Annotated in this window: 45 protein-coding genes, 1 pseudogene and 1 other annotated feature (1 of these 47 only partly in view); of the genes and pseudogenes, 10 read left to right on the top strand and 36 right to left on the bottom strand. The window is 40.7% G+C overall.

What is annotated here, in order from left to right:
- The 9 genes from proC to HED61_RS05140 all read right to left on the bottom strand — a co-directional run.
- A protein-coding gene (gene proC / locus HED61_RS05180; protein WP_021150536.1) for a pyrroline-5-carboxylate reductase crosses the window boundary here: on the bottom strand, window positions 1-537 show its 5' portion. It extends 261 nt beyond the left edge of the window; only the first 537 of its 798 coding nucleotides appear in the window; it begins with the start codon at window positions 535-537; its stop codon lies beyond the left edge, outside the window.
- A 70-nt stretch (window positions 538-607) separates the two neighbouring features.
- Window positions 608-1,309, bottom strand: coding sequence for a GntR family transcriptional regulator (locus HED61_RS05175; protein WP_003128220.1), 702 nt, complete (start codon window positions 1,307-1,309; stop codon window positions 608-610).
- Window positions 1,310-1,363: 54 nt separating this feature from the next.
- Window positions 1,364-3,760 carry a DNA translocase FtsK gene (locus HED61_RS05170; RefSeq protein WP_003128219.1) on the bottom strand — a complete coding sequence of 799 codons (2,397 nt, stop codon included), beginning with the start codon at window positions 3,758-3,760 and terminating at the stop codon, window positions 1,364-1,366.
- A gap of 295 nt (window positions 3,761-4,055) precedes the next feature.
- Complete coding sequence (locus tag HED61_RS05165; protein ID WP_003128218.1) at window positions 4,056-4,859, bottom strand: amino acid ABC transporter substrate-binding protein; 804 nt, start codon at window positions 4,857-4,859, stop codon at window positions 4,056-4,058.
- 12 nt (window positions 4,860-4,871) lie between these two features.
- A complete protein-coding gene (locus HED61_RS05160; RefSeq protein WP_005470167.1) occupies window positions 4,872-5,504 on the bottom strand; it encodes an amino acid ABC transporter ATP-binding protein in 633 nt (210 codons plus the stop codon).
- Window positions 5,505-5,517: 13 nt separating this feature from the next.
- Window positions 5,518-6,162: an amino acid ABC transporter permease gene (locus HED61_RS05155; protein WP_003128216.1), complete on the bottom strand. Its 645-nt coding sequence runs from the start codon at window positions 6,160-6,162 to the stop codon at window positions 5,518-5,520.
- Between the two features lie 264 nt (window positions 6,163-6,426).
- Window positions 6,427-6,660: a binding site (T-box leader), on the bottom strand.
- A 169-nt stretch (window positions 6,661-6,829) separates the two neighbouring features.
- Window positions 6,830-7,549 carry a GntR family transcriptional regulator gene (locus HED61_RS05150; RefSeq protein WP_227760792.1) on the bottom strand — a complete coding sequence of 240 codons (720 nt, stop codon included), beginning with the start codon at window positions 7,547-7,549 and terminating at the stop codon, window positions 6,830-6,832.
- The gene (locus HED61_RS05145) at window positions 7,506-8,573 is read right to left on the bottom strand and encodes an ADP-ribosylglycohydrolase family protein (RefSeq protein WP_219645198.1); all 1,068 of its coding nucleotides are present in this window, start codon (window positions 8,571-8,573) and stop codon (window positions 7,506-7,508) included. Before HED61_RS05145 ends, HED61_RS05150 begins: the two co-directional genes overlap by 44 nt.
- A 26-nt stretch (window positions 8,574-8,599) precedes the next feature.
- A complete protein-coding gene (locus tag HED61_RS05140) occupies window positions 8,600-9,976 on the bottom strand; it encodes a PTS transporter subunit EIIC (RefSeq protein WP_003128212.1) in 1,377 nt (458 codons plus the stop codon).
- 534 nt (window positions 9,977-10,510) lie between these two features.
- Here HED61_RS05140 and HED61_RS05135 point away from each other — a divergent pair.
- Both HED61_RS05135 and HED61_RS05130 read left to right on the top strand, forming a co-directional pair.
- Complete coding sequence (locus HED61_RS05135) at window positions 10,511-10,846, top strand: hypothetical protein (protein WP_003128211.1); 336 nt, start codon at window positions 10,511-10,513, stop codon at window positions 10,844-10,846.
- A 568-nt stretch (window positions 10,847-11,414) separates the two neighbouring features.
- Window positions 11,415-13,064, top strand: a complete 1,650-nt coding sequence (locus HED61_RS05130; protein ID WP_029486316.1) for an ATP-binding cassette domain-containing protein — start codon at window positions 11,415-11,417, stop codon at window positions 13,062-13,064.
- Window positions 13,065-13,344: 280 nt separating this feature from the next.
- Here HED61_RS05130 and HED61_RS05125 read toward each other — a convergent pair whose 3' ends face one another.
- From HED61_RS05125 to HED61_RS05105, 5 genes and pseudogenes are all read right to left on the bottom strand, one after another.
- Complete coding sequence (locus HED61_RS05125; RefSeq protein ID WP_086268965.1) at window positions 13,345-15,981, bottom strand: mucin-binding protein; 2,637 nt, start codon at window positions 15,979-15,981, stop codon at window positions 13,345-13,347.
- Window positions 15,982-16,621: 640 nt separating this feature from the next.
- The gene (locus HED61_RS05120) at window positions 16,622-18,142 is read right to left on the bottom strand and encodes a helix-turn-helix domain-containing protein (protein WP_170081388.1); all 1,521 of its coding nucleotides are present in this window, start codon (window positions 18,140-18,142) and stop codon (window positions 16,622-16,624) included.
- A gap of 610 nt (window positions 18,143-18,752) precedes the next feature.
- Window positions 18,753-19,387 (bottom strand): annotated as a pseudogene (locus HED61_RS05115) (CatB-related O-acetyltransferase).
- A gap of 973 nt (window positions 19,388-20,360) precedes the next feature.
- Entirely contained in the window at window positions 20,361-23,210 is a 2,850-nt protein-coding gene (locus HED61_RS05110) for a MucBP domain-containing protein (protein WP_219645199.1), read from the bottom strand.
- A 149-nt stretch (window positions 23,211-23,359) separates the two neighbouring features.
- The gene (locus HED61_RS05105; protein ID WP_005470143.1) at window positions 23,360-23,656 is read right to left on the bottom strand and encodes a hypothetical protein; all 297 of its coding nucleotides are present in this window, start codon (window positions 23,654-23,656) and stop codon (window positions 23,360-23,362) included.
- Between the two features lie 158 nt (window positions 23,657-23,814).
- On the opposite strand from HED61_RS05105, the gene HED61_RS05100 reads away from it, so the two are divergent.
- The gene (locus HED61_RS05100; RefSeq protein WP_005470142.1) at window positions 23,815-23,988 is read left to right on the top strand and encodes a hypothetical protein; all 174 of its coding nucleotides are present in this window, start codon (window positions 23,815-23,817) and stop codon (window positions 23,986-23,988) included.
- A 63-nt stretch (window positions 23,989-24,051) separates the two neighbouring features.
- Here the strand turns inward: HED61_RS05100 and HED61_RS05095 are convergent, their stop codons facing one another.
- The 5 genes from HED61_RS05095 to HED61_RS05075 all read right to left on the bottom strand — a co-directional run bounded on the left by HED61_RS05095 (window position 24,052) and on the right by HED61_RS05075 (window position 31,517).
- A complete protein-coding gene (locus HED61_RS05095; RefSeq protein ID WP_021150547.1) occupies window positions 24,052-26,415 on the bottom strand; it encodes a phosphoketolase family protein in 2,364 nt (787 codons plus the stop codon).
- Window positions 26,416-26,630: 215 nt separating this feature from the next.
- Window positions 26,631-28,055, bottom strand: coding sequence for an L-arabinose isomerase (gene araA, locus HED61_RS05090; protein ID WP_021150548.1), 1,425 nt, complete (start codon window positions 28,053-28,055; stop codon window positions 26,631-26,633).
- A gap of 19 nt (window positions 28,056-28,074) precedes the next feature.
- Window positions 28,075-28,770 carry an L-ribulose-5-phosphate 4-epimerase gene (locus HED61_RS05085; protein WP_003128188.1) on the bottom strand — a complete coding sequence of 232 codons (696 nt, stop codon included), beginning with the start codon at window positions 28,768-28,770 and terminating at the stop codon, window positions 28,075-28,077.
- A gap of 22 nt (window positions 28,771-28,792) precedes the next feature.
- Window positions 28,793-30,385, bottom strand: a complete 1,593-nt coding sequence (locus tag HED61_RS05080) for a xylulokinase (RefSeq protein WP_219645200.1) — start codon at window positions 30,383-30,385, stop codon at window positions 28,793-28,795.
- Between the two features lie 37 nt (window positions 30,386-30,422).
- On the bottom strand, window positions 30,423-31,517 hold the full coding sequence (locus HED61_RS05075) for a GntR family transcriptional regulator (RefSeq protein ID WP_003128184.1): 1,095 nt from the start codon (window positions 31,515-31,517) through the stop codon (window positions 30,423-30,425).
- A gap of 154 nt (window positions 31,518-31,671) precedes the next feature.
- Here HED61_RS05075 and HED61_RS05070 point away from each other — a divergent pair, with 154 nt between their 5' ends.
- Window positions 31,672-32,577 (top strand): helix-turn-helix domain-containing protein, encoded by a 906-nt coding sequence (locus HED61_RS05070; protein WP_003128182.1) that lies wholly within the window; start codon window positions 31,672-31,674, stop codon window positions 32,575-32,577.
- 108 nt (window positions 32,578-32,685) lie between these two features.
- Window positions 32,686-33,795 (top strand): ABC transporter ATP-binding protein, encoded by a 1,110-nt coding sequence (locus HED61_RS05065; RefSeq protein ID WP_003128181.1) that lies wholly within the window; start codon window positions 32,686-32,688, stop codon window positions 33,793-33,795.
- Between the two features lie 146 nt (window positions 33,796-33,941).
- Here HED61_RS05065 and HED61_RS05060 read toward each other — a convergent pair whose 3' ends face one another.
- The 5 genes from HED61_RS05060 to chvE form a co-directional block, all read right to left on the bottom strand.
- Complete coding sequence (locus HED61_RS05060) at window positions 33,942-35,387, bottom strand: alpha-L-fucosidase (protein ID WP_005470131.1); 1,446 nt, start codon at window positions 35,385-35,387, stop codon at window positions 33,942-33,944.
- A 236-nt stretch (window positions 35,388-35,623) separates the two neighbouring features.
- Complete coding sequence (locus HED61_RS05055; protein ID WP_003128178.1) at window positions 35,624-35,956, bottom strand: PTS sugar transporter subunit IIB; 333 nt, start codon at window positions 35,954-35,956, stop codon at window positions 35,624-35,626.
- Window positions 35,957-35,968: 12 nt separating this feature from the next.
- Entirely contained in the window at window positions 35,969-37,168 is a 1,200-nt protein-coding gene (gene mmsB, locus HED61_RS05050; protein WP_021150552.1) for a multiple monosaccharide ABC transporter permease, read from the bottom strand.
- 1 nt (window position 37,169) lies between these two features.
- Complete coding sequence (mmsA, locus tag HED61_RS05045) at window positions 37,170-38,699, bottom strand: multiple monosaccharide ABC transporter ATP-binding protein (protein WP_003128175.1); 1,530 nt, start codon at window positions 38,697-38,699, stop codon at window positions 37,170-37,172.
- Between the two features lie 196 nt (window positions 38,700-38,895).
- Window positions 38,896-39,993 (bottom strand): multiple monosaccharide ABC transporter substrate-binding protein, encoded by a 1,098-nt coding sequence (chvE, locus tag HED61_RS05040; protein WP_021150554.1) that lies wholly within the window; start codon window positions 39,991-39,993, stop codon window positions 38,896-38,898.
- Between the two features lie 252 nt (window positions 39,994-40,245).
- Between chvE and HED61_RS05035 the strand changes: the two genes are divergently transcribed.
- The 3 genes from HED61_RS05035 to HED61_RS05025 are packed head-to-tail and all read left to right on the top strand — an operon-like array spanning window position 40,246 to window position 44,202.
- Entirely contained in the window at window positions 40,246-41,211 is a 966-nt protein-coding gene (locus HED61_RS05035; protein WP_021150555.1) for an ABC transporter substrate-binding protein, read from the top strand.
- A gap of 10 nt (window positions 41,212-41,221) precedes the next feature.
- Window positions 41,222-42,649 carry a sensor histidine kinase gene (locus HED61_RS05030; protein WP_021150556.1) on the top strand — a complete coding sequence of 476 codons (1,428 nt, stop codon included), beginning with the start codon at window positions 41,222-41,224 and terminating at the stop codon, window positions 42,647-42,649.
- Complete coding sequence (locus HED61_RS05025; protein ID WP_005470122.1) at window positions 42,649-44,202, top strand: response regulator; 1,554 nt, start codon at window positions 42,649-42,651, stop codon at window positions 44,200-44,202. The genes HED61_RS05030 and HED61_RS05025 overlap by 1 nt, the downstream gene beginning before the upstream one ends.
- Before the next feature lie 130 nt (window positions 44,203-44,332).
- On the opposite strand, the gene HED61_RS05020 is transcribed toward HED61_RS05025, so the two are convergent.
- Window positions 44,333-46,405 carry a DNA topoisomerase III gene (locus HED61_RS05020; RefSeq protein ID WP_005470120.1) on the bottom strand — a complete coding sequence of 691 codons (2,073 nt, stop codon included), beginning with the start codon at window positions 46,403-46,405 and terminating at the stop codon, window positions 44,333-44,335.
- The gene (locus tag HED61_RS05015) at window positions 46,338-46,715 is read right to left on the bottom strand and encodes a DUF1033 family protein (protein WP_003128166.1); all 378 of its coding nucleotides are present in this window, start codon (window positions 46,713-46,715) and stop codon (window positions 46,338-46,340) included. Before HED61_RS05015 ends, HED61_RS05020 begins: the two co-directional genes overlap by 68 nt.
- Window positions 46,716-47,026: 311 nt before the next feature.
- Between HED61_RS05015 and HED61_RS05010 the strand changes: the two genes are divergently transcribed.
- A complete protein-coding gene (locus tag HED61_RS05010; RefSeq protein WP_005470119.1) occupies window positions 47,027-47,902 on the top strand; it encodes an AAA family ATPase in 876 nt (291 codons plus the stop codon).
- 115 nt (window positions 47,903-48,017) lie between these two features.
- Here HED61_RS05010 and mnmA read toward each other — a convergent pair whose 3' ends face one another.
- A complete protein-coding gene (mnmA, locus tag HED61_RS05005) occupies window positions 48,018-49,136 on the bottom strand; it encodes a tRNA 2-thiouridine(34) synthase MnmA (RefSeq protein WP_219645201.1) in 1,119 nt (372 codons plus the stop codon).
- A gap of 344 nt (window positions 49,137-49,480) precedes the next feature.
- On the opposite strand from mnmA, the gene HED61_RS05000 reads away from it, so the two are divergent.
- Complete coding sequence (locus HED61_RS05000) at window positions 49,481-50,203, top strand: C39 family peptidase (protein ID WP_003128163.1); 723 nt, start codon at window positions 49,481-49,483, stop codon at window positions 50,201-50,203.
- Window positions 50,204-50,300: 97 nt separating this feature from the next.
- On the opposite strand, the gene HED61_RS04995 is transcribed toward HED61_RS05000, so the two are convergent.
- The 9 genes from HED61_RS04995 to HED61_RS04955 form a co-directional block, all read right to left on the bottom strand.
- On the bottom strand, window positions 50,301-50,825 hold the full coding sequence (locus HED61_RS04995) for an Asp23/Gls24 family envelope stress response protein (protein ID WP_003128162.1): 525 nt from the start codon (window positions 50,823-50,825) through the stop codon (window positions 50,301-50,303).
- Between the two features lie 54 nt (window positions 50,826-50,879).
- A complete protein-coding gene (locus HED61_RS04990) occupies window positions 50,880-51,074 on the bottom strand; it encodes a DUF2273 domain-containing protein (RefSeq protein WP_029486300.1) in 195 nt (64 codons plus the stop codon).
- Window positions 51,075-51,085: 11 nt separating this feature from the next.
- Window positions 51,086-51,649: an alkaline shock response membrane anchor protein AmaP gene (gene amaP, locus HED61_RS04985; protein ID WP_003128159.1), complete on the bottom strand. Its 564-nt coding sequence runs from the start codon at window positions 51,647-51,649 to the stop codon at window positions 51,086-51,088.
- 204 nt (window positions 51,650-51,853) lie between these two features.
- The gene (locus tag HED61_RS04980) at window positions 51,854-52,459 is read right to left on the bottom strand and encodes a metallophosphoesterase (RefSeq protein ID WP_021150561.1); all 606 of its coding nucleotides are present in this window, start codon (window positions 52,457-52,459) and stop codon (window positions 51,854-51,856) included.
- Window positions 52,460-52,818: 359 nt separating this feature from the next.
- Window positions 52,819-53,160: a DUF1831 domain-containing protein gene (locus tag HED61_RS04975; protein WP_003128156.1), complete on the bottom strand. Its 342-nt coding sequence runs from the start codon at window positions 53,158-53,160 to the stop codon at window positions 52,819-52,821.
- A 220-nt stretch (window positions 53,161-53,380) separates the two neighbouring features.
- Window positions 53,381-54,520, bottom strand: coding sequence for a cysteine desulfurase family protein (locus HED61_RS04970; RefSeq protein ID WP_003128155.1), 1,140 nt, complete (start codon window positions 54,518-54,520; stop codon window positions 53,381-53,383).
- Between the two features lie 174 nt (window positions 54,521-54,694).
- On the bottom strand, window positions 54,695-55,648 hold the full coding sequence (gene manA, locus HED61_RS04965; protein WP_219645202.1) for a mannose-6-phosphate isomerase, class I: 954 nt from the start codon (window positions 55,646-55,648) through the stop codon (window positions 54,695-54,697).
- A 48-nt stretch (window positions 55,649-55,696) separates the two neighbouring features.
- Window positions 55,697-56,701 (bottom strand): serine hydrolase domain-containing protein, encoded by a 1,005-nt coding sequence (locus HED61_RS04960; protein WP_003128153.1) that lies wholly within the window; start codon window positions 56,699-56,701, stop codon window positions 55,697-55,699.
- Between the two features lie 122 nt (window positions 56,702-56,823).
- Window positions 56,824-57,642 (bottom strand): VOC family protein, encoded by an 819-nt coding sequence (locus HED61_RS04955; protein WP_003128152.1) that lies wholly within the window; start codon window positions 57,640-57,642, stop codon window positions 56,824-56,826.
- Between the last annotated feature and the right edge of the window lie 29 nt (window positions 57,643-57,671).

Genomic DNA, 57,671 nt, shown 5'->3' with positions numbered 1-57,671 from the left:
CAGATAGGTATATGCTGGGGAAGAACCGCTGACCCCAATCACAGCATCGATCATGGATTCAGGCACTTGAGCTGCTTTTCCCATGCTTTCAAATAATTTTTGGATTTCTGCAGCTTCCTCTACGGTCACATGCGGATTGTTACTGATAGACGTCATCCCTTCTCCGACTAGTGCCGGAGTATTCGGCATCACTCGAACGATCTTGCGCTGACCCAAAACTTCTTCCATCTGCGCAATCGTAACGCCTGCTGCGATCGATACAACTAACTGTTGTTCATTTAATTGCGCTTTTAGATCCTCCAATAATTTAGGAAACACAAACGGTTTGACAGCTAAAATCAAAATGGAAGCAGCTGCGGCTTCAGAAAGTTCTAATGTAGGGGTGATCCCTAAATCTTGTTCCAACTGTTTAAGTGTCGGTTCATACCGATGATTGTAGACTAAAATTTCCTTTGGTTGATATAGTTCCGATTGGATCAATCCTTTGATAATTGCTTTTGCCATATTTCCGGCCCCGATAAAGGCGATGGTTTTCATAACACTCACTCCTTCTAACATTTATGATCCTATGTTCGCTGTTTCTTGTAAAAAAAGCCTAATCAAGAGATTAGGCTTCAAACTCGATCACATAAGGATGCAATGCTGTATTATAGATGCCCTCTGTATATTCTACCACTTCTCCATGCAGATCATAAGAGCGACGGACGCGCTTTAAAGCGGAAATCTCTGGTGTGATCAGAAATTTTTGTTGTTCCTCATTCAACGTCAGTCCTGCAAATGAATCTTCAAAGGTATCGATCACCATCCGATGTTCATCTAAAATACGGTACAGTGATTTTTCTTCCAATTCTTCCATGGCAAGGCCTTTTAACAATTTGGGCAAATGATATTCATAATAAATAAATGGTTGATGGTCAAAATAGTACATGCGCCGCAAACGCATGACTTCTCTGCCCATCAAAGCAGAAGCTGGATGATCTTCTGCGAGCTCGACTAGGTTAAAATCAAGATTTTTCTTGGTATATTCTTTGCCGGTTTTTTCTAATAACTGGCTGAAAGTTGTCCCTTTAGACAACTTGTTATAAGGTCGATTACTTAAAACCGTGGTCCCGCGTCCACTGCGCTTTTCGACATATTCATCTGCTGCTAATAGCTCGATTGCTTTGCGTACCGTGATTTTACTCACATTGAAGGCTGCTTCTAATTCGGTTTCTGTCGGTAGAAAAGAACCAACAGGATAGTGTCCGGACATGATGTCTTCTTTGATTTTATCTGCCACATCACGATATAAAATATGTTTACGCTTCATTTCTTTCCTCGCCTTTCCAGTCATTGATTCTCTCTCAAAAAGAGGACTTGCACGTTACTCATCAAAACCCGGCACTTCTTCGGCTGCTGCTTCGATCAGCACCTTCCGAGGCTTACTGCCTTCTGAAGGACCTACGACCCCTTGGTCTTCCAATTCGTCAACAAGACGGGCTGCCCGATTGTAGCCAATCCGAAAGCGGCGTTGTAATAAAGAGACACTTGCCGTCTGCATTTCGATCACCAATGCTTTGGCATCATCAAATAGTTCATCCTGTGGTTGACCACTGCTGGTACTTGCCGTATCTTCTTCGGTAACCATCATTTTCTCTTCGTAATTCGCTCCCTGCTGCTCGGTAACAAACGACACGACCCGTTCTACTTCGTGGTCTGAGATAAAGGCTCCTTGCACCCGGATTGGTTTATTCTCACCCATAGGCAAGTACAACATATCGCCTCGTCCAAGAAGTTTTTCCGCGCCGTTGCTGTCAATGATTGTCCGGGAATCGACCCCGCTGGAAACGGCGAACGCCATTCTTGAAGGTACGTTGGCTTTGATGATTCCTGTGATGACATCCACACTAGGACGTTGTGTCGCCAAGATCATATGGATCCCTGCAGCCCGCGCCATTTGAGCTAGACGAATGATCGCATCTTCTACTTCATTACTTGCGACCATCATCAAGTCAGCCAATTCATCAACAATGACAACGATGAATGGCAAGATTGGTCGGTTTTCACCATCTTCTAAATTTTTATTGATCACTAGTTCATTGTATCCTGTGATATTTCTAACTCCTGTCGCAGCGAACTTCTCATACCGTTCTTCCATCTCTTTAACCACTTTTTGCAACGCTTGCGCTGCTTTCCGAGGGTTCGTCACTACCGGAGTCAATAGATGAGGAATGCCATTATAGACATTCAATTCAACCATTTTCGGATCGATCATCATCAATTTGACTTCGTGGGGTTTTGCCCGCATCAAAATACTTGTGATGATACCGTTGATTGCAACGGATTTCCCACTACCAGTAGATCCTGCAATCAGTAAGTGAGGCATTTTCGTTAGATCGGCCGTTTGGACACGGCCAGAAATATCTCTACCCAAAGGGACTTCTAACAACTTATCGGGATGATCCGGCTGTGCTTCAATCACCTCTCGGAAGGAAACCATGCTGACAGCACTGTTAGGCACCTCGATCCCAATCAGTGATTTCCCAGGAATCGGTGCTTCCATCCGTACATCTTTAGCAGCTAGTGCCAGTGCGATGTCATCTGTTAAGCCAACGATTTTGCTGACTTTGACTCCGACTGCTGGCTGTACTTCAAATTTAGTTACTGCTGGTCCTAAACTAGCTTTTACCACCTTGGCATCGACGCCAAAGCTTTGGAAAGTCTTTTCTAAAACACCAATGTTTTGTTCGATTTTTTTGTACTCGCTGCTTTGATCGGTTGCAGGGATCGAGTCCAACAATTCAGCGGACGGCAACTCATAGTCGCGATTTTCTGCTTCTTCGGAAATTTCAAATTCCAATACTTCGCCATCATCTTCCATTTCTTCAACGCTTTCTTTTTTCTCCTGTGCCGAAGCCGGAGAGGATGATGCAGCTGGCGGTGTTTTGGGCAATTCTTGAAAATGATCGATTGGCACAAAACTTAACTGCTCTGGTTCGATTTCCGACAAATCTGGTTCTGATTGGGCTGCTCGCTCTTCTTCCGTGAAGGGACGGACTTGATTCTTTTCTTTGATCTCAGCCAAAACAGCAGAACGCTCTGCTTCTTTTTTCGCTGCTTTTTCAGCAGCTTTTTGCGCTTTTCGTTCTTCGCGGGCTGCTTGTTTTTCAGGTGATCCTTCCAACCATTGCTGAACCTTTTCACCAGCGTGCTGCAGATGCTCCAACAACTCGTGACTGCTCATCTTACTGAACAAAAAGCCCCCGATCATGATCATCAAGACAGCTAAAATGTAACTGCCGATCTGGGATACAAGGAAATAGGTTCCGCGATAGAAGAATGCGCCGACCATGCCTCCTCCCACATTTTGTGAAACTTGACTGCGGCGAATATCATCCAGCAATGTCGACCAAGTCGTCTGCAAGACATTCGGCGATTCATTCATGACATTATTGAATAAATGCGCATGCAGGATCACTAAGATCCCCAAATAGATCAGCACACAGCCAACCACTCGACGTAAACTCGTAAAACGAGCTTCTGTGGTCTTGATTGCCAACCATCCCCCGTAAACGGCCAATGCGAGACAAAGCACTTGATACGTATTGCCTCCAATGATACGAAAGCCGTTAGCGATCAGCGTTCCTAAAAAGCCTAAGTGGAAAAAACCAAAGATCGAAAACAAGATGAAAAGCAAGCCGATGCCGACTAGAATCAGTTTCTCTTGTTGTTTTTGTTGTTTTTTTGTTTTGCGTTTCTTCGCGCGTTTTTTTTGCGCCATTCTTATCCCTCTTTTCGTCTCTACCTATTATAACGAAAAAAGAAGGCGAACAAAAGTTTTCCTGTCAGAAAGTTTACTACTAGAAATAAAAGATCCCACTAATGAAAAAAAGACCGCTCCATAAATCCATCAAACAAAGACGATCTAAAGGAGAAAAGACAAGAAATGCTTCTTAAAAATCTCTTTAGTAAGACTACAGTTAAGCTACCTTGCACCTGTTCATCAATCGCTTCATGCCAGGTAGCTACTGTGATCGTTTTTGTTGTGGCTTATGTCGCCGTCAATCGTTTTTCATTTATTCAGGAGAAACATCTTCTCCAAACCATTTTTCGGAAATCTCAGCAAATGTGCCATTTTCTTGCAGTTTCTTTAATCCCTCATTGATTTTATCCGCCAATGCTTGATCGTCTTTTCGTACTCCTACTGCAAAATTTTCGGCTTTGAAGGGACTTTCAATAACATTGTAATCGTCCGCTTTTTTCGTCTGAGTCAAATAGTACTCCGCGTAGACCCGATCGATCAAAAGACCATCGATCCGACCATTTTCCAAATCGATAAACGCTTCGTTGAAACTAGCATATAAAGTTGCTTCATTATCGGCGACAATGTCTTTCAATACTTCTGGTTGATTGTTGAAGGTATCATAGCCAGAGGATCCTTCTTGTGCCCCTAGAACTTTGTCTTTCATTGCATCAAATGAAGTGATGTTGCTGTCTTTGGCAGTTACTAGAACCTGCTTGTTTTCCATATAAGTATCGCTGAATAATACTTTCTTTTCCCGGGCTTCTGTTTTTGTGTAGCCATTCCAAATCATATCGATTGTACCATTATCTAATTCTGTTTCTTTCATCGACCAGTCGATTGCTTGGAATTTGACTTTGGTTCCTGTTAAATCAAAAACGGCTTTTGCTAGGTCAACATCGAAACCAACGATGTCCCCTTGGTCATCTTGAAAGCCCATCGGTACAAAGGTATCGTCCAACCCAACGATGACTTCCTCTTTGTCTGCAGCACTTTCTGCTTTCTCGCTACTGTTGCCACATGCAGCAAAAAGTAATAAGCTGGCTCCGGCTAACAACGTTAATCCAATTTTTTTCATTTTTCTTCCTCCTTAGTTCCCTTCAACTTCTAATAATTGATCGGCAATATTTTTTGCAAAAACCAAATCATGGGTAACCACGATCTGAGTAACGCCCTCTTTTTTCAAATCTAAGATCAGTTTTTCGACTTGCTGGCGCAGACCTGGATCTAATGCACTCGTAGGTTCATCATACGCCAATACTTTCGGATCCATCGCCATCGCCCGCGCAATCGCTACCCGTTGGCGTTGCCCTCCTGAAAGTTGGTAAGGATATTGCGTTAAAAGTTCAGATAATCCCAACTGTTTAGCCAAAGCAACAGCTTTTTCGGTATAGCTAGCTTTGTCTTGTTTCAATACCATTTTTGGTGCCAGTGTGATGTTATCGAATACCGACAAATGCGGAAATAGCTGAAAGTCTTGAAAAACGACACCGACTACTTGTTCTTGTTTTTTCGTATCCGTGGGATCAAAAGGTTGTCCATCTAGTAAAAAAGTTCCTGAATCGATGGTCTCCAATCCAGCCAGGGTACGCAGCAGGGTTGTTTTTCCACCGCCAGAAGGTCCGACTACCGCTAGGATGCTGCCTTCTTCAATTGTCAGGTCTAAGCGATCGATAACCTGCTTGTCGCCAAATGCTTTTGATACTTGTCTCAGTTCTAACATGTTCCTACGCCTCCTAACGGTAATAATCGAGTTTTGTTTCTAACTGTTTCAAAATCAGTGTAAAAATACCAGTCATCATTAAGTAAATCAGCGCAACGCCCAGTAATGGTACCAACGTGCTGTCTCGTTCCATTGCGATTTTACCGATACGCATAACATCCGACAAACCTAAAATATAGACAAGCGAAGTATCTTTTACTAAATTGATCACTTCGTTCCCTACTGAAGGAAGCGTGATCTTGACTACTTGCGGAATGATAATCTTGCGAATCGTCTGTAAAGGTGCTAGGCGCAGAACTTTTGCTGCTTCGTATTGCCCTGCAGGGATTGATTGGATCCCTCCCCGAAAAATCTCGGCATAATAAGCGGCATAATTGATAATAAAGGCAATCAGTGCTGCTTCAAACCGATCAAAGACAATGTTCAGGATCGGCAGACCATAAAACACAAAGATCAGTTGTAACAGTAAAGGCGTTCCTCGCATCAGCCAGACATACACTTGCACGATTGCTTTCAAGATCCGTAGTCGACTAGCAAGAATAAAAGCCAAGATGATCCCTAATGGAATCGATCCTATTAACGTTAATCCAAACAATTTGATTGTGATCCCTGCCCCAGAAAGCAGTTGCGGCATCACACTTACTAAATAATCGATCATTTCTTTTTGCCTCCTTGATTTTGCGGCAATGACTGCTTGCTTGATTTACAATCACCAAGCACCATCTTGCCGTGTTTCCACTTGATTAAAATCATTAAAATGAAAGGCGCCCAACAAAAAACGCCCTCCGGCCTAATGCCAGAGGACGTTTAATACGTGGTTCCACCTCAATTTGTTTTTCCTTCACAGAAAAAACCTCATGCAGTCAGTTGATGGATTTGCTGATACCGCCATTAAATAAAAAAAGTCCTTTAGCCATTACAGCTAAAGGACGTTATCAACGCGGTTCCACCTTTGTTTATCAGTGCTTCACAGCAACTGATCTCAGAAAGTCATCAAACAATGACTGCTGCTATAACGGGCACTCCCGGTCTTTCCTACTCGATTCAGAAAAACGACTCCAAGATGTGGTTCACAAGTCCTTGTTGTCTCTTCTCACCAGCCAGAGACTCTCTTAAAACGAAGAAACCTTGCTACTCTTCTTTTCGATGTCTGTTTCATTAAGTTGTTTATTACTTTATACGCAAACTGAAAAAAAGTCAAATACTTTTTTTCAGTTTGTTGATCGGAAAATTCATTTTCACAAAATAAGAGACGAATAGAAACATTCTATCCGCCCTAAATGCATTTTAGACTTCGTAATGATCAGTACAACTTTGTATTCCCTCTATGGTACTTTCAGTTGAACATGATAGCGATAGCGGTCCCCACGATAATAAATTTCAGCATATTCAACTAAGCGATTTTTGTGGTCTTTAGTCAGACGCTCGACATATAAAAGTGGTGTATTCATTTCAATTTTTAATAAGTTGGAGAGTTCTTCATCAGACACAACTGACTCAATGGTTTCTTGTGCTGTTGTTACTATAAAACCTTGACTACGCATAATTTGATAAAGTGATGCATGTTTGTCAGCAAGATCTTTTTCTTTTAGATCAATGTATGATGGACAATATACTCGTTGAAATCCAATACATTGATCATCCACGTAGCGAAGGCGTTCGTGTTTGCTGACCTCCGCTCCTTTTGGCAAATCTAACTTACTACACAACACCTCATTTGCTTCCAAAGATGTATTTAAAGAAATTAACTCTGAATGATTGGACTGCAGTTTATTTTCTTCCGAAAAACTTAGAAGGGTTTGTAATTGCAGTAATTCTTTCGTACTGAGTACAATTGTACCTACACCATGAATTCTTTTGATAAAACCTTCATCTACTAAAAGTTGCAAGGCATGACGAACTGTAATACGGCTTACTCCGTATTTTTCTTGAAGTTCCGGTTCAGTCAAAAAAGGTTGCCCAACTGGATATTTTCCTTCATTGATTTCTTTTTTCAGCTCTTCATAAATCGAGAGATATTTTACCTTTGGACTTATCATTTTCATTCACCACATTTGCTAAAGATTCAGCCAAACTAGTTAAATCGTAGCTATTCGCTGATTGAACATCACGAAACAGTGGCGTAAAACGTTCATCATCTGGATCAATCAATGCCCCAACCATGGATCCTACAATTGTCGCAATCGTATCAGTGTCGTATCCTACATTCACTGCATCTATGATCGCATTAAAAGGATCTTGTTTGTTTAGGGCGATAATTCCAAACGCACACGGAACTGCTTCTGAGATATGGAGCCCACTACCGATGATTTGAGCTAGTCGCTGTAGTTTTTCTTCATGGATACCAGATTCATTAACTATAGTATACGCTAGTTTCATGCGTTCAACAACGCTGGGACCGCCAACTTCTCGGGAATAAACTTTGCCTAATTCTTCTCCCCGACAAGCGCCATAAATCCCTATTGCTACTAATTGGTCCACAGTTGCATGGTCACACAAAGAGGCTGACACTGCTGCCGCAACTGCAGCTGCTCCAGAAATAGCCAGTGCATTATCATGAGTTACTTGCGTTATAATCAACGCTTCTTGAATAGCTTTTTCAATATCTCCTGGGTTTAATATCCCTGCAGGTGCGATTTTCATTGCAGCTCCGTTCGTAGCTTTTGAAGCATAGTCTACAGCCATAGCTCCCGGTAAAGGCGCCATTTTTTGATCAGGATTTTTATACATTGCAATCGCACTTCGCGTAGTTGGACCTGCAAATCGATCGAAGTACCATGTATTTTCTGACCATTTCAAGATGGCTGTCTTCACTGTTTCAGAATCAATTACTCCTTTATTTTCTATAATACTGTGACACAACGTATAAATTTGCGAAAAATCATCTGTGACTTGTCCAGCTTCATTCCCTAATGCAAAAGCACCTTCCTCTGGTTTTAAAAAGGTAGAAACTTTGCCATTGAACTTTGTTCTAATTTGATCAAAAGTAAGATTTTCTGTTGCAGCTCCCATAGCATCTGCAATAGCTGCTGCCCCCAATGTACCTTGAATTTTTATTTGTAAACTCATATAAACTATCTCCATTCTCTTATTCTTTATTTCATTTCAGCTTCTGGGTCTTTTATACCTAAAATGATTGTTAGGATCATTCCACCAAAAAATGCAATCACCAAACCCACAATGTACGCCCAAAGTGTAGGACCCGCAAAAGCTGGAATGGTGGTTAATCCTCCAAATACAAAGGCGTTACCAATAACATTAAATGCACCCATAAAAGCTCCACCCATTGCAGCACCAAGACAGCCAGCAATCAACGGTGTTTTAAATTTTACTCCTAGACCGTAAATAGCAGGCTCTACAATTCCAGATAAAAAGACAGAAGTAATTGCAGTCAAAGAAAAGTTCCTTAATTTGGTATTTTTTGATCGTAAGAAAACTGCAAATGCTGCTCCTGCCATCCCAAAGTTTGCAGTTGCGCCATACGCAATGAATGGTGAGTGACCTGTGCTAGCGATTTCCGGAATAATAACCATGGTATTTGGTGCCCAATGAACACCAAACATGATCAAAATATTCCAAATGCCACCTGTAATTGCCCCTGTAATAATCTGATTGATTCCTGCTAAATAATTTACAAATCCAGCAATACCAATACTAATATAGTTACCTAAGGGACCAAAAATACTGGCAGTTACAGGCACTAACACAAACAAAAGAACGGTTGGTATCAAAATCATATGCAAACTATTCGGAATTGTTTTTTTCATGAAATGTTCCATTTTCGATTGTACCCATGTTGTAAAAATTGCGGGCAGAATCTGCGAAGTGTAGTTAAAGACTGGAACTGGTAAACCAAAGAAAGAAATCGTATTGCCCCCGTCCCCTTGGATCAAATTAATAAAGTCTGGCATAATCAATGCACCAGCGACTGCAATGGCAATATAAGGACTCGTTTTAAATCGGTTTGCTGCAGTTACCGAAACTAGTAACGGTAAGAAGTAGAAGACAGATGTTGCAGCAAGTGTCAACATCAAATTTGTCGAGCTATCCGTAGATAAAATTCCGACCTCATTTGCAAGAATTGTAAATCCTCGAAGAAGACCCGATCCGGCTAATAAAGGTAATAAAGGCGAGAAAATACTCACTACGAGTTGAACAAACTCATTTATTAAGCTCTTTTTTGTCTGGACTTTAGAATTTTTTTCATTGGTCGTCTCATTATTTTCTCTATTCAATACTTTTAAGAAGTCTTCATAAACTTCCCCTACATTCGTTCCAATAATTATTTGATACCCGGAATCTTTATTGACTACTCCTGTCACACCATCCAATAATTCTATTTTTTCACTTTGAACTAACTCACGTTTCTTCAGACTTGGGCGTAATCTTGTTGCACAGTGAGTAATTGACTCAATATTTTCTGTTCCGCCTAGATACTCTAGAATCTGCTGGGCTAACCTTTCATTTTTCATGATAAATCCCCTTTCTATAATGAATTAGCAAGTCGTTATGACGTCATATCAACATCTAAAATATACCCCTAACGCCCTTGAGTGTAAACGATTACAAAAGAAATATATCCAAAGATTTATTTATCACTCATAAATCTGCTTTCAAGATTTAGCTTTTTTGAACACGTTCTATTGAAACTATTTTTTAACACTTTAGTTAAAAAGAGGATAGAAAGAAACTCCCTGTGATCTCTGTTCTAAGACGTCTTATTCTAATCATATTATAATCTGTTTTAATCAAAGTAAACATTAACTATAAAACTTTGAACTGTAAGAAGATGTATAAAGTCCACCAAAGTAGTTTCATTTAGAAAAATTTATCAAGTATATCTATTATTCAACTATCTCATTTCTAATTTTATTATAAATTAATGAGTTTGTATCAGACACCCAAGGAAGACTCTCTCGTCAAATCTAAAAATAAAAGGATGAATTTGAAAATTTATTGAGTTACCCTTTATTAGATGATACACTTTTTAAAAAGGAGTTTTAGCAATGAAAAAAATCTGTTGGATTTTTTCTATCAATGTTCGGGGTATGGCACCATTCGGTTACAGCACAACAATGAATCTTAGACAAGCAAAATCATTTCAAGAAAAAATCAAGACACTCTTACCAGCAGAAATTGAGACTCAATTTATTAGTTATGATATTTCAAGTAATGATATTCCTGCTGCAGATTTACTTGTTTTTAATGATATGGATTCAAACTATCTAAGCGAAGAAATAAAAAAACAAGGCATTGCTGTTTCTTTTAAAGATATGGTTTCCGGAAATACTACAGTTATCAGAAAAACAATTCTGAACGCCCTAAATTTAGGCGGAATTTGAACAGTTTTTCTGCTTGTAACAATAACGACACCCCTCTCATACTTATGAATATGAGAAGAGGTGTCGTTATGTATTATTTATCTTTCGTCCTATCTAAAATAAAGCAAGTAATAATTGATCTAAGCGCCTAGATAGGTCTCTACTAATAAGAACACTGATTATTTGATATCTTATCAATATTCATAACGGGGAGAATGAAGAGCATAAAACTAGATAGCTTTTTCTTTATTCGTTAGTTATCGTTCTATCTGCTTTTAATCCAAACGTAACACTTTCAAAAAATTACATTTATTGTTTTTCGAACTATATTGTATGCATTTCTTCAATATCAAGTAATGACGTACGATTATGTTGTTCTATTTCTGATGCTCCCCCCTATAACAGATGTTACTGCACTTAAATCTAGTATAGCAACTGAAGGTTTAACACCAATCCTAAATTTTTTCCATAACTCTTCTTTGATTGTATGGTAAGCCTACCATGATGCTCCACAATCAAAAAAATAGTATCTTTTTGCACTATATATGTATCAAATCACTATGTTATAGTTTACTTAAGGAGGGAGAAAATGAAAAAGATAGTACTAAAAAATAAAAAACTGCTTGTTACGCATGTGATTATTTGCGCAATCGCTGCGCTTATTCAGGTTGGCGTTGCACTTGTTTATAGCCTTATCACAGAAGTTGCTATGTCAGGAAATATACAAAAGCTTATGGTTGTTGGCTTATTCGCCTTCTTTTATATCTTATTAAACACCATGAGCGACTTTGTCCCCAGACGCAGTAAATCTATCTTGGTCCACTCAATAACGGATCAGCTGAGAGTCGGCCTCTCGCAAAAGATAGTCCGAATGGATCCAGAAAAGTTTTTAAAAAGCGAAAAAAATTATTACCTTTCAAAGCTAGCCAATGAAATAAAAGTTATTGAGCAAGAATTTTTGAAACCTGGATTTGGATTGGTTTTAAGCATCTTTACCTTTATTTTTTCACTTCTTTTCTCTTTAAGACTTAGTGCTTCCTTTTCAATTGTCATGCTATTGCTAGCCTTTAGCCCCTTGTTAGCTCCTTATTTTGCCAAAAAAATTCTTGGAACTCGTCGTAAAGCGGCGGTCGAGGCACAAGATCATACACTCAGTTTATTTGAACAACTTCTTTCTGGCTATCTGACACTAAGAGTAGGCAGAGGATTCCCGAAATATGCTACACGTTTTTCTGAAAGTAGCGAGCGACTGAAAAAGCAAAATATTCATTTTGAATCGTTACAAGGACTTACCTACGCGATTTCTTTTGGTCTTGGCGACCTTGCCTACTCTGGAACGTGGATTATTGGTGGTTTTTTTGTTGCAGCAAAAATAATAACCCTTCCTAACCTCATTGCTATGACTACCTTAATGAGTACGATTGCCGGTCCATTGGAATATTTCAGCACCTCGATTACCGATATTTTATCCAGTAAGAAAGTCGCTGATGATCTTATATCTTTTATCGATAGTACAGATGATGATGAAATGACTCGATCAATCATTCTTGAAAGTCCCATCACAACTTTGTCGATTGCTAACTTAAGCTATAGTTATGGTACCCGTACATTAATCAATGAATTAAGCTATCAATTTGAAAGAGGGAAAAAGTATGCAATTACAGGTGCGAGTGGCAGCGGTAAATCCACGCTATTGAATATTTTAGCAGGCATTTATTCTGTCGGTGACCGTCAACTATTTATCAATGAACAAGAGATGAATCAAATTTCTAGAGATTCCTTGTATCAAAAAGTCTCACTTGTCCAACAAAAGACCGCTATTTTTCAGACCAGTATTGCTTCTAATCTCTCTGTTTTTAATGATTTTGAACTTGAAAGAGTTGTTGATGCATTAAATAAGAGTGGCTTGGCCAATCGCTTTAACTACGAGAAATTATTAGAAGACCAAGAAAACAAATGGATAAATTTTCTTTCAGGAGGGGAATTAAGGAGAATCGAAATCGCTCGCGCTGTCTTTAAAAATTCCGATATCATTCTATTGGATGAACCGACTTCTGGGCTCGATAGTGGAAATGAGCTGATTATCAAAGATTTGATCAACTCTTTCAATGATAAGATAATTATCGTAGTTACTCATTCAACTAGTCCTGATTTTCTAGACTCTTTTGACGAGCTGATTCACTTAGATGCTTTACCCCTCAAAAAACAAAACGATCCCTTTATTCGCTTGTCTTTATGAGTCCCTCCTTGAACTTGTTAGAAAAAGAACTGAACCTAGTAAAATGTTCTTTGTCATACTACTAATGACAAAGAACATTTGAGGGTTATTGTTTGAGGCTCATTGACTTCCTACTAAAATAAAATTTCATCAGATTAAAAAATTCTTCTTACTCTATGTTAACAAAATATTCTGCTATTAAATTAGTTATAGAGCGCGACACTTTACAATCACCGTTACTCTAAGCCTTTCTTTAGTTCTCGCATTCGCTGCATCCATCCTACGTCTTCTACAGTAACTATTACTTAATAACAAAAGAACGATACTTGGAATAGGCTATTTGATCGATAATAGTAAAAATTTTCTTTATCTCTAAATCTGCGCCGATTGCCGTTACTTGATAGAACTGACTGTAACTGTTCCCTAATGCGGGAAGGTAGGCATTAGAGATCAATAAATCAAATGGTTCATCACTTGTATAGGGTAGGAGAACAACGTCTTGTTTCCCTTTCAACTCATTTTCTAATAAGTAAATAGAGGCATCTGCCAAAATACTAGAGCCCATATTTAAGACCGCTATTCTCACTTGATACTCCTCTTTAGGAGACAGCATGTAAATTAAGAACACTAATCTTTTTTTCAAATACTTTAATTTCGTGTGGTTGAACAATTTAGTCGGTTCAATAATATTTTCTATTATGTCTAAGACAAACTGATTTCTAAACGAATTGTTAAACAAGTTATGGTAATAATTCAAAGTGACTTTATCGATCGAATAATTGACCCCATGAAAATAATAAACTTGGGCGATGAGAGAAAAGACACTGGATTTAATGGTTGAATTTGACTTTAGTTTATAAATCGACTGGATCGCGGCCATTATTTCATCGGTTATCTCAAAGACGGGATTTTTGCTAGTATATAATCCTAGTCGAATTTCCTCATAGGGGATCCCACCAACTGTAATTAAAAATAAGCAGATAAAATAGGTGACGATTGTCGCTTCATCTGATGAACAAATATATTTTTTTGAAAAATAACTATGCCGAATGTATTTAAAAACTGGCATATCTAGACAGCGATTGATCTTTATTTGCTCATCTTGGCCTACTTCGCTGTCTTTTGACTCTGGCGTTAAACCAGTGACTTCTTCAACAGTTGGCTTATCTGCAGTGTAGTGCTCAATTTCTGGACTAGTCACCGCATCAAAGGTTGTGTCATCGTCTTTGGCTTGCCACTCACCATACGTTGTTTCCTCTGTGGCTTCATTGGTGGTGACTGTTCGGGTGAAAGTGACTGTATCCACCTTGTCTGGGGCGGCTTCTGTACCGTCTTCATACAGATAATGGATCGTTTGTTGCACTTCTTTGGTCTCGGTTGATTCCACCATGTTTGCCTTGTAAGTAACCGTTACTTCGCTGTCTTTCGATTCTGCTGTCAAGTCAACCATTTCTGCCACACCTTTTTTATCTGGCGTGTAGTTGGCTATTTCTGGACTGACCACCGCATCAAAAGTGGTGTCATTGTCTTTGGCTTCCCAATCACCATAGGAGGTTTCACCGGTTGCTTCATTAATGGTGACTGTTCGTATAAATTCTATTGTATCCACATGATCCGGCGCGGCTTCTGATCCGTCTTCATACAAATAATGGATTATCCGTGCGATTATTTTACTTTCCTCTCTCGTTTCTATTTTAGGGCTGTAAACATACGTGACTGTTTGGGGATTTTTGCTAACGATTCCTGTCTCATCACCTTGCACTTCTTTCAAGATATATCCAGGGATATCTTTCGGAGTAATCGTATATGAATCGCCTATATTGCCACCAGTCATTATACTTGGAGGAAGTAATTCTTTCCCCTCTTCATCGATATAATTCACTGTGATTGGTGCCCCTTCAATATACCTTGGCTGCCATACATAGGTATCAGCCATAGTCGCTCCATCATAATTCAATACCAGTTCCTTAGACAGGAATACCTGATCACCATAAGGAGCGTCTATCGTACCTGATCCAACATTTTGCCAATAACCGGTATAATAGCTTGAACTAAATCCAATCATTCCACTTGGATTTGTCAAATTAACTGGGTACTCATTACCTGGCCAATTGTTCCAGCCGACAAAGCTGAATTTTTCCCCTAGTCGTATTTCTTTTAGATATCGTGCATTTGCTAGAAATTGATTCATTCCAGCCCCTAAGGCTTTGATTACATTGGTACTATCAAAATTTGATAAATCTAAACTAGTCCCTCTAAAGCCATAAAACATGCTGTTCATTGTTGTGGCTTGACTTGTATCAAGCAAATGTAGATTCACGATTTCATCCAACTCTGAAGGCACTTTTCCATAATGGCCAGTGCTTTCAAATAGTCCAGGAACATCTGCTGGAAGAACAACAGGGGCAGTGAGAACTACTTTTCTAATAGTCATGTTTGATGAAACTTCTGCTATTGGAATCACTTGATCTACCGTTGTAGTAAGCGTGCCTTCTCCTACAGTTAGAACTCCCTCAATATCAAGGGTTGCTGGAGCAGTCCCCCACATTCCACTCCAAAGGATATTGTCTGCAAGAGCAGCCTTCTTTTCTTCAGTTGCTGCTGTACTGTCTGTCGACGCTTCTGAACTATTTTTCTCTGCATCTTCTTCAGATTCCGTTTTAGTTGCTGCAAATTCTTCTGCTGTCGCTTGCTCTTCAGATTCTATTGCTTCTGACTCTGTTCCTACAGTTTCCTCGACTACTTTTTCTACTTCTTGCTGTTCAGGCAACAACTCCCCCGCAGTAAGCATTGTTTCTTCTGCTGCTGTAGTGCTAATTGATGCAGCTGATGCAGGAATACTAAAAAGTGCTTGTGTAAAAATCGGGCTGCCTAATATAAATACAGAGGAACTGACAAGAATACGTGATACGATTTCTTGCTTCTTCGATCTTCTCATTATTTTTCCTTCTTTCTATCTAAGTGAATGAACACAGTCTCGTTCTATCCAATGCAAAAAAGCTGTCAACTGACAACTACTTCAGACATATTTTAATACTCCTGTTGTCCTCATTCCTTAAGTATGTATTATCACATGGCTCTGAGTAGCGAACACGACAACATCTGCTCTAAAAAAGACAAGATTCGTCCTGTTTAAAAAAAATAATTAAAATCCTTTGGAAATTATGACAAAAAAGAAAATAATCACATTCATATCAGTATTTCAACGGATTATGCGAAAAGATTTTGAACATGGAAGATCTCTTTTTATTCCTAATCATTCACTTAGAGAAAAGACAAAAAAACCGCAATACAAGCGTTTGAGCAAATCAACTGTCTCAACGATAAAAGGACTTGCCCACTTGCGCAGCATTGCATCAAAAATATCGTTTAGAGTTGTTTTCACTGTCACTTATATTGCAGTCATAAAAATGGATAAGCAGTCATACTTGCAGCCACGTGTTTTGGGTCTGCTAAGTATTCGCTTGTTGATCTTGAACATTTGATTTAGTCAAGTTCACACCTTAGCTGTTGATACTGCCAATTCGAAAAAGATCGTCACTAGCAGATACGGATATCTAACGTTATCTGTAATGATTCTATAGTGAGGTATCTGTCCCTGTTTCTTGAATAGACTCATTAATAGACTCATTTTGGAACTTTTCGATCGCCTCGACTAATTCAAGCCAGCGATCTCCGGTGGGGAAACTATTCCATCTAAAGAAACGTACTTCGCGATTTTGATTAATAAAGTATTGACGATCGACAGGATAATCCATCACGACAAAATCCGGCTTTTCTGATACAAAAGAAAGAGTATATCCAAACCATCGTTTTAATCGCTCTTTTTGCCTAATTTCCTGAATTTTTCCAAATTTTGATTCATGAAAAACCCGCACAGTTGACCGATCAATTCTAGCTACAATCGAAAGAAGCATACTGTACTGAAAAAGCAGGCGGTTATTTGAGACATACAGCGTACTAAAAATCGATGATTGTTCTGATAACGATTGGTACATCTCTTGAACCAGTGGAAATAGTTTAGGGAATACTCTTCGATAATCTTTGTCTGTTGTTGTTTTTCCAAAAGCATCAATCTTATTTTTAGAAGCAAACATGAGAGAGGTTGAATGGATGTTCAATGCATTGACAAAAAGATACGTTGTAGCACTATCAGGAACAAGAAAAGCTTGTTTCGCTGTTTCCGAAAAAAGTTTAGCGGCTTGTAAGCTCTCTTCTGAAAAATGATTTGTCATCGTCAACTCTGTAGGGATCTCATCAGGTAAATAGGTGGTCATTACTGAAAACATATAATACAAGAAGATATACTCATTTTCTGAAGTTTCATTTAACAAATAATTATCTCTTAAGAGGGGCATTATAAGCTCCTTTTTGAATTGCTCAAAAGGAATAGTGAGATGGCATGTTTCTGTCATTCCCGGTGGAATTTCTTTCAAAGCAAATCCTCTCTTTAAACGATAGAGACTTAAAGCCAGTAATTGGATAAACTTTTCTTGATCGATTCCTCGGTAACAACTTGGATACATCGCGAGTCTTTCTTTGAAACCAGTAATACTTTTTTGAGTCAGGCCAAAATAACGTACATTTGAGCCATCCAAAATTTGCCAATACATGATATGAAAAAAATGCCTAATACGATATTCTTCTCCTACAAATAACGGCTTCCTCTTTAAATTCAACGAAATATTATAATTTTCAAGGATATCCATGATCTCCTTGAGTTTTCTTTGAACCGTGCGATTACTCACAAAATGCTGTTGCGCTGTATTCTCCAAGGATAAATATTTCTCTCTGAATAATCGGTCCAATATTTGAAAAGGCATGCTTTCTTCTAACATGACAGAATATAACTTAGAAAGTAAAAAATTTGAGGCAAATCGAAGTGAAATGGTTCTTCCGTCAATTATTTCGATATCATAAAAGGGATACCGTTCTCTCAAATCCAGTGCACGGTCAATAACTAAAACAATTCTTCTTTTCGAAACACTTAATTTATTTGCCAAGTCGCTTATACTTTCATATTCCTCAGCATTTTCAAAAAAATAAGCAAATACTTCATAGACATCTTGATCTAATTTAGTTAAAAGAAACTTATACATGCCCTCACCTCTTAACCTCTTACTTTAAATAAATTATACCTCTTCTACCTTCTAATATCATTGATTGTGCATTAATCCATAATGTTTTTGATTTTTTTGATAATTATTTAAATTTCTACTTAAATAGCCAGCCTATTTCATTTTGTCTCATAAGTGTCCTTTCTCTTTCTCCTCCTATTGATCTGCATAATCAACTTCCTTCAATGCTGCGTTACAATCCAGTGTCTTAATCAGTAACTTTTCAATGATTGAATATGAAAAAAGATATATTCTATAGGATTTTCATCTAGAACATTACTGTATGATACAAGTGCCATTTTTTAACATAAAAGTGATTTTTACTAAAGAAAAATTGAATGACTAGATGATACAGTCAAACTAGCAAACATTCAAATACAAAACAAAAATGAAGTGTCCAGAAAGCTGTTATTTCTTAGGTACTTTATTGTTTGAACTGAAAATTAGGCTTTTATACAAAAAAAAATCAAAGCTAATGAATACACTTTGATGTTCATAAAACAGTTTTAGGATAACTTATTAACGAATTATCTGAGTATCCTCGTATCATCAGTAAGAAATTCTCTAGATACATTGGTTAAAGTTCTATTACTCATTTCTTTGATAATTGACTAACGGACCCAGACATGAGATGCCCAAGGTTCGCTTTTATTTTTTCTTCCGGCCAGTCCCACCAACGGACCTTTTGTAAATACTGAATCGTTTCATCATTAAATCTTTTTCTGATTGGTTTCGCAGGAACGCCTCCTACAATGGTATATGGCGGTACATCTTTCGTGACTACAGCTCTAGTACCTATAATGGCGCCGTCTCCAATCGTTACGCCTGCCAGGATCAGTGACTCATACCCGATCCAGACATCATTGCCAATCACAATATCGCCTTTATTGTCCCATGCAGCAGCCACATCGGCTTTATCAAGACCCCACTCTTCAAAAAATAGCGGAAATGTATACTTGGAACGCTTGATAATGAGTGGTTTGCAGCATTAAACAGAAACTTTGATCCACAAGCAATGGAACAAAATTTGCCAATAATCAATTTGTCATGATTGATTGGGTATTGATACAGCACATTATTCCTTTCAAACTCGCGTGGATCATTTACAAAATCATTATAAATCGTGTATTCTCCAACGCTAATATTTGGGTTAGTGATGGCATTCTTTAGATAGATCGTTTGTGTATCATTGGTTCTTGGGTAAATTTTATTTCGTGAAGTAGTCATAATATTCTTCTCCTTTTGGTGTGTTAACGTTTGACTATTTCACATACTACAATGCACTTTTTCATTTTTTTACCTCTTCTCAATTTATGTACGTAATGAATATATCTAAATAATAGTACTTGAAATAGTAAGCAGCTGAAGAAAAAACCGCTACTAACATGGTATTTCATTCAACTGCTACGAATACGGGACACTTCAAAATCAATGTGCTTACCACAATTTAAATCAAATAAATTATAGCCATTGTATACTCATAAAAAAACTTACACCAACAGTTAAAATAAAACAAGGATATTTAAATAAAAAAGACAGGATCCTTTTTATTCATTTGTGTTCTCCAGAAACTATATACGATTCTTTTTTTGAACGTTACAAAGAACTAACCACTAAAAACTATTGGGCAAATTGGGCAAAAAATCAGTCTTTTCATGACTATAACGGAACAGGCAAGGAGACAATATATAGCTCGACTACTAATAGTACTATGCATGCGAATAACATAAGATTTTCTCGACGATCATGGTTTGGATGAAGATAGGCTTCTGATTTTTGTCTATCTTTAATATCATCTTGTCTAACTTTTCTTCTAATCAATGCCACTCCTGAACCGACCGCCCAACACAAAGTGAACAGAATAAACAGCCCAAACGATAGATAAATTTGTTTACCAATAGCAAGATACAGTAGAAAAAAGTCAATCAGCTTAATCGAAAACAAAGCGACTCTTCGCACCTTTCGTCCATAATAGATCCAACTATAACTCATGCACCCTCACTCCTTCTTAAATTTAATCACTACCTTTTACTTTCATATTTTGACTTAATGAAAGATTTTCTCATCGATTCTTAGTATAATTTCCTCAATTTGTATCTCAAAAAACATGATTATAAATAAATATATACTAAAAAAATAAAGTGTCCAGAAAAAATGATATCCAGACACTTTATTCATGTTCTTACTATAAATAATACACTTAATTTGATAGGTTCTTTTTTCGTTTACTGATTCTATACGATAAGAGAATTAGTAGGGTTCCTAAAATCACCAACATTGATTGTCCCAACGTTTCTTCTCCCGTAGCTGGCAAAGTCCCTCTAGAATCATTCTCTTTTTCATTATTTTTATGAAGAACACTATAGACATACACCACTTCCTGCGCTTCCTCGCTGAAAATTCCAGAAGCATTATCTGGTATCTCTACTACATACCAGCCTGGGATCTCTTTGGCTTCACTGGCATATGGTAACCCGACTTTGCCATTCAAAATCGTTGGGTCGCTTAATTCGTTGCCGTCTGTATCTTCATATCGGACCGTAACTGGTGCCGCATCTGAGCGATCATACACGTAGACCACTTCTTGCGCTGCCTCACTGAAAATTCCATAGGCATTATCTGGCGTCTCTACTACATACCAACCAGAAATCTCTTTGGCTTCACTGGCATATGGTAACCCGACTTTTCCACTTAAGACAGTTGGCTCTGTTAATTGATTCCCTTCACTATCTTGGTATTTCACAGTCACTGGTGCCGCATCACTGCGTTCGTATACATACACCACTTCCTGCGCTTCCTCATTGAAAATTCCAGAAGCATTATCTGGCGTCTCTACTACATACCAACCTGGGATTTCTTTGGCTTCACTGGCATATGGTAGTCCGACTTTGCCATTCAAAATCGTTGGGTCGCTTAATTCGTTGCCGTCTGTATCTTCATATCGGACCGTAACTGGTGCCGCATCTGAGCGATCATACACGTAGACCACTTCCTGCGCTTCTTCACCAAAGAGTCCGGAAGCATTATCTGGTGTCTCTACTACATACCAACCAGGGATTTCTTTGGCTTCACTGGCATATGGTAGTCCGACTTTCCCACTTAGAATCGTTGGGTCGCTTAATTCGTTACCGTCTGTATCTTTATATCTGACTGTGACTGGTGCCGCATCGCTGCGATCGTATATATACACCACTTCTTGCGCTTCCTCGCTGAAAATTCCAGAGGCATTATCTGGCGTCTCTACTACATACCAACCTGGGATTTCTTTGGCTTCACTGGCATATGGTAGTCCGACTTTGCCATTCAAAATCGTTGGGTCGCTTAATTCGTTGCCGTCTGTATCTTCATATCGGACCGTAACTGGTGCCGCATCTGAGCGATCATACACGTAGACCACTTCCTGCGCTTCTTCACCAAAGAGTCCGGAAGCATTATCTGGCGTCTCTACTACATACCAACCTGAGATTTCTTTGGCTTCACTGGTATATGGCAATCCGACTTTGCCATTCAAAATCGTTGGGTCGCTTAACTCATTGCCGTCTGTATCTTTATATCTGACTGTGACTGGTGCCGCATCTGAACGCTCATAAACATAGACCACTTCTTGTGCTTCTTCAGTAAATACACCGACTGCATTATCTGGTATTTTGACCACGTTCCAGCCCGTGATCTCTTTCGGATTGCTTTCATAAACCATACCGACTTTTCCACTTAAAACCGTTGGTTCACTCAGCTGTTCGCCTTCAGAATTCTGATACTTGACTGTTACAGGAGCTGCATCTATTAAATTGGGCTGCCAAACATACGTATCGGAGTCAGTTTCTCCATTGTAGTTTGCCATTAACTCGGAAGCCGACCAAATATTTAGCCCATTCGGGAAATCTATTGATCCTGTTCCAACATTGACCCATTTTCCTGTATAAATTTCTGATGAAATTGGACTAGGCAACATTGCATTTGTATGAAATGAAAATGACTGTCCTAATCTGATGATCTTCAACGATTGCATACCGCTAAACATAGAAGACATATTCGTTACCTTACTGGTATCGAAACTTGATATATCCAGACTAGAGACTCTATTTAAGCCCTGAAACATTCGATCCATATTCGTTACTTGGCTAGTATCAAAATTGCTTAGATCCATACTGAATGTATCGAGATCACTTCTTCTTAGGTTTGCGAACATCAAAGACATGTCCGTAACATTTCTCGTATCAAAATTGCTTAAATCAAATTTATCGATATTAATCACATTCGCGAACATCAAAGACATATTCGTTACATTTCTTGTATCAAAATTGGAGACGTCCAAACTAGTCAAATCGAACAGTCCATTGAACATCGCATACATATTAGTAACGTTACTTGTATCAAAGTTGGATACATCGAGCTTTGTTAACCCTCGAGTATTATTAAACATGCCAGACATATTCGTTACTCGGCTAGTATCCAGCTTGTCCAAGCCTTCTATTTCAGTAAGGTCAGTCCACGTACCGCCGGAGTTACCAAATAAATAAGAAGAATCCTCACCAGCAATAACATTCCCCTCGAACACAATTTTTTTAACCCTATACCGGGACCAAGGGTTAATCTCAGAAGTAGATCGGAATGTTCCAGATCCGATATGGAGAACTCCGTCATAAGTGATATACCAATCTGAAGTACCATAAGTTCCCGAGGCCATATTTTCAGTAGGATCTTCAGTAGTTTGATTCTCTATTACATCTGTTTCATTTTGACTTCTAACTTCATTCTCACTTGAAGAAGAAGTCGATTCGTTCAGTTCGACAGGTTCTGAACTATCTGATTGACTAAGTTCACTGGGCTCTGTATTCCTTCCATCATTATCTTTCGTTGAATGAATGTGTTCATCCTTACTATCACGAGACATTAAAGTTTCTTCTTGTTCCACAGCGATCGTGCTCTCTACTATATCCTGTATAGAAACAGTATCTTCAGTCACTGAATCAGCGCTAACAACCATTGTCCATGGCGCTTGATTTAACAACAAGCCTCCCAACAATAGTATCCTGCTACACTTTCCCATACCAAGTCATCCTTTCTCTTTTAGTCTTTCTCTTTAGTATCCATATTCCGATTATCATCAATGGATGTTATTACCTACATGTTTTGTATTGTCTCTGTGCTAAAGGTGTTTTGTTAATCAAACCATGCGCTTTACCTGCTGATTCGCTTTCAAGCTTTCAATAAGGTTCGATCTAAAGAATTTTCTTTAAAAAGTTGTTCCCAACCCTCAACTTCGACAAATGGATTTTCTGAGGCTTTCTGTATGCATGTACCTTCTTCTAGTGCCAAAAATCTTCGTTTTTTAGATAATAGTTTCTCATTTAGACATTTTTTCGACAAAAATCTATAATTCAAGTTTTGTAAGACATTCGAAGTTTTCGGATGTCTATTTTCGTGTTGTCCCAAAAACGAAGGTTTTTGAGACAGATAGATTATTTTACATTCTCTGAATATATTACTATTCATCGCAGCTTTCTCTTAATCAACTATTTCTCCAGACAGTGAAATAGTTGATTTGCTTTTTACTCCAACCTTATCTACAGTTCCAAATCAAATCGCTTCGCCTATCCTTGCTTTTTTTGTTAAGATAAAGAAATAATGAGTAAGAATTTAGGTGATGATTTATGCGACTGTTGTTTTTCTTTTTCCTTTTCACATTTTTGATTGGATTTCTCTTCTATTTATTGACCCGTCGCACGATCGCCGAAGTCTATCATGAATTGACCGATAAGAACCGCTTCTTTCGAGGCATCAAAGCTTTCTTCATTGGAATTTATCGCATTTTGACTTCTGTTTAAAAAAAACTGTCCAACAACAGATCTCTTGATCGTTGCTGGACAGTTTTTTGTTTGATTCGTCTTCTATTTCAATGGTTTCCATTGCCAATCTTGGACTTCAGCAATGTCATAGCCATTCTCACGGATAAAGTCATGGTGATAGGCAACCGTCTCTGTCATTCGTTGCGCAAAGTCGGCAGCTTGTTCGCCATAGACCCACTCAGCGCCGTCTTTCGCTAAATGGAAGCGATCAAGTTCAGATAAGATCCGCATGTCAAATGGTGTGGTGATATCGCCATTTTCACGATAGCCATGAATATGCAGACGCTGATTCTTGCGGCCGAAGAAAATGTCCCGAATCAGTCCTTCATAGCCATGGAAAGCAAAAATGATTGGCTTGTCCTTAGTAAAGTAAGCCTCAAATTCTTCATCTGTCAATCCACGAGGATCGACATCCGGATGACGTATTTTCAATAAATCAACAACATTGATAAAGCGGATTTTCAACTCTGGAAACGCCTCATTCAGCAGGCTTACAGCAGCGAGAGCTTCTAAATTTGGCTCTGTCCCTGCTGCAGCGATCACCAAATCAGGTTCTCCTTGGTCTGTTGAAGCCCAATCAATGATCTTTAAGCCGTCTTTTACCAATATCTCCGCTTCTTCTGCCGTATAAAACTGCGGCCGAGGATGTTTCGAAGAAACAATCAGATTGATCTGTTCTTCAGTTTGGAATGTTTCTGCCATTACAGCCATCAAGCTATTGGCATCTGCTGGTAGATAGACCCGTACGAATTCCGCTTTTTTCTCAGCGATATGTGTCATGATCCCTGGGTCTTGATGGGTATACCCATTATGGTCTTGCTGGAATACGGTTGAGGAAGCAATCAAATTCAATGACGGATAGGCATGGCGCCAAGGCAATTCTTTCGATTTACGCGTCCACTTAAAGTGCTGAGTGATCATGGAATCAACCACTCGCAAGAAAGATTCATAGCTAGCAAAAAAGCCATGACGCCCAGTTAAGACGTAGCCTTCTAGGAAGCCTTCTGCTTGATGCTCCGATAATTGGGAATCAATCACCCGTCCGGTAGCACTTAGCCATTCATCATAGTTTGGCTGTTTTGGTTCTAACCATTGGCGATTTGTCACTTCAAAAACATGGTTCAAACGATTGGATTTGGCTTCATCCGGACCAAAGATTCTAAAATTAGTCGGGTTTTCAACAATCAAATCCCGAGCAAACTTTCCGAACTCCATCATGTCTTGAGCAGTGGTTGAGCCAGGAACACCAATATCGATCGCATGCTGTCGCCAATCGGTGATTTTCAACGGTTGAGGATCGATTCCCCCGTTAGTGATGGGATTCATTGCCATCCGTTGCTGTCCTTTCGGCGCGAGTTCTTGAATCTCAGCCTTGATGCGGCCAGATTCATCAAAGAGTTCTTCTGGCTTATACGATTTCAGCCAATCGATTAGTGCATCCACGTGCTCCATCTGATGCGCATTGACTGGGATAGGTACTTGGTGGGCGCGAAAACCGCCTTCAATCGGCTCTCCCTCCCAAATTTTTGGTCCTGTCCATCCTTTAGGTGTGCGCACGATCAGAACAGGCCAGTGGGGCATGACTGCTTCATCAGCTTTTCCTTGACGAGCTTTGGTTTGAATCGCTTTGATCTGCTCAACGGCGCGGTCCAATGCTCTCGCCATTTGCGGATGAACAGTAGCAGGATCATCTCCCTCAACAAAATAAGGTGTCCAACCCATTCCTTCAAAATACTTGGTTAGGTCTTCATCCGATTTGCGAGCCAGAATCGTTGGATTAGAGATTTTAGCACCGTTCAGATGTAAGATCGGCAGAACAGCCCCATCATTTACCGGATTGATAAATGTATTAGAAAACCAGCTGCCCGCTAACGGACCGGTTTCAGCTTCGCCATCTCCAACCACAACAGCAGCGATCACATCAGGATTATCAAGGACAGCTCCTGTTCCATGCGCGATGGAATAACCTAGTTCGCCCCCTTCATGGATCGATCCTGGTGTTTCTGGTGCCGCATGGGAAGCAATTCCTCCTGGGAAGGAAAAAATTTTGAAAAGATGCTGCATCCCGGCCTCATCTTGGGTTACTTCTGGATAGATTTCCGTATAACTTCCATCCAGATAGGCATTCGAAACCATCACCTGACCTCCATGACCAGGTCCTTCAATGTAGAACATATTCAAATCATATTTATTGATGACACGATTCAAGTGGGTGTAGATAAAATTCTGACCAGCAATGGTGCCCCAGTGACCAATCGGATTGACTTTCAGATCTTTTTCTTCAATGGGCCGCCGTAACAGTGGATTGTCTTTCAAATAGATTTGTCCGACAGAAAGATAGTTGGCTGCCCGCCACCAAGCATTCATTTTGTCAAAATACTCTTGGGTATCAAATGTTGTCTCCATACTACTCCTCCTTGCTTTCTCTTAATTAAAAGTCTATGCGTCTCGATTTTAAAAGTCAATTTTGCTGATTGTACACCTTGCATCTCTCTTATGATTTGTCTGCTTCAGCACAAGAAAAAACAAGACCAGAGTTCCTCCCAATATGTTTCAGTATGAGAGGGTTTGGTCTTGTCAGTGTTGGCTCTTTTCTGTTGTCTTGTCTACTTTTTTAATAGCTACTTGATCGTCACATAGTCCAAACCAACGAGTTTTGCCCACGTCTCGATTTGATCTGACGTCAACGCTAATGAAACAACCGTATGATGTCCGCCTCCCGTTTCGATCCATTGTTTGACTCCTTGATGAAAGTCGGGACGAGGCGTCCACATCACGCGAGCCACCGGCAATTTAGGTGCGGCTTCTGTTGGCTCAAAAGCATCGACTTCATTGATCAATAATTTATAGTGAGTGCCAAAGTCGGCCATAGATACAACTACTCCTGCGCCACCTTGTCCGTCAAAGACTAATCGTGCTGGGTCTTCTCGATCCCCCATTGATAGCGGCGAAACGACGATTTTTGGTTTATTGACAGCCAATACTGGATCCACTTCCATCATATGCGACTGCAAGATGGCTTCTTTGCCTTCGGTCAACTCATAGGTATAGTCTTCCATAAAACCGGTTGCTTTATTATGTGCCATGATCTTCATAAGACGATCGATGGCTGCTGTTTTCCAGTCACCTTCACCAGCAAATCCGTATCCTTCCGCCATGAGTCGCTGTACAGCTAATCCTGGTAGCTGTTGCATGCCATAAAGATCTTCAAAGTTGGTCGTAAACGCACTATAGCCTCCTGCTTCTAAGAAACGGCGGATGCCGATTTCTTGTTTGGCCTGTACTTTCACATGTGCTTCCCAGATTGCGGCTTCATAATCTCCCTGATCAAACTCATACAAATTACGGTATTCTTCAAACAAGTCATTGATCTCTTCATCGGTCACAGCATCGATTACTTGAACAAGATCACCAATGCCAAAGTAATCCACGGTCCAACCAAATTGGATTTGTGCTTCGACTTTGTCCCCTTCTGTTACCCCAACATTGCGCATGTTGTCGCCGAAACGAGCGACTTTGATAGCAAAACTTTCATTGTAAGCAACCGCCACATCCATCCAAGCTGCGATTTCTTTTTGGACCGTCTCTTTTTTCCAATAACCGACAACGATTTTGTTTTGTTTCTGCAAACGCGCATTGATAAAACCATATTCGCGATCCCCATGGGCTGCCTGATTCAAATTCATAAAGTCCATATCGATGGTCTCCCAAGGAATGCGTTCATTGTATTGAGTCGCCAAATGAAGCAATGGTTTTTGCAGCAGTTTCGTTCCCCGGATCCACATTTTTGCTGGTGAGAAGGTATGCATCCAAGTAATGACACCAGCTACTTCATCCCGATAATTGACTTCCTTCATGATCTTTGTAATCGTGTCCGCAGTGACTGCCAATTCTTGTAAAACGACTGGATAAGGCAGATTTCCACTGTCATTCAAGCGTTTGACCATTTCAGCTGTATGATCGCGGACTTCTTGCAAGGCTTCTTCCCCATATAAGTGCTGAGATCCTACAACGAACCAAAATTCTTTTTTACTGATTGCTAACATATTGTCTGCTCCTTCTTGATTATTTTTGCCCATAGTAGGCATCTTTGCCATGTTTTCGTAGATAATGCTTGTCAAGGATGCGCTGCGGCAGTTCCGGTGCATAACTATTGATCTGACGCGTCACAACGTTCATCTTTGCTACTTCTTCTAAAACGACTGCGTTCATGACTGCACTTTGAGCATCTTTGCCCCAAGTGAATGGACCATGTCCCTGCAGCAAGACGCCGGGAATCTCTAAAGGTTGGATACCGCGTTCCTGGAAAGTTTCAACAATCACGTTTCCAGTCTCTGCTTCATAACCACGGTCAATTTCTTCCTGTGTCAAAAAGCGCGCACAAGGGACACTGCCATAAAAGGTGTCAGCGTGGGTCGTGCCCATTGCCGGCAAATCAACTCCTGCCTGTGCCCAACTTGTTGCCCAAGTGGAGTGGGTATGGACGATGCCGCCAATTTCTGGAAACGCTCGATACAATACAGCGTGAGTAGGGGTATCAGAAGAAGGATTCATCTTTCCTTCAACAACGTTCCCCTCAAAATCGCAGACCACCATATCACTAGCTTGCATCGTTTCATAATCAACCCCACTAGGTTTGATCACAAATAGCTGCTGGCTGCGGTCAACGGCAGACACATTGCCCCAAGTGTATTTGATCAAGCCCTGTTTTGGCAGAGCTAAATTGGCTTGGAAGACGGCTTCTTTCAATTGTTCTAACAAATGACTCACCTCTATTTTTGTTTTAAATCAATCCATCGATCGCTGCTTGCTCGATCGGCAGACCGTGTTGGTAGCGCTTAACAAACTCAGTAAAACCAACTATATCCTCAGGTAATGGCGCTAAAGTTGTCCCTTCTTTTCCTTGGAAAACTCTGGATAAAAAGACTGTAAGTGTTTCTTCTACCGATTTTTTTTTCATAAATGCTGCCAGTAAAGCGATGCCCCAAGCACCACCTTCTCCTGCTGTTTCCATCACCGTCACTGGTGCTTCCATCGCAGCAGCCAACACCCGCTGCGCAACAGTCGGAGTCTTGAAAATCCCTCCGTGTCCTACGATTCGGTCGATCTTGACTTGTTCTTTAGTTAGGATATCCATCCCGATCTTCATCGCACCAAACGCACTAAACAAATGGAGCCGCATAAAGTTTGCTAAAGTAAAGCGGCTTTCTGGGGAGCGAACAAACAATGGTCTACCAGCTGCTATTTTTGTAATATTCTCTCCTGAGTAATACCCATAAGACAACAACCCACCACAGTCAGGATCTCCTTTCAGTGCTTGGTTGAACAATGTCGTAAACAGAGCTTCTGTGCTCATTTCGACCCCTGCTGCTTCTACAAATTCCCGAAAAACTTTGACCCATGCATTGATCTCCGAAGTACAATTATTCGTATGAACCATGCCAACTAAATCTCCTGCTGGCGTTGTTACCAGATCAATTTCTGGATAGACTTTAGAGAGACCGCTTTCAAGAACGATCATAGCAAAAGCTGATGTTCCGGCAGAGACATTCCCACTCCTTTGCGCAACACTATTCGTCGCAACCATTCCGGTTCCCGCATCTCCTTCGGGTGGACAGAATGGAATACCCGGCAACAATGTTCCTGTTGGATCTAACCGCAAAGCACCTGCTGCCGACAAAGTGCCTGCTGCTTCACCAGCTACTAAGACTTTGGGCAAAATATCTGCTAACTGCCAAGGTAAATTTTCTGGAAGGATCAGATCATCAAACTGGGCTATCATCTGTCGATCATAGTCTTTTTGTAGGCTGTCGATTGGGAACATTCCCGAGGCATCCCCAATACCGATTACTTTTTCACCTGTCAGCTGCCAATGAACATAGCCCGCTAATGTCGTCAAAAAGTTGACTTCCGGTATATGCGCTTCTTGATTCAAAATGGCTTGGTACAGATGAGCGATACTCCAGCGTTGCGGAATATTGTATTGGAACAATTCAGTTAGAGCCTTTTCGGCTGCTTCTGTGCTGGCATTGCGCCAAGTGCGGAAAGGCACCAATAACTGATCATTCTCATCAAAAGCGAGATACCCATGCATCATAGCGGAAAAACCAATTGAACCAATTCTCGTCAAAGGTTCCCCGTATCGGGATTGAACAGAAGCTGCTAATGCTTGATAGCTTTCTTGGATTCCTTGCCAGACAGATGCCAAAGAATAGGTCCAGACACCATCTAATAACTGATTCTCCCACTCATAACTACCGGTTGCGATGGTTTGAAATTGCTCATCGATCAAGACAGCTTTAATTCTTGTGGATCCTAACTCGATTCCAAGTGCCGTGCGCCCTTCTTGAATCGCTTCACTTATTTGCTGCTCCATTTCTCTTCTCTCCTTTTGAATTTTGATATACATGAAATCACGAATGGCTCATGACGGAGCCGCGAACAATCAATTCTGGCTCATAATAAAACGTTTCTTCCAACGTAGTTCCTGAGGTGACCCATTGTGCCGCTAAAATCCCCATCTCTTCCTTTGGGTGAGCCAGTGTGGTTATTCCTGGTGAAGTCAATGTACTTAAAGGTGAATCATCATTTCCTACAATTGAATAATCTTCTGGTACACGCTTTCCATTGGCTTCTAATTGCTGGATCAACCCATGTGCAATTTCATCGTTATAACAGACGATTCCAGTGATCTCATTCGATTGGTTCAACCGGTCAATCGCTTGTGCAATGACAGCCTCTTTGGTTTCTGTGGTATAAGTCACGACATCTTCAGCAGCAAATGTTTTCTTTGCTTGTTCCAAAGCTTTGACAAAACCTTTCATCCGATATTTCCCTTGTAAATCATCAATTTTAGTGATCAGCATCAAGTGTTGATGCTGCTGTTCCAATAAATAATTCGTGGCTAGATAGCCTGAACGAGTGTCATTGACACAAATATGAGGCAGATCCAGTTCTTCATAGTAGGCATTGATCATCACTAGCGGAATCCCTGCTTCTTTCAATGCCATGTAGTAGGCCAAATTGGGATTGTATTGACTGCTCTTCGTCGGTTCAACGATTAAGCCATCTACTCCTTGGTCCATCATTTGTTGAAGGCAAGCTCGTTCTTGTTCATGGTCATTATTTGTTGATCCCAACAGCAAAGAATAGCCTTGTTCCCGCAATGTCTGCTCGACTCCGCGCATAATTGAAGGGAAGATATAATCCGACAGATACGTCATGATGATGCCAATCGTTTTATGGCTGCGTTGCGGAAGATTCTCAGGTTTTGAAACGTACGTACCAGATCCTCTTTCCTTACGTAAATAGCCTTCGTTTACTAGCAAAGCAATCGCTTGTCGCACGGTATGTCGGCTCAAATGATATTCTTCTTGTAATACAGCCTCCGAAGGAATCGTCATTCCTTCTTTATAGGTTCCTAAACGGATGTTTTCCCGTAATTCATTCGCAAGTTGTTCGTACTTCGTTGTCATATTAATCCCATCTTTCGAAAGTTGTCCGTACATATAGTATATTTGGAATGCGCTTTCTTGTCAATGTAATTTTGTAAAAATCAATTTTTTACCTGAAGCAGAAATATAATAGTCAGTGGCAGCCTCTGCTAAATGCACGATTCGATCAATTGCAACTGTTCAGAAAAGATGAATTGCTATACAATAAATGACAACGACAGCAAAGGAGGTTCTTCCTATTTTCTCTTTTAAAGATATTAAAGAAAATTACCCAAACGCTGCTTTGCATCCAGCAAAATCAACAGATCCAGGAATCGAATCGATTCCATTTGGTCAGAAATTCATCTGGCTGCCTACTGCCGATCTATCGGCAAAAGAAAGAATCATGCTGCAATTAGGCAGCGGTGCACTGTTTCCGGTAATCGACAACCGTTTTCGACCATGGTACCCGATTTTATTTGAACATCAGCCGATAAATGAGACCGGTGATTATCGCTTGTTGCAAGTGAAATTTACGAGTGGGATCGATTTATTGCAGACTGAGTGGCTGCAAGAGATCCAGCAAATGCTCCCCCATGTCGTCGACCTCTTTTTTGTTACCGAAGACAGTGCGTTGATTGTTGAACAGCGGGCTGGTGAGAACTTGCGCTTAGATGAACTGGATGGTTTATTTGTTGCTTTAGATATGGATTTTGACTGCTACTCGCATTTATTTGTAGGGCCGTTTCACCATTCGAGCCATGATTTCACACTTCTGCTGACTGAAGAAATGACTCTTTTTCAACAATTGACTCGACAAACCAATTTAAAAAGTTTGGATCTGGCTACATCTCTGATCCATTTGCTAAGCACTGCCGGTTCCGACTATCAACTATTATTTCGAACACTTTATCAGGATTGGTTTCAGGAAAGCGATCTTATCCATTTGATCGAGTCGCTGTGGAAAAATCAAGGAAATGCCAGTTCTACAGCCAAGTCACTCTTCATGCATCGCAATACACTACTTTATAAGATCGATAAATTCCAAAGTATGACTAATCTGAACTTAAAAGAAATGGATGATCTGCTGCTGTGCTATTTTCTTATCAAAAATTTCGCTCATCCAGCCGATTGAACAACTTGCACAAGAAAACGTTTTTTTTCTTGTGCATATTTCCGTTGCTGAATCAAAGCGTTTTCATTTATGATACAGGTGTAAACTAAATGGAAAGAGGTAATCCTAATGGTAGAAATGGCTCTGAAACACGTGCATAAAAAATACGACAACAATGATAATTATTCTGTAACAGATTTTAATTTAGATATTTCTGATCGCGAGTTTATTGTTTTTGTTGGACCTTCCGGTTGCGGAAAGTCAACAACGCTGCGGATGATCGCTGGATTAGAAGATATTTCTGAAGGAGAATTATCCATCGGCGGCAAAGTAATGAACGATGTCGCACCAAAAGATCGTGATATTGCCATGGTATTCCAGAACTATGCGTTGTATCCACATATGACAGTTTTCAACAACATGGCTTTCGGATTGAAATTACGTAAATACGATAAAGAAGAAATCAAAAAACGGGTAGAAAATGCTGCCGAGATCTTAGGATTGACAGAATATCTAGACCGTAAACCAGCCGCACTATCTGGTGGACAACGTCAACGGGTAGCTTTGGGTCGTGCCATCGTACGTGATGCCAAAGTCTTCTTGATGGATGAACCTTTGTCAAACTTAGATGCGAAATTGCGGGTAGCAATGCGTGCGGAGATTGCGAAACTGCATCAACGTCTTGAAACAACTACGATTTATGTAACCCATGACCAAACAGAAGCGATGACAATGGCAGACCGAATCGTTATTATGAAAGACGGATTTATTCAACAAATCGGTTCACCGAAAGAAGTGTACAACTCACCTAAAAATATGTTTGTTGCCGGCTTTATCGGTTCACCTGCTATGAACTTCTTTACAGTTACTTTGAAAAACGGCATGATCTCAGACGGCCATGGATTAAACTTACGTATTCCTGAAGGCAAAAACAAAGTCCTTATCGAAAAAGGGTACGAAGGCAAGGAATTAGTCTTTGGTATCCGTCCAGAAGATATCCACAGCGAACAAATCGCATTGGAAGCTTCACCAGAAGCAACTGTCCGTGCAGAAGTAGTCGTTTCTGAACTGCTTGGTGCTGAAACAATGCTTTATACAAAGATTGGTTCCACTGAGTTTATCTCTAAAGTAGATGCTCGTGACTTCCATCGTCCAGGTGAAGTGATTGATCTTGCTTTCAACATCAACAAAGCCCACTTCTTTGATAAGACATCTGAGAATGTGATCACGTTACCTTAATTTGTAGTTTTCTTGCACTGTCCTTGGTTTGCCCCCTAGACAGTTGCAATTAACTAATATCCACTTTTATTCCTTATTTGTATCCCCTGAAAACAGACAGCCCTGCGGCTGTCTGTTTTTGGGTGGATTCTCTTTAGGTGAAGGGACTACTTTGAAGCTCTCTTCTCAAGAAAGCGTACATAAAATTTTTTGATCGTTGGGTATTGACGATATGCCAAGAAAACAACTTTGATTCTTTTAGTAGTAACTGGGTCGACATCAATGATTTTCTTATACCCGACAGTTCCGCATTCTGCTAAAAAGCAATCCTTGCCATCTTTTTCATAATAAAGTACTGCTTTTTCAATTCTCTGACTCTCGCGGATTTCTTCTTGTAAAATCACTGTATTGATTTGTGTTGGTTGTGCAAAAGTCACTGTTACCCACGGCTCATGATCGTTATCCGCAGGTTGCCAATACGTCTTCTTTGATGAGGTAACCTTCTGCAGGCTTTCTTGATCCCAGGGTGATTTTTGGGAAGAAGCTGTGATCTGTCCTTGGTACAACGGCTGATCCGTTTGTAATGGCCGTAGATATTGCCCTAATTGCATCAGTGACTGCTGATCTTTCGGGTGGATCGCCCCATTGGGCATTGGCGGAACATTTAATAAAAATACCGCGTTTCCTCCTACCGCTTTCCGATACAAAGAAAATAATGTTTCGGCACTTTTCACTGCTGTATCCTCTTCCGGATGATAAAACCAGCCGGGTCTGATTGATAGATTGACCTCTGCGGGATACCAGACTAAATCTCTGCTGGAATCGTAGTTTCTCAATACAGATCGGCTACCTAAATCTTCTGCCATACTTGAGATTGTCGTCCGGAATTCTGCTGTGTCTGTTTGTTGTGATTTTTCGGCCGTCTTTTCGGCATCCAATAGCTCACGGGGAACGACACTCCACTCATTCTGCCTTGTGTGCCCGGCTTCATTTCCGATCCAGCGAACATCTGGACCGCAAACGGCAATCACAGCATCCGGCTGTAATTGCCGAATCTGTTGATAATATCTTTGCCAGTCATAAAACTGCCGCTTTCCGTTAGGTCCTTCTCCATTGGCTCCATCAAGCCACACTTCTGCTATTTCACCATACTGCGTCAATAATTCTGTCAATTGACCCACATACACCTCGTTATAGGCCTGTCCGGTGCCGTAGCTTGCGGCGTGCTGATCCCACGGAGAAAGATAGATGCCAAACGCCATCCCTGCTTCTTGACAAGCCTCCGACAATTCTTTGACTAAATCTCCTTTGCCATTTTTCCAAGGTGTATAAGCGACTGTCTGCTGCGAATAGTTGCTGGGCCATAAACAGAAGCCATCATGGTGCTTACAGGTTAAGATCATCCCTTTCATCCCGCTGCATTTGCAAAGCGTGACCCACTCTTTACAGTCCACTGCTTGCGGGTCAAATAGTGCTAAGGATTCTCTCCCATTTCCCCATTCCCGATTCGTCATGGTATTCAAGCCAAAATGAATAAAGCCATAAAATTCCCGTGCTTGCCATAGTAGTTGACGGTAACTCGGACGGATCGCCGTCAATTCTTCAACTTTCATCGCACTTCCCCTTTCTCCAACTGATTGTCAGCAAACTGGAACCCATTCAGATAAGTGTTCTTACTGGCGATGGCTCACTAACCGCAGTTGTTTTGTTTTTGGTCTTTACAGCAAATAGAGTAGTAGATGCCAAATGAATTGACAAGCCACTACTCTAAATTACATAGTTTAGTTTGTTTCACATGGTTTTTTTCCACAGGTTGCGTTCAGGATTTCAACACCAGAATAGCCGAGAACTAATTCAACTGCAATAATGTTAAACTATCTGCTAAGACCGCTTCACCATCAAGAAGCTCGTAATCTTCTGGTGTGATTAGTTTATACGGAACTGCTTTATAGTTCAAAAAATCTTTTAAGCGATTGATTTCATATTTCGATTGTGGTCCAATCAGTAATGCATCAACAGTCTGATTTTGAATGATTTGTTCAGCAATGATTGCTGGTGCTGAATAAATATGGACAGTTATTCCTTGTTCATCCGCTGCTCGCTGCATGTTTTTCACTAATAGACCTGTTGTGATGCCTGCTGTACAGATCAATAAGATCGTCTTTTGTGCTTCTGTCCCCATATTTACAGCCTCCTAAGATATTTTCTTTTTCTTATTATAAATATCTAAGACAACTGCTAACAGCAAGATCAATCCTTTGATTGCCTGTTGCCAGTCGACCCCTACACCTAGAATCGACATCCCATTATTCAGTACTCCCATCACTAATCCGCCGACGATCGCACCCATGATCGTTCCGATTCCGCCAGAAGTTGAGGCACCGCCAAAATAAACGGCAGCCATGGCATCCAGTTCCATAGAGGTTCCTGCTTGTGGTGTCGCAGCGTTCAATCGGGCAGCCAAAACCAAACCTGCCAATGCCGCCATCGCGCCCATATTGACAAAGACCCAGAAAGTGATTTTTTTCGTTTTGATTCCTGACAGTTCAGCGGCTTTCCTATTTCCACCAGTTGCATAGATTTGACGACCGGCAACTGTTTTATTTGTTAAGAATCCATATGCTGCAACGATGACTCCTAATAAAATCAAGATGATCGGGTAACCCTGATAAGAAGCGAACACATAAGTTGCGCCAATGAAAACGACGCCGATGAAAAGAGCTTTGAACAAAAAGGTACTGGTGGACTCTACTTCAAACAAATTTTTCTTGCGGCGTTCCCGGGTTCGCCATTGACCAAAAATCAATAGTGCCGTGATACCGACACCGATAATCATTGAAAGGAGATGAATATGATCGCTGCTGACAATATCAGGTAAATAGCCTGTTGAAATTTTTTGAAACGAGGTAGGAAATGGTGCTAAAGATTGTCCTCCCAGAACGACTTGAGTCAATCCACGGAACATCAACAGTCCAGACAACGTAACAATAAAAGCAGGAATCCCCACATAAGCTACCCAGAAACCTTGCCAAGCGCCAATCAACGCACCAATCAGTACACATAATGGCACAGCCACCCAGGGACTCATGCCATTATTGACCATCAAGACGCCGGCGATTGCGCCAACAAACGCCATGACAGATCCGACAGACAAATCGACATGCCCTAACAAGACAACTAGTAACATCCCCGCAGCTAAAACCAATATATGACTATTTTGCAAAACAAGATTGGTGATGTTCAATGGTCGCCAGAAAATACCATCTGTCATTGCTTGAAAGGCAATCAATAAGATGACCAGGATAATAATCATGCTGTATTTGCTAAAAATCTCTAACGCTTTGTCTTTGATAGAATGTTTTTGCACTTTTTTTAATTTATTCGTTGTTTCCATCCTAAACCCCACTCTCTTCTAATGTCATCAAGTTCATCAGCAGTTCTTGATCCGCATCTTGCCGCAATACTTCTCCTGTAAAACGCCCTTCATTCATCGTATAGATCCGGTCACACATACCCAAAAGTTCCGGCAGCTCGGAGGAAATGATACAGATTGCTTTACCCGCAGATGCCATTTCTTCAATGATCGTATAAATTTCATATTTTGCTCCAACATCGATTCCTCGTGTTGGCTCATCTAAAAATAAAATATCCGGTTCCGTCATCAACCACTTAGCCAAAACAACTTTTTGCTGGTTTCCGCCGCTAAGGCTGCCAACATTTTGATAGATTGAATTGGTTTTCGTCCGCATTTTTTTGCGGTATTCTTCTGCCAAAATTACTTCTTTCTCTTTGTCCAAAACACCGTTGCGACTGATTTTATTCAGACTAGCAATCGTTGTGTTCTCCCGAATGTCCATCAATAGATTAAGTCCTAATGCTTTACGGTCCTCTGAGACATACGCAAGCCCATTTCTAACGGCAGCTGGAACATCTTTTACGGAGATTTGTTGCCCTTCTTTATAGACTTCGCCCGTGATATTGCTGCCATAGGAATGCCCAAAGACACTCATCGCAAATTCTGTTCGTCCCGCGCCCATAAGCCCAGCAATGCCAATGATTTCTCCTTTGCGGATCATCAAATTGAGATCTTCGTTCACGATTCGATTTGTATCGATAGGATGATGAACGGTCCAATTCTTCACTTCAAAAAAAGGATCACCAATCTGGGGATGCCGTTCCGGATAGCGATTCGTCAAGTCACGACCAACCATCCCGCGAATGATTCGCTCTTCAGAAATCTGATTGCCAGCCATCGTTTCAATGGTTTGTCCATCGCGCAAAATCGTGATGCGATCGGCGACATTGACTATTTCATTCAACTTATGAGAAATAATGATGGAAGTAATCCCTTGATTACGAAATTCTTTGATCAATTCTAGTAAATTGGCACTTTCTTCTTCATTCAGAGCGGCTGTTGGTTCATCTAAAATCAATAATCGGACTGATTTAGAAAATGCTTTGGCGATCTCTACTAGCTGCTGCTGCCCTACACCGATTTGTGAAACCAATGTATTAGGATCAAGACGCAAGCCAACTGTTTTTAATAAATTATCGGTCTTCTTTTCTGTGATATTCCAATCGATGATGCCATTTTTGGCTTGTTCATTTCCTAAAAAAATATTCTCTTTGATGGATAAATAAGGACTTAAAGCCAGCTCTTGATGAATGATTACGATCCCTTTTTCTTCGCTATCTCGTAAATCTTTAAATTTACAGAGCTCTCCTTCGTAATATATTTCACCTTCATACGTGCCATGTGGATACAAACCGCTTAGCACATTCATCAATGTAGATTTTCCTGCGCCGTTTTCACCACATAGCGCATGGATCTCACCACGTTCGATCGAAAGATTTACATTGCTTAATGCTCGTACGCCTGAAAATTCTTTGACGATATTCTTCATTTCGAGAATATAATCTGCCATGTCCTTTCACCCTTTTCTTTTTATGTAGTCAGAGATTCTGCAGAAGAAATAAAATGATCCATTCAAAAGAACGGCTCTTTGACAAACAAGAAAGAACAGGGCAAAACATTGGAGTATCCGCTGATCTGCCCCGATCATTATCCCTTCAGCTGCTCTTTTACCTTTTTTGCGCTTTTGACAGCCCCACTGTCAACAACTAGCCCAGATCTTTTTCCGTGTAATAGTCACTGTCCACAAGCTCTTCTTTATAATTGCTGCTATCTACAGAGACTGGATTAGATAGATAGGTCGGTACCACTTTGACCCCATTGTCATAAGTTTCGGTATCATTGACTGGGACTTCTTCGCCATTGGCGATTGCTTCGATCATTTCGATCGTGTTTTTGGCTAGAACTCGGGTATCTTTGAAAATCGTTTGCGTTTGTTCTCCAGCAATGATCGATTTAACTCCAGCAATGGTTGCATCTTGTCCTGTAATTACAGGTAATGGTTTTTCAGAAGAACCATACCCCACACCTTTTAGGGATGAGATGATTCCTAAACTGATTGGATCATAAGGAGAAAGAACGGCATCTAATGTTTTATCGGTATAGTTGGCACTCAATAAGTTGTCCATCCGTGCCTGTGCAGTAGAACCATCCCAGCGCAGTGTTGCGATTTGGTTGAAATTCGTCTGACCCGAAGGAACCACTAATTGACCACTATCAATATACTGTTGAAAAACAGACATCACGCCATTGTAATTGATCAACGCATTGTTATCATCCGGTGAACCACCAAACAATTCGATATTGAAGGGTCCTTTTCCATCTTTCAGGCCTAGCTTGTCTTCAATATAAGAAGCTTGTAAAACACCCACACCGAAATTGTCAAAGGTTGCATAGTAATCGACGTACTCCGAATTCATCAATAACCGATCATAAGCAATCACTTTGATGTCCTCGTTATGAGCCTTTTCGAGAACATCGGTAAGCGCGGAACCATCAATAGAAGCAATCACTAATGTATCGACGCCTTTAGTGATCATGTTTTCAATTTGAGCGACCTGATTCTCAACCTTATCTTCGCCATATTGCAAGTCTGTTTTGTAGCCTAACTTTTCCAGTTCATCTACCATATTGTTTCCATCGGCAATCCAACGTTCTGCTGATTTTGTAGGCATAGCGATTCCCACAAACCCTTTGTCCCCGCTGCTGGCTCCACCACTATCTGAGCCGTTTCCGCAAGCTGCCAACATCCCTCCCAAGAGAACGGTTGAAGCGATACCTACGATTTTTTTCATTGTGCTTTTCATTTATTGATCCCTCCATACTTTTACTTACAGGCTAAGTATAGAAAAAACAGCAATCGCTTACATTAACTATTTTTGGTAGTTTCTTTGATTTCTTGGGACATTGGAATTCAAACCTTGATTTTCTTTCGATTACCTTGTTTTTTTTCGGAATCTTGAAATTAAGAAAAGCGCTTACCTTTTTTTGGTAAAATAGAGGTCGGGGGTGAAATTATGGATAAAAAAAGGTTACACATCTTCCTTTCGATCCTGCTTATGACCAGTCTTAGCGCCTGCCAACGACCAGCTGAGGGGACCAATGAATCTGCTAAAGAGAGCATTGTCATTGGCTTTTCGCAATCTGGTACAGAAAGCAGTTGGCGTAAACGTCATACTGAATCGATTCGGACAGAGTTAGAGAAAGAAGGGTATGAAGTACTTTATCGAAATGGCTATATGAATCAAGAAAGACAGATCCAAGATATCCGCAGTTTTATCGTTTACCAAGTAGATGCAATCGTCTTTACTCCATTACAAGAAGATGGTTGGGAACCAATACTCGAAGAGGCGGCCAATGCAGGTATCCCTGTTTTTATCGTTGATCGTCATGTGGATCTGGCAGATCCTTCCTTATTTTTGACACATATCGGTCCTAGTTTCAAAGCGGAAGGCAATCGAGCTGGCCTTTATGTCAGCAATTATTTCAAGCATCATGAAAATGAAACGATCAACGTGCTGGAGTTGACCGGACTCAGTGATACATCCCCTACGCAACTACGTTCAGATGGCTTTCGAGAAACCATCAAACGAGATTATGCGAAAAACAATGTCACTATTCAAGTAACTGATGCCTTGAATGGCGACTTCATTCGTAGAAAAGGCAAAGAAGTGATTGAACAATATATTGCAGAAGGAAAAATGGCCGACATCGATGTTTTATTCAGTCATAACGATGAAATGACTATCGGCGCGTTAGAAGCCTTGAAACAAACAGATATCGTCCCTGGAAAAGACATTGTTATCGTTACGATTGATGCTCAAAAAGAAATGATCGACAATTTGAAAAACGGCATCGTTAATTGCGTTGTTGAATGTAATCCCGATGCTGGTATCTTCGTTAAAAATGCTATTTCCCGTTATTTAAGTCGGGGCAGAAGTGCAGTTCCAAAAGAAATCTATGTCCACGAGACAGTTTTTTCAAGTGATATGGATTTTGACCAGATTCCACCCCGAAATTATTAAGGAGTCATTCATGAAAAAGACAAGTATAAAGGGCATCTTCCAACAAACCAATAAATTGATGATCTTAGTCGCTTTTCTTCCTTTATTGATCAGTAGTATCTTTTATTCCCGCCAAATTTTTATTTATCAAAATACGATCAACAATATTGAAGAAGCCAATCAGCTCTCGGGTAAAGTGGATGCAATTGTTTTAGAAGAAATGTGGGATCTTGTCTTTGGCCAAAAGAGCGTGGCGGATGTTCAAGTCAACAACGTCATTGAAGAATTGCGCGCGGATCTTGACCATATCCAAACAAATACGAATACAGCCAAAGAAAAGAACACGTTGGCTGTTGCCTTACGTACACTGGATTCATTAGAAACCTACCAAAACAAGCTCATCGAAAATATTGCTAACGATGAACCACTAGAAAAAAATCAATATGTGATGGTCCAGGTGGATTCTGTGATTGAATTATTATCTGAAATCCTGCAGGAATTTGTTCGTGTAGAGATTAGTTTGGCAAGTCAAACCAATCAAGATTTGATTCAATCTGTCTTGTTATTGATCGCTTTTCAATTGCTTTTGATTCTTTTGATTATTTACTTTATTTCTAAAAATCGCCGCTTTGTTCGCGAAAATCTCCAAAATCCATTGGATCGTCTAGTCGAATTATCTGATGAACTTGCCCAAGGGCATCTCGGCTTTCGAGCAGTCCTGCCTGATACACCGGAATTGCGCACATTGACGAGCAGTTTGAATAAAATGGCGGATGATTTAACCCGTTTATTAGAAGAGAATGCTTTGAAACAATACCATTTGGCTCAAAGTGAAGTTCGTGTGTTGCAAGCACAGATCACGCCTCACTTTATTTACAATAGTTTGGATGCGATCGTCTCTTTGATCGAAGTAGAACGATATGAACAAGCAACTGAAATGACGTACGCCCTCTCCGATTTTTTTCGGATTTCACTAAGCAAAGGGCACGACTGGATCCCTCTTTCAAAAGAGTTGCGCCATGTTGCTGACTATTTAACGATCCTAAAGATCCGTTATGGGGAGATGCTGACCTATGAAATCAACCAGCAGACCACTTCCCAAGACCTACTAGTTTTAAAGATGATCCTACAGCCTTTAGTTGAAAATGCCGTCTATCATGGCACCAAGTTTGTACGCCGAGTAGGAAAAATCACCATCACGATTCAGGAATATGAACAGACAATCCAGATGTCTGTCCGTGATAACGGTATTGGCATTTCCCACGAACGATTAATGGCCATCCAGCATAATCTGAAAGAAAATACAGATCCCGATCCAGAAAATGGGTATGGTCTTTATAATGTTTATCGTCGTCTATTACTAAATTACGGTAGTGACGTACAATTTGATATCGCGAGTATTGAATCACAAGGAACAACGATTTCGATCATCGTTCCTAAAAAAGGAGGAGCCCACTAATGTACAAAGTCTTCATAGTTGAAGATGAACACCTGATCCGTGATAACTTGCGGCATCAGATTATTTCTCTAGCTGAAAAATACCCCATTATTTATAGTAATGAAGCGGCAGATGGCGAGTTGGCACTTGCATCGATTCTTGACATTCGTCCAGATATCATTTTGACGGACATCAAAATGCCTTTTATGGATGGACTGACCTTTGCCAAAGAGGCCAAAAAATTATTGCCACTTGTTCGAATTATTTTTATTAGCGGCTTCGATGATTTTGATTACGCAAAAACAGCGCTACAATTGCAAGCTGATGACTATTTGTTGAAACCGATCAAAAATGAGGACCTTGAACAGACATTGATTAAAGTCATTGCTGCATTGGACCAACAGTCCCAAGAACAACACTATCTCTCACAAGATGATGAACTCCTGCGAATGGAGGTCAGAAAGAATCTCTTTTTGAATACTCTTTTCGCAAGTAAAATCACAATTTCAGAAGCTTTCCAGCAAGCGACCGAGCTAAAGCGTTCCTTTTCTGGTAAACAATTTTGTGTCTTGTTGGCCAAGACACCATACAATCAGAATTTTTCGGATTATACCCGCTTCAGTAAGCAGTTGACTTCTACTTATGGTTCCGATGAAACAGTCTTATTCTCCAGCATTTCCAGTCGCTTCATCAAATTCCTGCTTTTTGATTTCAACAAAGATGCTGTACTCGAGAAAGCCTACCAAATGGCACAAGCGCTCACCCATGACTCAAGTGAGGAAGTGGCAGTTGCCATCGGACCGGTAGTTGAGCGGTTTTCGGACATTCCAACTTCCTATCACAAAGCCAACGGGATGTTGAAAACGTATGGCGGCATCCGCAAGGAAAAGATCATTAGCTATGAGGATGATATGAAAGAAGGAGAATTATCTCCTACGAATCCTTTCAAAATCGACCTTGCCGAACGAATCTCCCAGACTGAGCCAGAGGCGATCAATGACTTAGTCAATGAAATCATGTCCGCTCAAGGAACTGCAGAAAGAACCCAAATGTATCGTTTTTTTGTTCTGGTAGAATTGATTGCGCTGGTAAAAAAGCGTGAAGGCAAAGAACAAAAGGACTTGCTAGCTCAAACTGCGGATTTAGACTATTTATCCCAACTGACAAGTGAGCCACACAACTACCAAGACAAAGTGACTGCACTGCTTACATACTTAGTCAAGCAGCAAATCAATCCGGCAATGGCAAAGTATCAAAGTGTGATCAGTCAGGCAAAACAGTTTATTGACAAAAATTTTTCTGATCCAAATATTTCGTTGAATGTCGTTGCAGAAAAAGTCAACTTGAGCCCCGCCCATTTCAGTACGATTTTCTCGCAAGCAACCGATGCCACATTCATTGAATACCTCACAGAACAGCGGCTTTCATTGGCAAAAAAACTACTGATCACAACAAATTTGCGCCTTTCCGAGATCGCCTTTGATATTGGTTACAATGATCCAAATTACTTCTCTTTCCTATTCAAGAAAAAAGAACAGATTTCACCCAAAGAGTATCGTCAGATCCACCATTGACAGAAGTTCAAAAAAACCAGCCCAACCTTATACATAAGGCTGGACTGGTTTTTTAGGCTAGCAAATAATGCAAGAAGCAAAATCGTTGAACGAACAAAATCAATACTGGCGTCTTGCCTTCAGCCGTTCGTCATTCTTTTTTCTCCATCGCCGCTTTTAATGCTGCAGCCAATGGACTTTCTTGCGGTTCTTCCTGATTGATCTTTTGCATCAACCGGCGTTCTTCATGTTTGGTCAATTTTTTGTTACGCTCTTTCTTATCTGCCATTTTCTCGGTGATCCCATCGAACTTGCAACGGAAGAAAGCACCATTCTTTCCTTCAATGATCTCCATCTTTCGATGACATTGTGGACAGCGATGGTTAGACACTTTAGGATCTTTACGACGACGATACTTACAGGTTTGACTTGAACAAACATAGATCTTGCCATCTCGGGTACTCTTTTCCCTTAATGGTTCCCCGCATTCAGGACATCGTTTTTGCGTTAAGGAAAAGTCTTGATATTTGCTTTCGCTTTGCTTGATTTCTTTGACTAATTGCTTGGTATGTTTTTCTATCTGAGCAAGGAATTTTTGTTCCGAGTATTTTCCTTTAGCGATCAGTTCTAATTCCTTTTCCCATTTCTCCGTCAATTCCGGAGTGACTAAAGATGGGTTGACTAGCACCAACAACTGCTTGCCTTTTGGCGAAACTTGTAAACCGCTAGGTGTTCGCTCCATCAACTCTGACTTGATCAATTTCTCAATGATCTCAGCTCTCGTTGCAGGCGTTCCTAAGCTATGTTTTTCCATTTTGCCTAAGAGCGTACCTTCATTCAATGGTTTCGGCGGCGTCGTTAGTTCCTTTTGAATACTGAATGTTGGTTTGACACTCATTTGTTCCTGCCAAGAAACAGTGGTTGCTTCTTCTTTTGACTTTTTCCAGCCTGCCTCGATCACAGTGTTATGGGTAAAGACAAACACTTCATTACCAAATTTGACTGTAACTTTTTGCTGCTGCTTCTTATGCGGTTTGGCAAAAAGCATCAAAAAACGTTCAACGATCATTTGATAGATTCGCTGTTCGTCATTACTCAATTTTTCATAACGTGCCCGTTGCTCTGTAGGCAACAAGGCATGGTGATCCGTAACTTTCTTATCATTAAACACAGCTTGCTGCTGAACTTGACCGCCATTTTTCAAATAGCTTTTGACTTCAGGAGCAAAATCGGCCACTGCTTGCAACCGTTCTTTCATCGTTGCTTTCATGTCACTGGTTAAGTATTTTGAATCAGTCCGCGGATACGTGACGATTTTATGGGTTTCATACAAGCTTTGGACCAATGACAACGTTTTTTTGGCAGAAAAGTCATAGCGATGATTGGCTTCTCGCTGAATCTCCGTCAAATCATAGGGTAAAGGAGCCGCTTCGGTTTTGATCTTCTCTTCAATAGACGCAACACGGCCATTTTGCTGACTCATCTTTTGAACCAGTGCTTCGGCTTCGCTACGGTCTTTCAATTGATAAGGATTGCTTTGTTGCCGCTTTGCTTTACTGTCGCCCACTTCTAAGTTGATGACATAATAGGTTTGGGGGCGGAAACCTTCAATCTGTTTCTCTTGTGCGCGAACCAAAGCAAGCGTTGGTGTTTGAACTCGGCCAGCGCTTAAATTATCCTGATATTTCACTGTTAAGGCACGGGTCACATTCAAGCCGACTAGCCAGTCTGCTTTTGCCCGAGCAATGGCAGAATGATACAAGTTATCATACTGCTTCGCCGGCTGCAACTTTGAGAACCCTTCTTTGATAGCCTTAGGGGTCTGAGAGGAAATCCAAAGCCGCTTGACAGGTTTGTCACAGCGGACCCACTCTAAGATCCATCGGGCCACCAACTCGCCTTCTCGTCCTGCATCGGTAGCGATCACGACTTCCGACACATCTTTGCGATGTGCCAGTTGTTTGATTGCTTTCAACTGATGCCCCGTCTTAGGCAATGGTTTGATCCCGATCGTTTTGGGAACCATCGGTAATGTTTCCATCTGCCACGAGGCCCATTCTTTGTTTAAATCTTCGGGCATTTTTAGACCTAATAAATGACCAAGGGCCCAAGTAACGATTACCTTGGGTCCTTCGTAATAATTTTTATTTTTTTGATTACAACCCAATACTTTGCTGAGGTCTTTGGCAACGCTTGGCTTTTCCGCTAGAATTAGTTGTTTCATAAAAATCTTTCCTGCTTTCATCGACGACTTGTTGGTATTCTTTAAGTAGTGCCAACCCAATATATTGTTGGAGATAATCGTCGCATTCTTCACACCAGCGTTCTTCGTCTTCATTCCAAAAAGCCGTCATAAAGTTGGTTTTTGCATTTATGTACGAATACTCTTTCCGAATCTCGTGCCATTTTTCTTCGTAAAATGACTGTGCTTCCGCAAAAGATGCAAATGTGAACGCCTCTTGAATATCTGCCTGCCATCCTTCAAAAAACCACCATGGCTCGTTATCACCATACATGACTATTACTTGATACATCCCATCGCTCCTCTCAAGATTCCTTTCCCATATTAGTCACTTTTACCAAAAGTTGCAAGGAATAAGTCTCAACAATTAAGCACCCTTTAAAAAATTCAAAAAATCATCGTTTTTTTATGTTTTTATACTGTCTCTTAAGATGACATCAAAATGATGTTACCCTTAGTCTAGCATAGAACACAGGGAATGTGAATATAACAAGAAAAGATAACAACTCTACATAGGTGAAATTATTCTACTTGGAAAATTTTTTTATGGCAAGAACAATTATGTTACACTAAACAAAAAATCTGTTAGGAGTTGGCGCGTTGATGTACCTTAATCAAATTACTTTTCCTGATCGTGAATCCGAAGGGTCATTTTTTGCGGGGATTATGCGAACTGTCTATGATTCCTATTACCCCTATCAAGTCTTGTCAAAGAACGCCTTTTCTCAAATCGATTTTGAACCAATCACTATCCTTTACGGAGGCAACGGTTCAGGAAAAACCACCGCACTGAACGTCCTTGCTGAGAAGATCGGCGCGCAACGGTCCGCCGCTTATAATCGTTCCAACTTCTTTGAAGATTACCTTGATCAATGCCATTGCATAGTTACCAACGAACCTAAAATCAAGCAAATTTTGACCAGCGATGACGTATTCGACTATATGCTCGACATTCGCAATTTGAATCAAGGCATTGATCGCCGCCGAGAAGAAATCTTCGACGAATATTTTGAAGCCAAATATGCAAATTTTCGTTTTAAAGGCTTTGAAGACTATGAGAGATTAAAAAAAATCAACCTCGCACGTTCCAATACACAATCGAAATTCACACGTAAAAATCTGATGGATAATGTCCGTGAATTCTCAAACGGAGAAAACGCGGCAAGCTTTTTCCAAGAAAAAATCGTGCCTAATGGACTGTATCTTTTAGACGAACCAGAAAATTCACTGTCGGCCCAACGACAAATTGAGTTAGTCGCATTTATCGAAGACATGACCCGCTACGAACATTGTCAATTTGTCATCGCTACCCACAGCCCTTTTGTCCTCTCCATCAAAGAAGCAAAGATCTACGATTTGGATCAAAAGCCGGTGGATGTGCGTCGCTGGACACAGTTGGAAAATGTTCAGACCTACTACCGCTTTTTCCAAATGCATCAAGAAGCTTTTGAAGATGAAAAAAGACGTACCGATCAATAAGAATCTCCTAGAATCACATAGAAAACGATCCGAAAGATCATGCCTGCAAATCCATACAGGCATCACTGATCATTCGGATCGTTTCAATTATCACTGCTGCAATCGTTCGAATCGTTTAGACATATTGCAATTCTTTTGCTTCTTGGTAAGCGGCATCGATCAAGCCACCGCCAAGACATTCCATGCCATCATAAAAGACCACTGCTTGTCCTGGGGTGATTGCCCGAACGGGTTCATCGAAGATCACTTCGGCACGGTCATTATCTAGCAAGCGGACAGAGACGCCGACATCTTGTTGACGATAACGGAATTTGGCTGTGCACTTGAATTCACTTGGACGATCCGTGTCTGTCGTAAAGTGGATTTGACTTGCTTCCAACCGATCCGCATACAATGCTGGATGGTGGAATCCTTGTCCCACATACAATGTGTTTGTTGCTAAATCTTTGCCAACAACAAACCACGGTTCTTGTGAAGTGCCGCCGCCACCGATTCCCAATCCTTGACGTTGGCCGATGGTATAGTACATCAGACCATCATGTTGTCCTTTGACTTCACCATCTAATGTGACCATGTTGCCTTTTTTTGCTGGCAAGTAATTGCTTAGAAATTGTTTGAAATTCTTTTCACCGATAAAGCAAACACCTGTAGAATCTTTTTTCTTAGCTGTTGCTAAACCAGCTCGTTCAGCAATGGCCCGTACTTCAGATTTTTCCATGCCGCCTAAAGGGAACATGGTTTTACTCAATTGTGCTTGCGACAGTTGGCTCAAGAAATACGTTTGGTCTTTGTTGCTATCCACTCCGCGCAGCATATGGGTAACCCCATTTTCATCCGTTTCGACTTGAGCATAGTGTCCAGTTGCCACATAATCAGCACCAAGATCCATGGCATAATCTAAAAAGGCCTTGAATTTGATTTCTTTGTTACACATAACATCTGGGTTTGGTGTACGTCCAGCTCGATATTCAGCTAAGAAATATTCGAAAACGCGGTCCCAATATTCTTTTTCGAAATTGACTGAATAATAGGGAATGCCGATTTGAGCTGCTACTTTAGCCACATCTTTGTAATCTTCCGTTGCAGTACATACACCATTTTCATCGGTATCGTCCCAATTTTTCATAAAGATCCCGACAACATCATACCCTTGTTCTTTCAGCAAAAGTGCTGTTACCGACGAGTCCACCCCGCCACTCATTCCAACCACCACACGGGTGTTTTTGTTAGACATGATTTTTCACCATCATTTCAATTATAGATTCTGAAATCATCTACGATTTGAAGGTCGCAACTTTTCAGTAATTTGCATTATACAACAGATTGGCAAAAAATTCACGGAGAGTTTCATCGGTTTAGCTTTTCCTGTAAAAAACTTAGATACTTCTTTAAATTCAAAAAAACCTTTCCCACATAAATAGTTCCTCCGACAGCTGCTGCTTAAGCCTAATGCTAGCCTGCTTTCAAGCAAAAAGAAACTATCATAAAATCGTATGAATTTCTTCATAAAATACAGAAATGTCTGTTGCAAGGATCAGCTATACTCCTCTTAGATAATGACAAAAGGGGTAACAGAACATGAACAATCACGCAACGACTGACCGCAGAAATAGAAAAAAGCCAAAAAATTCCGTCAAAAAAAGTATTCTTGTCTTACTGATCATTGTCGCCGGTTCTTTCCTTTTACGACAATTAGTCTTTGAAAGAGTAAAGCATTCCGACTCACAAGACATCGTATTATTGCCAAAGAAATTTTCAGAGCAAGCCAATCAAGTGCTGCAAGAAGTGCTGCCGAAGTCCCAACAAGTCCCTTTGATTTTGCAAAGAGACGAACGTTGGGGGATGAAACGTTACGGCTCTGGGGAACAGCAAAATACCTTTGCCGATAATGGTTGTGCCATCGCATCTTTAGCAATGATTGATTCTTTTTGGCGAAATCAGGCACCAGAACCAGACAATATTCTCAACTGGGCAGGCAACCAATTTTATCTTGCTGATCAAGGAACTAGCTGGCAAATCTTTCCTCAGTTTGCCGAACATTTTGGCTATCAATTCTTAGATCTGGGAAATTCTTTCGAGGAAGCTTACAAGATGATTCAGCAAGGATTTCCCGTCATTGTCTCCGTACAGCCGGGAACATTTACTACCACAGGCCATTTGATGGTATTGGCTTTGAATAGAGAAGGGGGGATTCAAGTGCTTGATCCAAATGATTCACCAGATAAAAACCACTACAAAAAAACTTTCTCTAATGAACTGCTTGCTGCTGAAGGATTGAATTATTGGTGCTTTTGGCTTTGATTTTCAAAAGCAACTTACAGACTTGCACTGTTGACTGAGAACCATCAAAAAAAAACAGACTAGCCGATTAGCTAGCCTGTTTTTATATTTGCCGTAATTATTGAACTCGTGGTTCGTTGTTTTCTTGGATACGGCTGGCAGTTTTGTTGAATGCGCCTTTGGCTTTACGTGTTTGTTTTGAAGCAAATTCTCCAGTTGTTTCTGCAGCACTGCTAACTTTGTCTTGAACAGTTTCTGAATCTTTTTCGAATTGTTCACGAGTTTTAACATCTGCTACATTAACGTTCACTTCGATAACTTCCAAGTTTGTCATTTTGTTGACTTGTGTTGAAACGACTTCTTTGATTTGGTCGTAAATGGCAGTCATGTCGCTACCGTATTCTGCTACGATATCTAAATCTACGGCTACTTGTTTTTTACCAACTTCAACGTTGATACCGGAAGTAACATCATCCGTATTCACTAATTTTCCTGCGATATTTGAGAAGAACCCACCATCAACCGTTAATAGTCCATCTACGGATTCTAGCGCAATCCCGACAATCTTTTGAATTACTTTATCTTCGTAAGTCAATTCTCCTTTAACACCTGCAGTAGTTGTTGGTTTTACTTGATTTTCCATTGTACATTCCTCCTATATCTTCATAAAAATTATAATAATAAATGTTACCGATCACTAACGCCGCGGCTTTTGAAATTGATCAAAGAAACCGATCTCTTTGAGGTAGAAGCCAAGGTAACCTCCTAGTGCTGTAAAAATCAGTAGTAGCAATGTTTTCAAAAAGCCGACTGTCAGAAAGAGAATTGCTAGTATCAGTCCTAATGCAGCAAAGATAACCGGGATCTTATTTTGTTCGAACCATTTGTTCATCATTTCTCCTCCTAAACGACACGGGGTTGTGTGTGATGTTCTCTTGTTTCTTCAGCGTCTTTCAAGACAACTTCTGTTTGTATATCATGAGTGACACCGAATAGCGTTTGAAGCTTACTGCTGATCTCACCAACCAATGCTTCTTGTTGTTGCGGGATGGCTGCGGTCTGTTTCATTTCTCCATCGATCATGACTCGGACTTTATTCTTGATAATCTTGACCTTCACTGATGGCGAATGGATAAAATCAGCTTGTTGGACATTCTTTAAAACAAAATGTTCCAAGGCTTTCTTTTGAATCACCAATTCTCCGGATTTTTGCTGGATAACCAAACGATCCGAACGCTTTGGAAAGAACAAGACAACGAAAATACCAATGATCGTCAGCAGTGCAAAGCCGACACATGTCCAAAACAAAAACATGCTCATGGAAGCTCCGACCCACGGATACTCACGCAGTGGAATCAAGTAGAATGGTAAATCTACCGCTTGCTGATTCTCAATCATGCCAAAGAAAAAGACGAGCAACAATAACAGTAACCCAATGATCATGATCACTTTAGAAATCTTACGCATAGGCAACCTCCTTTACTACTTTCTATTTAAAGCATACACATTTCTTAAATATCCTTCAAATGATAAACCTTGAAACCGATTATTTTTTCATTCTATGACCAATGTTCAGCTTACTAGAAGCAGAAATTTTGTCTTGCTATTATAACTATTGTTAAAAAGATATATGACTATAATTCTTTAACCGACTGTTTTCCTTGTTATTTCTCAATGAAACGTTTGGTGTATTTCTGCTTGTTTGGCTTGAAAGATCCTTTCTAATTGGTTTTCGGAAATTGGTCGTCCAAACGGCCAAGGTTGAGGAAGGAATGCTAATTCCGGCGCATCGACACCGACATTGATATTCTCAGCGATAGGCAAACTATGATGATGGATATGCCCATGAAGGTTACGGCTATTCTTTGTCATTCCCAATAGCATCGGATAATGACTCAAATAATACTGGTGATGATCAAATTTTAACAACAGACCGACATCCGCAAAAGAAAACTTCGGCTCTCCGGAAATTCCGGGATCGTGCTTTGCTAGATAACGAAAGAGTGCGCGCGTATCATGGTTGCCTTTGATAAAAGCGATCTTTCCTTGCAGCCGTACTAATAGCGCTAAAAGCTCTGCAAACCCCGCTTCATGTTCGGGATGGAGTGCAATATCTCCTAGATGGTAGACCGTATCTTGTGCTTGAACCACCTGATTCCAATTAGCGACCATGACTTCATGCATCTCTGAGACAGACGCAAACGGACGTGGGGCAAAATCATTCGAACCTAATAGTTTTTCATGAAAATAATGAGTATCTGATGTAAAATAGCGCATCTTCTCTTCCTTTCTCAGGGTAAATGTTTTACATATCTGTCAGTATACGCTTAGCCTAAAAAGAAAACAGCAAACAAAAGCCATGATTGAAGTCACGATCTTTCCTTCAACTGTAACAAAAAAACAACCGAACGATTTCATTTCTGCCAAAGAGCAAGGGACAAGTCACAACAACATCCACATTGATAGTGTGGAACCGCTAACGTAGTGGATTAGCGCTAGCCTCCACACTCGCTACTGTGGACGATCCAACATTGTCCACGGAATAATTTGTTCATGATTGTCTTCCAGATACACTTTTGAAACGAAAATCTTTTGGTTGCTTTTCCTAAATAACGGATCATTTTGTTCGCGATGGTTTACGCTTTGATGAATAATCCGCGACTAATAAACCCATCCATCAAGAAATAAAATTTTTCTTGCAGCATTTTGTGTTGCGGGTCTTTAAAGATGTTGACTGCTTTCAATCCATTGGCTGTCGTAATCGACATCTTAAACGTTTTGATGTCCTTTGCGACGGTGATTTTTAATTTAAAGCCTTCTTTACTTTGCGGAGTTGCTTCCAACCCGCGGATCAGTTGGAAATTGCCACTGTTTGTTTCAGTAAATCCATTGTCCCGCAGTGTATACTTTTTTGCTTCTGGTGCTAATTGGTAGCGGGTCTCTGCACCTAAGACAGTTGTTGTTGTTTCAAATGCCATTTGCTTTCCACCTCGTTCGACGTTTTGATTTCCGAAAAAGCTTCTCTAGAAAAAATACAAGTGCTTTTTTCTAGAGAAAGTCTCTTTGCTATCCGGTATTTCTTTCTTCAGATTATCATGAATGGTTGCATGAGTGCCAGTTTTTTTTTGCTTTCTGCTCTCTTTTCGCTTATCTAGGAGCAGCCCCTTCGATTCCTCTAAAAACACGAAACTATGGGTACTACTTCTTCGTTCCTAAAACGGTTCGAGCAAGTAATTCTGCAAAACTATGGACCTCTTCTTCTGTGTTACCAAGACCAAAACTGATCCGCACAGATTCTCCCACAGCGGGATGCTCTTTGCCATACATTGCTTCTAAAACATGAGAAGGTTCCACGTTCCCTGCGGTACAAGCTGAACCCGTCGAGATCGCAATGCCTTTTAGATCCAATTTCATCAACAGTAGATCACTAGTAACACCAGGAAATTGCAGATTGATGATGTGAGGCAGCTTGCTATCAGGATCTCCATTTAAACGGTAGTCAACGCTTTGCTCTTCCAAAACAGAAAAAACTTGCTTAGCAAATTGCTGATACGTCTCACTGTACGCACGCTGTACTTCTGGAGTCAGCAAGGAAACAGCTTTTGCCATACCTACGATCCCTGCCAAATTTTCTGTACCGGCACGGCGCTTTTCTTCTTGCTCACCACCGTGTAAGAGAGTGGGTAGTGACAAGCCGTCTCGTTTGTACAAGAAACCAACGCCTTTAGGTCCGTTGATCTTATGTGCTGAAATACTCAACAAATCGATGCCATACGCAGCAGGATCAATGGGCAGCTTGCCGTAAGCTTGTACGGCGTCCGTATGAAAAACAGCGGCGTGTTCTTTTAGCAGTTCGCCAATTTCTTGGATCGGCAAAATATTGCCCGTTTCATTATTGGCGAACATAATTGAAACGAGGATCGTATCTGGACGTAGTGCCGCTGCTACTTGTTCTGATAAGAGCTGTCCTTTTTTATCGACAGGTAAGTATGTGATCTCGAACCCTTGCTTCTCCAAAAACTTCATGCTTTCGATGACTGCTGGATGTTCGATCGTCGTAGTAATGATGTGTTTTCCTACTGCTTGTTTTGCATACGCGGTGCCGAGGATCGCTGTGTTGTCGCTTTCCGTTCCGCCACTATTAAAAATGATCTCGTGGGCTTTGACACCTAACTGATCGGCGATTACTTGTCGCGCTTCTTCTAGCTTGGTATGGGCATCCCGACCGTACCTATGGATACTGGAAGGATTGCCAAAAAATGTCGTCATTGTGTCATTCATGGCTCGAATGACAGCCGGGTGCATCGGCGTCGTTGCTGCATGATCTAAATAAACCATTCGTTTCACCTATCCTTTATTAAAGCCATTATAACAAATCTAAACCAACCGTCTATCCCTAACGATTGATTTTCCGGTAGTTTAAAAGAATAGCAAAAAACAGCAAGCAGGTTTTCTTCTGCTTGCTGCGAATGATTTGGTTCTTCAATGTATTTTTTTAGAAAAAGTAATCACTTATGCGTTCTCACCAGGTTCAGAGGCGATCACCGTCAGTTCTCCCTGTAATGTCCATTTTTTGATTGGATTAGGCAGAATACAGCTTGTTCCCATCTTCAATTCATAGGAATGACCATCGATCACAAGTTGACCATATCCGTCAATCACGGTCATCAGAGTATAGTCTGCTTGTTGTTCCAGATTCAATTTGCCACGAACTTCCCATTCATAAACATTGAAAAATTCGGTTTCCAGATACGTCACGATTGCCGAAGATCCTTGCTTGATTTCACGAATCGACAGTTCTGGTGCTTTAGCGGGCACAGTCGTCACATCAACAGATTGTTGGATATGCAGTTCTCTGGTCTTGCCTTGATCGTCTGTCCGATCATAGTCATAAACCCGATAAGTGGTATCTGAACTTTGTTGTGTTTCCAAAATCATGATGCCTTTACCGATTGCATGGATCGTTCCGCTTGGCACATAGAAAAAGTCGCCTTTTTTAACAGGAACTTTCGTTAATAGATCATCCCAACGGCCGTCTTCGATCATTGCTTTTAATTCTTCTTTGGTTTGTGCGTGGTGGCCATAAATGATCTCTGCCCCAGGTTCTGCATCAATGATGTACCAGCATTCTGTCTTGCCTAGTTCACCTTCATGTTCCATGCCGTACGCATCGTCTGGATGCACTTGCACAGATAGATCGTCTTCTGCATCCAAGATTTTGATCAGCAAAGGAAATACCGGCGCCTCCGAATGACCAAACAATTCTTGGTGATCCCGCCATAAGTCTGCTAATGTCTTCCCTTTAAATGGGCCGTTTTCAATCACGCTGACACCATGAGGATGTGCACTGATCGCCCAGTCTTCACCGATCTTATCATTTGGCAGATCAAAATCGAAAACAGAATGTAAACGGCTACCGCCCCAAATTTTTTCTTGAAAAACAGGTTTCATAAATAATGGTTCCATAGTTGATCCCCTCTCTATTGATTCGCTAATATTATAGCACGAAAAACTTCAACGAACGGATTCTTTTAAATAACTTTGTACAATTTGATCCCGATGTTTCAGATAGCTGTCTCTGTGATCCTCTGGATGTACGCGATTCGAAAGAAAAATAAATGCTTTGCCATCAGAACCAATCAAAAGGAAGGTCCCTGTATACCCTGTATGATAGAGGTGTACAGGCGTACCTTTCAAGTCCCAGCCGATTGAGCGATGTCCTGTTTCAGATGGCGTATGGTCTAGATATAGTCTTTCCAGTATATCTGCTGAAAGAAAAGATTGCGTCGCTGTCTGACCTTTCTTCAACATCATTTGTACAAATTGAGTCAAATCATCAATGGTTGAAAACAGCCCTGCGTTTCCGGCATGTTTGCCCAAAACTCGTGCTTTGGGATCATGGGTGATTCCTTTCAGAACAGTCCCATCTTCTTGGCGCTGAGTGGCTGCTACCTTGCTTGCTGCCGGCAAAGGAGGAAACCCACTGTTGGTCATTTCTAGCGGTTGCAGAACCTCCTGCTGGAAGATCTCGGTGACAGAACAGCCAAAAAGTTCCTCCAACATGAAGCCTAGAAGAATCGTGCCCGTATCCGTGTACTGGACTTGCTTGTCAAGCTGTGGTCCGCTTTGGACTCGAAGATACGCGTGACGCAGCTCTTCAGCAGACAATTGATCGCGGCGAGGAATCCAAGTCTGGATATCGGAGGTGTGGGTTAAAAGATGTCGTAACGTTACTTTCTGATCAGTAAAAGCAGGCAAATAGCGGACCAGAGGGTCATCGATTGCTAGGACTCCCTGTTCCCATAGTTTGAGAATCACCGTCGTCGTACAAACCACTTTCGTCAAAGAAGCCACATCAAATAGGTGTTCCGTCGTAAGTGATTCTATTTGGGGCTGCCGAGCCGCGTAGCCTAAACAATGAGTCTCCATTTGCTCTCCATGGATGAATCGATAAACAACTCCCGGTAAGACGCCCTCCTGTTGCTTTTCAGCGATTAGCCGAATCGTTTCTGGATACATACCAGTTCCTCCTTTCGTGCGCCTCTAAACTGTTTTGATTATACCAGTCAGGCCCTAATTGCACAAAAAAATACAGAAGAGATTTCCAGAGAAATTCTTCTGCATCTTAGTGGTGAATCGCATTATTTATTTGCAACGAACCACCATTCGATCCCGATGGTATCGTAGGTAGTCAGTAAGTTTTTCTTTTTATCAATAAAGAATTCTTGCTTGCTGTCAGTCAAATGAGCTTCCAAAGTCAATAAGTCTTCTTTATCAATAGCGATCTTCAAAAAGTCCAATCCCAATACCTCATGTGTCGGTAAATCGATGGTTCCGCCTTGGCCTTCGATCAAACCAACTTGAAAATCATCTTCATTCAAATGTAAGAAACCATCTGCTTCTTTGGTCGTCAAACCTAACAGCTCTTCCAAAAAGTCGCGTTCTTTCGCTACATCACTGACATTCAGATGAATTTGGTTGAAGCGAGCTTTGCTTGATAACAGGACTACCTCACTTGGTGCAGCTTCGATCAATGCTTCAAGCGTTTTTGGCAAATCTGTTTCTTGAGTGCCTTCGTAAAAAACTTCGATTCGGTTTTCTTCAGGATCAGCCAAAACAACTGCGATTTGACTTCCTTCAAAAATAGATTCTTCAAAAGTCGCAGACTGTTCTTTCGCTTTTTTACAAATTGCTGCCAGTTCTTCTAAGGAAGCGACGGTCAAGCGGATCCGTTGCATTTTTTTGATTTCCCCAAAATGATCATTGGCCCGTGGACTTTCTTCTAGCCAGATGACTTCACCTTCTGCACCTTTGAAACCCAAAATGGCTAATTCGTTTTCTTCCCGTTTCAAATCAAAACCTAGAACATCACGATAAAAAGCAATCGCTTTATCCCGATCTTTTACTCGAATCGCGATTGTCCGCAACTTTGTGCTCTTCCCCAATACAAAATCTGTCATTATTTCTCCCCCTATATATGTATGCGTTT

It is taken from the genome of Enterococcus gallinarum, from assembly GCF_021496385.1.
In the GTDB taxonomy this organism is placed as follows: domain Bacteria; phylum Bacillota; class Bacilli; order Lactobacillales; family Enterococcaceae; genus Enterococcus_D; species Enterococcus_D gallinarum.
The sequence above is the reverse complement of the archived record's forward strand: the minus strand, read 5'-3'. Positions and strand labels throughout refer to the sequence as shown.

Excerpts from the sequence above, each read along its gene's own strand:
- HED61_RS05035 (WP_021150555.1), top strand. The coding sequence starts at position 40,246 with ATGACCAGTCTTAGCGCCTGCCAACGACCAGCTGAGGGGACCAATGAA.
- HED61_RS05020 (WP_005470120.1), bottom strand. The coding sequence starts at position 46,405 with ATGAAACAACTAATTCTAGCGGAAAAGCCAAGCGTTGCCAAAGACCTC.
- HED61_RS05155 (WP_003128216.1), bottom strand. The coding sequence starts at position 6,162 with ATGATCGATTATTTAGTAAGTGTGATGCCGCAACTGCTTTCTGGGGCA.
- HED61_RS05055 (WP_003128178.1), bottom strand. The coding sequence starts at position 35,956 with ATGGGGACAGAAGCACAAAAGACGATCTTATTGATCTGTACAGCAGGC.
- HED61_RS05030 (WP_021150556.1), top strand. The coding sequence starts at position 41,222 with ATGAAAAAGACAAGTATAAAGGGCATCTTCCAACAAACCAATAAATTG.
- HED61_RS05100 (WP_005470142.1), top strand. The coding sequence starts at position 23,815 with ATGCGACTGTTGTTTTTCTTTTTCCTTTTCACATTTTTGATTGGATTT.
- HED61_RS04975 (WP_003128156.1), bottom strand. The coding sequence starts at position 53,160 with ATGGCATTTGAAACAACAACAACTGTCTTAGGTGCAGAGACCCGCTAC.
- HED61_RS05065 (WP_003128181.1), top strand. The coding sequence starts at position 32,686 with ATGGTAGAAATGGCTCTGAAACACGTGCATAAAAAATACGACAACAAT.
- mmsA (WP_003128175.1), bottom strand. The coding sequence starts at position 38,699 with ATGGCAGATTATATTCTCGAAATGAAGAATATCGTCAAAGAATTTTCA.
- HED61_RS04960 (WP_003128153.1), bottom strand. The coding sequence starts at position 56,701 with ATGTATCCAGAAACGATTCGGCTAATCGCTGAAAAGCAACAGGAGGGC.
- HED61_RS04980 (WP_021150561.1), bottom strand. The coding sequence starts at position 52,459 with ATGCGCTATTTTACATCAGATACTCATTATTTTCATGAAAAACTATTA.
- HED61_RS05060 (WP_005470131.1), bottom strand. The coding sequence starts at position 35,387 with ATGAAAGTTGAAGAATTGACGGCGATCCGTCCGAGTTACCGTCAACTA.
- chvE (WP_021150554.1), bottom strand. The coding sequence starts at position 39,993 with ATGAAAAGCACAATGAAAAAAATCGTAGGTATCGCTTCAACCGTTCTC.
- mnmA (WP_219645201.1), bottom strand. The coding sequence starts at position 49,136 with ATGTCTAACAAAAACACCCGTGTGGTGGTTGGAATGAGTGGCGGGGTG.
- HED61_RS05145 (WP_219645198.1), bottom strand. The coding sequence starts at position 8,573 with ATGAGTTTACAAATAAAAATTCAAGGTACATTGGGGGCAGCAGCTATT.
- HED61_RS05130 (WP_029486316.1), top strand. The coding sequence starts at position 11,415 with ATGAAAAAGATAGTACTAAAAAATAAAAAACTGCTTGTTACGCATGTG.
- HED61_RS04955 (WP_003128152.1), bottom strand. The coding sequence starts at position 57,642 with ATGACAGATTTTGTATTGGGGAAGAGCACAAAGTTGCGGACAATCGCG.
- HED61_RS05025 (WP_005470122.1), top strand. The coding sequence starts at position 42,649 with ATGTACAAAGTCTTCATAGTTGAAGATGAACACCTGATCCGTGATAAC.
- manA (WP_219645202.1), bottom strand. The coding sequence starts at position 55,648 with ATGGAACCATTATTTATGAAACCTGTTTTTCAAGAAAAAATTTGGGGC.
- HED61_RS05135 (WP_003128211.1), top strand. The coding sequence starts at position 10,511 with ATGAAAAAAATCTGTTGGATTTTTTCTATCAATGTTCGGGGTATGGCA.
- HED61_RS05140 (WP_003128212.1), bottom strand. The coding sequence starts at position 9,976 with ATGAAAAATGAAAGGTTAGCCCAGCAGATTCTAGAGTATCTAGGCGGA.
- HED61_RS05160 (WP_005470167.1), bottom strand. The coding sequence starts at position 5,504 with ATGTTAGAACTGAGACAAGTATCAAAAGCATTTGGCGACAAGCAGGTT.
- HED61_RS05080 (WP_219645200.1), bottom strand. The coding sequence starts at position 30,385 with ATGGAGCAGCAAATAAGTGAAGCGATTCAAGAAGGGCGCACGGCACTT.
- amaP (WP_003128159.1), bottom strand. The coding sequence starts at position 51,649 with ATGCGTAAGATTTCTAAAGTGATCATGATCATTGGGTTACTGTTATTG.
- HED61_RS05175 (WP_003128220.1), bottom strand. The coding sequence starts at position 1,309 with ATGAAGCGTAAACATATTTTATATCGTGATGTGGCAGATAAAATCAAA.
- HED61_RS05165 (WP_003128218.1), bottom strand. The coding sequence starts at position 4,859 with ATGAAAAAAATTGGATTAACGTTGTTAGCCGGAGCCAGCTTATTACTT.
- HED61_RS04990 (WP_029486300.1), bottom strand. The coding sequence starts at position 51,074 with ATGAACAAATGGTTCGAACAAAATAAGATCCCGGTTATCTTTGCTGCA.
- HED61_RS05010 (WP_005470119.1), top strand. The coding sequence starts at position 47,027 with ATGTACCTTAATCAAATTACTTTTCCTGATCGTGAATCCGAAGGGTCA.
- HED61_RS05150 (WP_227760792.1), bottom strand. The coding sequence starts at position 7,549 with ATGAAAATGATAAGTCCAAAGGTAAAATATCTCTCGATTTATGAAGAG.
- HED61_RS05015 (WP_003128166.1), bottom strand. The coding sequence starts at position 46,715 with ATGTATCAAGTAATAGTCATGTATGGTGATAACGAGCCATGGTGGTTT.
- HED61_RS05070 (WP_003128182.1), top strand. The coding sequence starts at position 31,672 with ATGACAACGACAGCAAAGGAGGTTCTTCCTATTTTCTCTTTTAAAGAT.
- HED61_RS05075 (WP_003128184.1), bottom strand. The coding sequence starts at position 31,517 with ATGTACGGACAACTTTCGAAAGATGGGATTAATATGACAACGAAGTAC.
- araA (WP_021150548.1), bottom strand. The coding sequence starts at position 28,055 with ATGTTAGCAATCAGTAAAAAAGAATTTTGGTTCGTTGTAGGATCTCAG.
- HED61_RS05125 (WP_086268965.1), bottom strand. The coding sequence starts at position 15,981 with ATGAGAAGATCGAAGAAGCAAGAAATCGTATCACGTATTCTTGTCAGT.
- HED61_RS05170 (WP_003128219.1), bottom strand. The coding sequence starts at position 3,760 with ATGGCGCAAAAAAAACGCGCGAAGAAACGCAAAACAAAAAAACAACAA.
- mmsB (WP_021150552.1), bottom strand. The coding sequence starts at position 37,168 with ATGGAAACAACGAATAAATTAAAAAAAGTGCAAAAACATTCTATCAAA.
- HED61_RS05095 (WP_021150547.1), bottom strand. The coding sequence starts at position 26,415 with ATGGAGACAACATTTGATACCCAAGAGTATTTTGACAAAATGAATGCT.
- HED61_RS04995 (WP_003128162.1), bottom strand. The coding sequence starts at position 50,825 with ATGGAAAATCAAGTAAAACCAACAACTACTGCAGGTGTTAAAGGAGAA.
- HED61_RS05000 (WP_003128163.1), top strand. The coding sequence starts at position 49,481 with ATGAACAATCACGCAACGACTGACCGCAGAAATAGAAAAAAGCCAAAA.
- HED61_RS05120 (WP_170081388.1), bottom strand. The coding sequence starts at position 18,142 with ATGTATAAGTTTCTTTTAACTAAATTAGATCAAGATGTCTATGAAGTA.
- HED61_RS04970 (WP_003128155.1), bottom strand. The coding sequence starts at position 54,520 with ATGGTTTATTTAGATCATGCAGCAACGACGCCGATGCACCCGGCTGTC.
- HED61_RS05105 (WP_005470143.1), bottom strand. The coding sequence starts at position 23,656 with ATGAATAGTAATATATTCAGAGAATGTAAAATAATCTATCTGTCTCAA.
- HED61_RS05110 (WP_219645199.1), bottom strand. The coding sequence starts at position 23,210 with ATGGGAAAGTGTAGCAGGATACTATTGTTGGGAGGCTTGTTGTTAAAT.